The 56342-nt window shown below is 58.2% G+C and carries 52 protein-coding genes and 1 pseudogene (1 of these 53 running past the window's edge); 29 read left to right on the top strand and 24 right to left on the bottom strand.

What is annotated here, in order from left to right:
• The 13 genes and pseudogenes from typA to GKQ23_RS23295 all read left to right on the top strand — a co-directional run.
• Positions 1 to 1579 carry the 3' portion of a ribosome-dependent GTPase TypA gene (gene typA / locus GKQ23_RS23355; RefSeq protein WP_056233514.1) on the top strand. Its footprint begins 242 nt before the window's first position, so 1579 of the gene's 1821 nt are visible here — the last part of the coding sequence; its start codon lies beyond the left edge, outside the window; it ends in the stop codon at positions 1577 to 1579.
• Positions 1580 to 1692: 113 nt separating this feature from the next.
• A pseudogene (locus GKQ23_RS23350) lies at positions 1693 to 2949 on the top strand (IS3 family transposase).
• Between the two features lie 86 nt (positions 2950 to 3035).
• Positions 3036 to 3632: a glucose-1-phosphatase gene (yihX, locus tag GKQ23_RS23345; RefSeq protein ID WP_056233516.1), complete on the top strand. Its 597-nt coding sequence runs from the start codon at positions 3036 to 3038 to the stop codon at positions 3630 to 3632.
• Positions 3632 to 4507: a virulence factor BrkB family protein gene (locus tag GKQ23_RS23340; protein ID WP_101506471.1), complete on the top strand. Its 876-nt coding sequence runs from the start codon at positions 3632 to 3634 to the stop codon at positions 4505 to 4507. The genes yihX and GKQ23_RS23340 overlap by 1 nt, the downstream gene beginning before the upstream one ends.
• Complete coding sequence (dtd, locus tag GKQ23_RS23335; RefSeq protein ID WP_056233519.1) at positions 4504 to 4941, top strand: D-aminoacyl-tRNA deacylase; 438 nt, start codon at positions 4504 to 4506, stop codon at positions 4939 to 4941. The genes GKQ23_RS23340 and dtd overlap by 4 nt, the downstream gene beginning before the upstream one ends.
• A 59-nt stretch (positions 4942 to 5000) precedes the next feature.
• Positions 5001 to 5939 carry a fatty acid biosynthesis protein FabY gene (gene fabY, locus GKQ23_RS23330; RefSeq protein ID WP_056233521.1) on the top strand — a complete coding sequence of 313 codons (939 nt, stop codon included), beginning with the start codon at positions 5001 to 5003 and terminating at the stop codon, positions 5937 to 5939.
• 460 nt (positions 5940 to 6399) lie between these two features.
• Positions 6400 to 6954, top strand: a complete 555-nt coding sequence (locus GKQ23_RS23325) for a fimbrial protein (protein WP_212409541.1) — start codon at positions 6400 to 6402, stop codon at positions 6952 to 6954.
• 73 nt (positions 6955 to 7027) lie between these two features.
• Positions 7028 to 7579, top strand: coding sequence for a fimbrial protein (locus GKQ23_RS23320; protein ID WP_212409540.1), 552 nt, complete (start codon positions 7028 to 7030; stop codon positions 7577 to 7579).
• A 65-nt stretch (positions 7580 to 7644) separates the two neighbouring features.
• The gene (locus GKQ23_RS23315) at positions 7645 to 10122 is read left to right on the top strand and encodes a fimbria/pilus outer membrane usher protein (protein ID WP_212409539.1); all 2478 of its coding nucleotides are present in this window, start codon (positions 7645 to 7647) and stop codon (positions 10120 to 10122) included.
• Positions 10123 to 10160: 38 nt separating this feature from the next.
• Positions 10161 to 10910 (top strand): molecular chaperone, encoded by a 750-nt coding sequence (locus GKQ23_RS23310; RefSeq protein ID WP_212409538.1) that lies wholly within the window; start codon positions 10161 to 10163, stop codon positions 10908 to 10910.
• Between the two features lie 14 nt (positions 10911 to 10924).
• Positions 10925 to 11566, top strand: coding sequence for a fimbrial protein (locus GKQ23_RS23305; RefSeq protein WP_158239905.1), 642 nt, complete (start codon positions 10925 to 10927; stop codon positions 11564 to 11566).
• The gene (locus GKQ23_RS23300) at positions 11563 to 12636 is read left to right on the top strand and encodes a fimbrial protein (protein WP_212409537.1); all 1074 of its coding nucleotides are present in this window, start codon (positions 11563 to 11565) and stop codon (positions 12634 to 12636) included. Before GKQ23_RS23305 ends, GKQ23_RS23300 begins: the two co-directional genes overlap by 4 nt.
• An 8-nt stretch (positions 12637 to 12644) precedes the next feature.
• Entirely contained in the window at positions 12645 to 13193 is a 549-nt protein-coding gene (locus GKQ23_RS23295) for a fimbrial protein (protein ID WP_212409536.1), read from the top strand.
• Between the two features lie 57 nt (positions 13194 to 13250).
• Here GKQ23_RS23295 and GKQ23_RS23290 read toward each other — a convergent pair whose 3' ends face one another.
• The 7 genes from GKQ23_RS23290 to gmk all read right to left on the bottom strand — a co-directional run bounded on the left by GKQ23_RS23290 (position 13251) and on the right by gmk (position 22614).
• Complete coding sequence (locus GKQ23_RS23290; RefSeq protein WP_212409535.1) at positions 13251 to 14915, bottom strand: AsmA family protein; 1665 nt, start codon at positions 14913 to 14915, stop codon at positions 13251 to 13253.
• Between the two features lie 220 nt (positions 14916 to 15135).
• On the bottom strand, positions 15136 to 16524 hold the full coding sequence (locus GKQ23_RS23285; RefSeq protein ID WP_212409534.1) for an NCS2 family protein: 1389 nt from the start codon (positions 16522 to 16524) through the stop codon (positions 15136 to 15138).
• A gap of 112 nt (positions 16525 to 16636) precedes the next feature.
• Positions 16637 to 18718 (bottom strand): ATP-dependent DNA helicase RecG, encoded by a 2082-nt coding sequence (gene recG / locus GKQ23_RS23280; RefSeq protein ID WP_212409533.1) that lies wholly within the window; start codon positions 18716 to 18718, stop codon positions 16637 to 16639.
• On the bottom strand, positions 18718 to 19413 hold the full coding sequence (gene trmH / locus GKQ23_RS23275; protein WP_056233538.1) for a tRNA (guanosine(18)-2'-O)-methyltransferase TrmH: 696 nt from the start codon (positions 19411 to 19413) through the stop codon (positions 18718 to 18720). The genes recG and trmH overlap by 1 nt, the downstream gene beginning before the upstream one ends.
• A gap of 110 nt (positions 19414 to 19523) precedes the next feature.
• Positions 19524 to 21641 carry a bifunctional GTP diphosphokinase/guanosine-3',5'-bis pyrophosphate 3'-pyrophosphohydrolase gene (spoT, locus tag GKQ23_RS23270; RefSeq protein ID WP_056233540.1) on the bottom strand — a complete coding sequence of 706 codons (2118 nt, stop codon included), beginning with the start codon at positions 21639 to 21641 and terminating at the stop codon, positions 19524 to 19526.
• Positions 21642 to 21661: 20 nt separating this feature from the next.
• On the bottom strand, positions 21662 to 21937 hold the full coding sequence (gene rpoZ / locus GKQ23_RS23265; RefSeq protein WP_016191359.1) for a DNA-directed RNA polymerase subunit omega: 276 nt from the start codon (positions 21935 to 21937) through the stop codon (positions 21662 to 21664).
• A gap of 53 nt (positions 21938 to 21990) precedes the next feature.
• Positions 21991 to 22614 (bottom strand): guanylate kinase, encoded by a 624-nt coding sequence (gene gmk, locus GKQ23_RS23260; protein WP_056233543.1) that lies wholly within the window; start codon positions 22612 to 22614, stop codon positions 21991 to 21993.
• Positions 22615 to 22872: 258 nt separating this feature from the next.
• Between gmk and ligB the strand changes: the two genes are divergently transcribed.
• Complete coding sequence (ligB, locus tag GKQ23_RS23255; protein ID WP_249168454.1) at positions 22873 to 24699, top strand: NAD-dependent DNA ligase LigB; 1827 nt, start codon at positions 22873 to 22875, stop codon at positions 24697 to 24699.
• Between the two features lie 76 nt (positions 24700 to 24775).
• On the opposite strand, the gene GKQ23_RS23250 is transcribed toward ligB, so the two are convergent.
• On the bottom strand, positions 24776 to 25393 hold the full coding sequence (locus GKQ23_RS23250) for a trimeric intracellular cation channel family protein (protein ID WP_056233547.1): 618 nt from the start codon (positions 25391 to 25393) through the stop codon (positions 24776 to 24778).
• A gap of 610 nt (positions 25394 to 26003) precedes the next feature.
• Here GKQ23_RS23250 and GKQ23_RS23245 point away from each other — a divergent pair.
• The 4 genes from GKQ23_RS23245 (at position 26004) to GKQ23_RS23230 (ending at position 31528) form a co-directional block, all read left to right on the top strand.
• A complete protein-coding gene (locus GKQ23_RS23245) occupies positions 26004 to 26648 on the top strand; it encodes a response regulator transcription factor (RefSeq protein ID WP_056233549.1) in 645 nt (214 codons plus the stop codon).
• Between the two features lie 74 nt (positions 26649 to 26722).
• Positions 26723 to 28054, top strand: a complete 1332-nt coding sequence (locus tag GKQ23_RS23240; protein ID WP_056233551.1) for a TolC family outer membrane protein — start codon at positions 26723 to 26725, stop codon at positions 28052 to 28054.
• A gap of 5 nt (positions 28055 to 28059) precedes the next feature.
• Complete coding sequence (locus GKQ23_RS23235) at positions 28060 to 29319, top strand: HlyD family secretion protein (protein ID WP_056233552.1); 1260 nt, start codon at positions 28060 to 28062, stop codon at positions 29317 to 29319.
• Positions 29320 to 29365: 46 nt separating this feature from the next.
• Entirely contained in the window at positions 29366 to 31528 is a 2163-nt protein-coding gene (locus GKQ23_RS23230; RefSeq protein WP_212409532.1) for a peptidase domain-containing ABC transporter, read from the top strand.
• Positions 31529 to 31571: 43 nt separating this feature from the next.
• On the opposite strand, the gene GKQ23_RS23225 is transcribed toward GKQ23_RS23230, so the two are convergent.
• Positions 31572 to 31910 carry a zinc ribbon domain-containing protein YjdM gene (locus GKQ23_RS23225; protein WP_056233556.1) on the bottom strand — a complete coding sequence of 113 codons (339 nt, stop codon included), beginning with the start codon at positions 31908 to 31910 and terminating at the stop codon, positions 31572 to 31574.
• 126 nt (positions 31911 to 32036) lie between these two features.
• Entirely contained in the window at positions 32037 to 33185 is a 1149-nt protein-coding gene (locus GKQ23_RS23220) for an MFS transporter (RefSeq protein ID WP_212409531.1), read from the bottom strand.
• 105 nt (positions 33186 to 33290) lie between these two features.
• Here GKQ23_RS23220 and GKQ23_RS23215 point away from each other — a divergent pair, with 105 nt between their 5' ends.
• Positions 33291 to 34058, top strand: a complete 768-nt coding sequence (locus tag GKQ23_RS23215; RefSeq protein ID WP_212409530.1) for a helix-turn-helix domain-containing protein — start codon at positions 33291 to 33293, stop codon at positions 34056 to 34058.
• 255 nt (positions 34059 to 34313) lie between these two features.
• Here the strand turns inward: GKQ23_RS23215 and dinD are convergent, their stop codons facing one another.
• Both dinD and GKQ23_RS23205 read right to left on the bottom strand, forming a co-directional pair.
• Positions 34314 to 35138: a DNA damage-inducible protein D gene (dinD, locus tag GKQ23_RS23210; protein WP_212409529.1), complete on the bottom strand. Its 825-nt coding sequence runs from the start codon at positions 35136 to 35138 to the stop codon at positions 34314 to 34316.
• Between the two features lie 372 nt (positions 35139 to 35510).
• The gene (locus GKQ23_RS23205) at positions 35511 to 36374 is read right to left on the bottom strand and encodes a YicC/YloC family endoribonuclease (RefSeq protein ID WP_056233572.1); all 864 of its coding nucleotides are present in this window, start codon (positions 36372 to 36374) and stop codon (positions 35511 to 35513) included.
• Positions 36375 to 36561: 187 nt separating this feature from the next.
• Between GKQ23_RS23205 and GKQ23_RS23200 the strand changes: the two genes are divergently transcribed.
• Positions 36562 to 36984, top strand: a complete 423-nt coding sequence (locus tag GKQ23_RS23200) for a DUF3574 domain-containing protein (RefSeq protein ID WP_056233574.1) — start codon at positions 36562 to 36564, stop codon at positions 36982 to 36984.
• A gap of 74 nt (positions 36985 to 37058) precedes the next feature.
• On the opposite strand, the gene GKQ23_RS23195 is transcribed toward GKQ23_RS23200, so the two are convergent.
• Entirely contained in the window at positions 37059 to 38243 is a 1185-nt protein-coding gene (locus GKQ23_RS23195; protein ID WP_101506596.1) for a NupC/NupG family nucleoside CNT transporter, read from the bottom strand.
• A 232-nt stretch (positions 38244 to 38475) separates the two neighbouring features.
• Here GKQ23_RS23195 and rph point away from each other — a divergent pair, with 232 nt between their 5' ends.
• Both rph and pyrE read left to right on the top strand, forming a co-directional pair.
• The gene (gene rph / locus GKQ23_RS23190) at positions 38476 to 39192 is read left to right on the top strand and encodes a ribonuclease PH (RefSeq protein ID WP_056233579.1); all 717 of its coding nucleotides are present in this window, start codon (positions 38476 to 38478) and stop codon (positions 39190 to 39192) included.
• A gap of 58 nt (positions 39193 to 39250) precedes the next feature.
• On the top strand, positions 39251 to 39892 hold the full coding sequence (pyrE, locus tag GKQ23_RS23185) for an orotate phosphoribosyltransferase (RefSeq protein ID WP_056233743.1): 642 nt from the start codon (positions 39251 to 39253) through the stop codon (positions 39890 to 39892).
• Positions 39893 to 39925: 33 nt separating this feature from the next.
• Here the strand turns inward: pyrE and slmA are convergent, their stop codons facing one another.
• From slmA to coaBC, 3 genes are all read right to left on the bottom strand, one after another.
• Positions 39926 to 40522 (bottom strand): nucleoid occlusion factor SlmA, encoded by a 597-nt coding sequence (slmA, locus tag GKQ23_RS23180; protein ID WP_056233581.1) that lies wholly within the window; start codon positions 40520 to 40522, stop codon positions 39926 to 39928.
• A gap of 117 nt (positions 40523 to 40639) precedes the next feature.
• Positions 40640 to 41098, bottom strand: a complete 459-nt coding sequence (gene dut / locus GKQ23_RS23175) for a dUTP diphosphatase (RefSeq protein ID WP_056233583.1) — start codon at positions 41096 to 41098, stop codon at positions 40640 to 40642.
• Positions 41076 to 42290, bottom strand: a complete 1215-nt coding sequence (gene coaBC / locus GKQ23_RS23170) for a bifunctional phosphopantothenoylcysteine decarboxylase/phosphopantothenate--cysteine ligase CoaBC (protein ID WP_212409528.1) — start codon at positions 42288 to 42290, stop codon at positions 41076 to 41078. The genes dut and coaBC overlap by 23 nt, the downstream gene beginning before the upstream one ends.
• A 189-nt stretch (positions 42291 to 42479) precedes the next feature.
• Here coaBC and radC point away from each other — a divergent pair, with 189 nt between their 5' ends.
• From radC to mutM, 4 genes are all read left to right on the top strand, one after another.
• Positions 42480 to 43151, top strand: a complete 672-nt coding sequence (gene radC / locus GKQ23_RS23165) for a DNA repair protein RadC (protein WP_056233586.1) — start codon at positions 42480 to 42482, stop codon at positions 43149 to 43151.
• 287 nt (positions 43152 to 43438) lie between these two features.
• Positions 43439 to 43675 (top strand): 50S ribosomal protein L28, encoded by a 237-nt coding sequence (gene rpmB, locus GKQ23_RS23160; RefSeq protein WP_056233588.1) that lies wholly within the window; start codon positions 43439 to 43441, stop codon positions 43673 to 43675.
• A 16-nt stretch (positions 43676 to 43691) separates the two neighbouring features.
• On the top strand, positions 43692 to 43859 hold the full coding sequence (gene rpmG / locus GKQ23_RS23155) for a 50S ribosomal protein L33 (protein ID WP_001051798.1): 168 nt from the start codon (positions 43692 to 43694) through the stop codon (positions 43857 to 43859).
• A 102-nt stretch (positions 43860 to 43961) separates the two neighbouring features.
• Positions 43962 to 44771, top strand: coding sequence for a bifunctional DNA-formamidopyrimidine glycosylase/DNA-(apurinic or apyrimidinic site) lyase (gene mutM / locus GKQ23_RS23150; protein WP_212409527.1), 810 nt, complete (start codon positions 43962 to 43964; stop codon positions 44769 to 44771).
• 73 nt (positions 44772 to 44844) lie between these two features.
• Here the strand turns inward: mutM and coaD are convergent, their stop codons facing one another.
• The 3 genes from coaD to waaA are packed head-to-tail and all read right to left on the bottom strand — an operon-like array spanning position 44845 to position 47370.
• On the bottom strand, positions 44845 to 45321 hold the full coding sequence (coaD, locus tag GKQ23_RS23145; RefSeq protein ID WP_056233592.1) for a pantetheine-phosphate adenylyltransferase: 477 nt from the start codon (positions 45319 to 45321) through the stop codon (positions 44845 to 44847).
• A complete protein-coding gene (locus GKQ23_RS23140; RefSeq protein WP_212409526.1) occupies positions 45318 to 46094 on the bottom strand; it encodes a glycosyltransferase family 2 protein in 777 nt (258 codons plus the stop codon). Before GKQ23_RS23140 ends, coaD begins: the two co-directional genes overlap by 4 nt.
• Before the next feature lies 1 nt (position 46095).
• Positions 46096 to 47370, bottom strand: coding sequence for a lipid IV(A) 3-deoxy-D-manno-octulosonic acid transferase (gene waaA / locus GKQ23_RS23135; RefSeq protein WP_056233596.1), 1275 nt, complete (start codon positions 47368 to 47370; stop codon positions 46096 to 46098).
• A gap of 341 nt (positions 47371 to 47711) precedes the next feature.
• Here waaA and GKQ23_RS23130 point away from each other — a divergent pair, with 341 nt between their 5' ends.
• Entirely contained in the window at positions 47712 to 48788 is a 1077-nt protein-coding gene (locus tag GKQ23_RS23130; RefSeq protein ID WP_212409525.1) for a glycosyltransferase family 9 protein, read from the top strand.
• Here the strand turns inward: GKQ23_RS23130 and GKQ23_RS23125 are convergent.
• From GKQ23_RS23125 to rfaQ, 3 genes are read right to left on the bottom strand one after another with little or no spacing between them, the layout of a single operon-like run.
• Positions 48718 to 49815 (bottom strand): glycosyltransferase, encoded by a 1098-nt coding sequence (locus GKQ23_RS23125; protein ID WP_212409524.1) that lies wholly within the window; start codon positions 49813 to 49815, stop codon positions 48718 to 48720. The genes GKQ23_RS23130 and GKQ23_RS23125 overlap by 71 nt on opposite strands.
• Positions 49816 to 49818: 3 nt before the next feature.
• Entirely contained in the window at positions 49819 to 50946 is a 1128-nt protein-coding gene (locus GKQ23_RS23120) for a glycosyltransferase family 4 protein (protein ID WP_212409523.1), read from the bottom strand.
• Positions 50943 to 52016, bottom strand: coding sequence for a putative lipopolysaccharide heptosyltransferase III (gene rfaQ, locus GKQ23_RS23115; protein ID WP_212409522.1), 1074 nt, complete (start codon positions 52014 to 52016; stop codon positions 50943 to 50945). The genes GKQ23_RS23120 and rfaQ overlap by 4 nt, the downstream gene beginning before the upstream one ends.
• Before the next feature lie 160 nt (positions 52017 to 52176).
• Between rfaQ and GKQ23_RS23110 the strand changes: the two genes are divergently transcribed.
• On the top strand, positions 52177 to 53151 hold the full coding sequence (locus GKQ23_RS23110) for a polysaccharide deacetylase family protein (protein ID WP_212409521.1): 975 nt from the start codon (positions 52177 to 52179) through the stop codon (positions 53149 to 53151).
• Entirely contained in the window at positions 53138 to 54202 is a 1065-nt protein-coding gene (locus GKQ23_RS23105) for a glycosyltransferase family 9 protein (protein ID WP_212409520.1), read from the top strand. Before GKQ23_RS23110 ends, GKQ23_RS23105 begins: the two co-directional genes overlap by 14 nt.
• A gap of 2 nt (positions 54203 to 54204) precedes the next feature.
• On the opposite strand, the gene GKQ23_RS23100 is transcribed toward GKQ23_RS23105, so the two are convergent.
• Both GKQ23_RS23100 and GKQ23_RS23095 read right to left on the bottom strand, forming a co-directional pair.
• Positions 54205 to 55389, bottom strand: coding sequence for an O-antigen ligase (locus GKQ23_RS23100; RefSeq protein ID WP_056233606.1), 1185 nt, complete (start codon positions 55387 to 55389; stop codon positions 54205 to 54207).
• Positions 55379 to 56275 (bottom strand): sugar glycosyltransferase, encoded by an 897-nt coding sequence (locus tag GKQ23_RS23095; RefSeq protein WP_212409519.1) that lies wholly within the window; start codon positions 56273 to 56275, stop codon positions 55379 to 55381. Before GKQ23_RS23095 ends, GKQ23_RS23100 begins: the two co-directional genes overlap by 11 nt.
• Positions 56276 to 56342 lie beyond the last annotated feature (67 nt).

Genomic DNA, 56342 nt, shown 5'->3' with positions numbered 1-56342 from the left:
CGGCGGTGAGGTAGAGCGTGTGATGTCTATGGTCGACTCGGTGCTGCTGGTTGTGGATGCAATGGATGGCCCGATGCCGCAAACCCGCTTCGTGACCAAAAAAGCATTTGCTAATGGTCTGAAGCCGATCGTGGTAATTAACAAAGTTGACCGCCCTGGCGCGCGTCCTGACTGGGTTGTTGACCAGGTCTTCGACCTGTTCGTGAACCTGGACGCGACCGACGAACAGCTCGACTTCCCGATCATCTATGCTTCTGCCCTGAACGGCATCGCCGGCCTGGATCATGAAGATATGGCGGAAGACATGACTCCGCTGTACGAAGCGATCGTGAAACACGTTTCTCCACCACAGGTTGAGCTGGAAGCGCCGCTGCAGATGCAAATCTCCCAGCTGGACTACAACAACTACCTGGGCGTGATCGGTATCGGCCGTATCAAGCGCGGTAAAGTGAAGCCTAACCAGCAGATCACCGTGATCAACAGCGAAGGCAAAACCCGCAACGCGAAAGTCGGTAAAGTTCTGACCCATATGGGCCTGGAGCGTATCGAAGCGAGCGAAGCGGAAGCGGGCGACATCATCGCCATCACCGGTCTGGGTGAGCTGAACATCTCTGACACCATCTGCGACACGCAGAACGTGGAAGCGCTGCCGGCCCTGAGCGTTGATGAACCAACCGTAACCATGTTCTTCTGCGTTAACACCTCTCCGTTCTGTGGTAAAGAAGGTAAGTACGTGACTTCACGTCAGATCCTCGACCGTCTGAACAAAGAGCTGGTGCACAACGTGGCACTGCGTGTTGAAGAAACCCCGGATGCTGACGCCTTCCGCGTGTCAGGTCGTGGTGAACTTCACCTGTCAGTTCTGATCGAAAACATGCGTCGTGAAGGTTTCGAGCTGGCGGTATCCCGTCCGAAAGTTATCTTCCGTGAGCACGAAGGCCGCAAGCAGGAGCCGTTCGAAAACGTGACCCTCGACATCGAAGAACAGCATCAGGGTTCTGTGATGCAGGCGATGGGCGAGCGTAAAGGCGACATGAAAAACATGGATCCGGATGGCAAGGGCCGCGTACGTCTCGACTACGAAATCCCAAGCCGTGGCCTGATCGGCTTCCGTAACGAATTCATGACCATGACTTCCGGTACCGGCCTGCTGTACTCCACCTTCAGCCACTACGACGACGTGCGTCCGGGCGAAGTGGGCCAGCGCCAGAACGGCGTGCTGATCTCTAACGGCCAGGGTAAAGCGGTTGCGTTCGCCCTGTTCAGCCTGCAGGATCGCGGTAAGCTGTTCCTCGGCCACGGTGCGGAAGTGTATGAAGGCCAGATCATCGGTATTCACTCACGTTCTAACGACCTGACCGTGAACTGCCTGACCGGTAAGAAGCTGACCAACATGCGTGCGTCCGGTACTGACGAAGCCACCACCCTGGTTCCGCCACAGAAGATGACCCTCGAGCAGGCGCTTGAGTTCATCGATGATGACGAACTGGTAGAAGTGACCCCGGCTTCCGTACGTATCCGTAAACGTCACCTGACTGAAAACGACCGTAAACGCGCTGGCCGCGGCCCGAAAGAGTAAGTTCTTTCCCGGGTAACAACGTCGATAAGGCCGGATAATCTCCGGCCTTTTTTTTCGCCCTGACCCGTCCTGAATAGCGTTGACACGTTTCCGACTTAATTCCGGAGAACGTGATGAATACTGAGTTCAAACGCACCCAACGAGATTACACTCTGTCTTTTAAACTGGCCGTTGTTGAGCAGGTCGAGAAAGGCGAACTGACCTACAAACAAGCCCAGCAGCGCTATGGCATCCAGGGACGTTCAACCGTTCTGTCCTGGTTACGCAAACATGGACGCCTTAACTGGAGTCCAACTTTGCCCAATCTCTCAACCAGGAGTCTGCCTGTGAATCAGCCCCCGACCCCTCTCACACCACAACAAAGAATCAAGGAACTTGAAGAACAGCTTGAACTGGTCAGCCAGAAAGCTGAGTTTTTTGAAGCGGTTGTGAACGTTTTAAAAAATGATTACGGGGTAAGCATCGTAAAAAAGCGGCCCGGGAAGTCCTCGCGCAAACTCCGGCCAAAAAGCTGACGGTCAGCCGTGTCTGTCAGTTTTTTGGGCACAGCAGACAGTCCTGGTACCAGCAAAACAAACGGGATATCGCCCGCCGGAGGCAGTCGGCTGAGGTCATACGTTTCGTGGCGAAAGTCAGGCTACGCCAGCCGCGAATAGGCACACGGAAACTTCATTACCTGCTTCACAGCCAGGCACAGATAGCCCCGCCAGTGGGGCGTGACAGGCTGTTCACACTGCTGTCTGAACACCGAATGCTGGTTCCCTGCAAGCGTGCATACCACAAAACAACTAACAGCCATCATCGGTTCCGCAGGCATCCAAATCTGCTAAAAAAGGGTCCAGACCAGGTGATAATTAGCCGTCCTGAACAGGCCTGGGTTGCAGATATTACATATCTTCCAACCCGGGGTGACATGGTTTATCTGAGTCTGATAACCGACGCCTGCTCACGTAAAATCATGGGCTACCACGTCCATGAAAGCCTTAAAACTGAAGAGGTTATGGAGGCGCTTCGCTGTGCCTTACGACACCGGCGCGGTCAACTGAAACTGATACACCACTCAGACAGGGGGATCCAGTATTGCTCGGAAAAGTATCAGGCGATGCATCAAAAATATGGAATAACCTGTTCGATGACCGATGGTTACGACTGTTATCAGAATGCGCTGGCAGAAAGAGTCAACGGGATACTGAAAACGGAATTTCTCCTGCACCGTCCGGCCGATCTGCATGAGGCAAAAAAAATGGTGGCGGAGTCGGTAGCAATCTACAACGGGGAGCGTCCACATCTGGCGCTAAAATATAAAACGCCTGATGAGGTTCATCAGGCGTTGATCGCTGGCTGAAGGTGTCAACTTATACCAGGACTAGTCACCCCGCTTTTCCTGCGCCTCACCTGTTCAGCCTGCCATTTTCCCGCTAGAGTGAATAACTCACCGGAGCAAAAGGAGCCGACCATGCTGTATATCTTTGATTTAGGTAACGTCATTGTTGATATTGATTTCAACCGGGTGCTTGGGGTCTGGAGCGATCTCGGGCGGGTGCCGTTAGCCACGCTGCAAAGCCATTTTAAAATGGACGACAGCTTCCACCAGCATGAGCGCGGTGAGATTAGCGACGCGCTGTTCGCGGAAAAAATGTCTGAACAGCTGGATATCGCGCTGAGCTTTGAGCAGTTTGCGGCGGGCTGGCAGGCGGTATTTGTCGGCGTGCGTCCGGAAGTGATTGCCATCATGCATAAACTTCGCGAGCAGGGCGACCGGGTGGTGATCCTCTCCAATACCAACCGTCTGCACTACAGCTTCTGGCCATCGCAGTATCCGGAAGTGCTACAGGCCGCCGATAAAATCTATCAGTCGCAGGATATGGGTGTGCGTAAGCCGGAAGCGGCGATCTACCAGCGGCTGCTGAATGAAGAGGATGTCTCTGCGGAAGAGGCGATCTTCTTCGACGATAACCTCGAGAACGTTGAGGCCGCGCGCGCGCTGGGGATCCACAGCGTACACGTCACCGATAAGCACGTGGTGCCCACCTTTTTTGCCGATCGTAAATAATGACGGGCCGGGTTAACCACTATCGCCACCGCCTGCGCGCTTTCTGGTCGTGGATGAAGCTGCTGTGGCAGCGAATTGATGACGACGGCATGACCACGCTGGCGGGTAACCTCGCTTACGTGTCGCTGCTGTCGCTGGTGCCGCTGATTGCGGTGGTGTTTGCGCTGTTTGCGGCTTTTCCGATGTTCTCGGAGGTCAGCGTTCAGCTGAAGAGCTTTGTCTTCAATAACTTTGTGCCGGCCGCCGGCAACGTCATCCAGAGCTATCTGGAGCAGTTTGTCGCCAACGTTAATAAAATGACCGCGGTTGGCATTGGCGGCCTGATCGTCACCGCGCTGCTGCTGATGTACTCAATAGACTCGGCGCTGAATGCCATCTGGCGCAGCGCGCGCAAGCGGCCGCTGGTCTACTCGTTTGCCATTTACTGGATGATCCTGACGCTGGGGCCGCTGCTGGCCGGGGCCAGCCTGGCGATCAGCTCTTACGTGCTTTCATTACACTGGGCCACGGTCAGCGGCGTCAGCGGCGCGCTGGATATGCTGCTGCGGCTGTTCCCGCTGCTGCTCTCCTGCATGGCCTTCTGGCTGCTGTACAGCATTGTGCCTACCGCGCAGGTGGCGGGGCGCGATGCGCTGATCGGCGCGCTGGTGGCCGGAGCGCTGTTCGAACTCGGCAAAAAAGCCTTTGCGCTGTATGTTACGATGTTCCCGTCTTATCAGCTGATTTATGGCGTACTGGCGGTGATACCCATCCTTTTTCTATGGGTTTACTGGACCTGGTGTATTGTCTTACTGGGGGCTGAAATCACCGCCACCCTTGGCGACTACCGTCGCCTGAAACAAGAAGAACAAGAACGAGAAAACGAGGAAGTATGATTGCATTAATTCAGCGTGCGCTGTCCGCCAGCGTCGCCGTTGCCGGGGAGACCGTCGGGGAGATTGGCCCGGGGCTGTTGATTTTGCTTGGCGTGGAGAAAGGGGACACCCCCGCGCACGCCGAAAAGCTGGCCGGGAAGGTGCTGGGCTACCGCATCTTCGGCGATGACAATGACAGGATGAATCTCAACGTGCAGCAGGCCGGGGGCAGCCTGCTGGTGGTCTCCCAGTTTACCCTGGCGGCCGATACCAAAAAGGGTATGCGGCCGAGCTTCTCCGGCGGTGCCGCCCCGGACGAAGCCGACCGCCTCTATCAGTACTTTACCGCCTGCTGTCGTGAAAAAGGCATTGCCACTGAAACCGGGCGTTTTGCCGCCGATATGCAGGTCTCGCTGGTCAATGATGGCCCCGTGACCTTCTGGCTACAGGTTTGATGCCGCTGACGGAGCGGCCAGGGAACAGCCGGACAGACTCTGACAGAGAGAACCACTTTATGTATCACCTGCGCGTACCTGAAACAGCTGAAGAGTTAGACGCCTACTACCAGTTCCGCTGGGAGATGCTGCGCAAGCCGCTGCATCAGCCGATGGGCTCCGAGCGCGATGCCTGGGATGCGCTGGCGCACCACCAGATGGTGGTGGATGAACAGGGTAATATCGTCGCCACCGGGCGGCTTTATATCAACGCCGATAACGAAGCGGCGATCCGCTTTATGGCCGTGCACCCTTCCGTGCAGGGCAAAGGGCTGGGTACGCTGGTGGCGATGACGCTGGAGTCGGTGGCGCGCCAGGAGGGGGTGAAGCGGGTGGTGTGCAGCGCCCGTGAAGACGCTGTCGACTTCTTTGCCAAGCTCGGCTACCTCAACGAAGGGGAGATCACCGCCCCGCAAACCACGCCGGTTCGCCACTTCCTGATGATCAAACCGGTGGTGACGCTGGACGATATCCTGCACCGCGCCGACTGGTGCGGGCAGCTGCAGCAGGCCTGGTACGAACATATCCCGCTCAGTGAAAAGATGGGCGTGCGTATTCAGCAGTACACCGGGCAGAAATTTATTACTACCATGCCGGAAACCGGCAACCAGAACCTGCACCACACGCTGTTTGCCGGCAGCCTGTTCTCACTGGCCACTCTGACCGGCTGGGGGCTGATCTGGCTGCTGCTGCGCGAACGCCACCTCGGCGGCACCATCATCCTCGCCGATGCCCATATTCGCTACAGTAAACCGGTCACCGGCAAGCCGATGGCCAGCGCCGACCTCGGCTCGCTGAGCGGCGATCTCGACCGCCTGGCGCGCGGGCGTAAGGCGCGGGTACAGTTGCAGGTGGAGCTGTTTGGCAATGATGAGGTGGGTGCGGTGTTTGAGGGCACCTTTATCGTCCTGCCTGCCGATCCAGACGGTCCGCTGGAGGAAGGGGGCTCGGTCGGGTAACCCGGATACCCACCGCGCTGCTGTTATTAACCGCCCCACTAAGGGCGGTTTGACGCTTTGCCAGCAGATTATACTAATCTGCTCTCCATCGTAATATTTGGTTAAATTACGATTGCATTAAAATTGGTAATGGTGACTTTTTTTTATGTTATCTAATGTTGTTGTTATTGATTAAAAAAAGCCCAGGTCATAACTTTTATTAATTAAGTGATTATGTAACGCTATTTTTTGATGCATGGGTTTTCTTATGGTATTTTTGTTTTTTTGTGCTGTTTTTCTATCAGGATTTATTTTATCAAATTCCTCTATTTTTAATTTTCGTGAATCATAATGTCGCATTTTTACTTCTCTTGAATAATAATTTTCATATTTCTCATTGGATGATATTTTGTTATTCGCATCGCGAGAGCGATAGCATATTCCATTTTACTTAATTAATTAGATTTCAAGGATGTTAAATATGAGACTGAACAAGTTATTGCAGGCAGTGGGATTAGTGACGCTAGCGACCTTCACTGGCTATGTGTTGGCTGCGGGCTATGAAGGTACACCGACGCAGGGGCAAATTCTGCTTACCGGAGAGCTGGTGAACTCAGCCTGCGGCCTGGCGCCGAACTCCAGCCCGGTGCAGGTCGAATTTGGCCAGATCACCACCGCATCACTGAAGGACCATAAGCGTGCCGGCAATGTGCGGAAGGATATCGAACTGCAGGGCTGCGATACGACAGTGGCGAAAACCGCCACTGTGACCTACACGCCGAACACCGTCGATCCGGCCAACGACAAACTGGCAGCCTTCACTTCCGGCACCGCCAGCGGTGCCGGCGTGGGTCTGAAGGATAACGGCAACCAGGATGTAGTCTGGGGCACGGCCTCAGCCAAGGTCAGCCTGGTGAACGGTGTGACAAAAATCCCGTTTGTCGCCTTTATTCAGGCGGACTCTGCGAGCGCCAGCAGCGTTGTGGTGCCGGGTGCCTTCCAGTCGGCTATCAACTTCCAGATTGACTATCAGTAATGCAGGCGGCCTGGCAGCGCAGGGCCGTAGTCAGGATTGTGCTGCCAAATGGGCAATCTGAGTCGGAGGGAAGATGATCCTAAGCAAAGGGATTTGCGTGCTGCTGCTGTTAGCCCTGTCCGGGCAGGCTGCAGCAGCAGCGGGTGATATAGCCAGTACGCCGGGTGAAATGCGCATCAGCGGAGAAATTATCGAAGCCCCATGCCGCATTGACTACCCGGATCGCGATCAGTGGCTGGACTTTGGCCCGTTAACGGTCAGGGAGATCCTGCAGCAGTCGGACAGTAACCTGCAGTACGTGTTTCACGTCAGGCTGGTGGGCTGCACGCTGCTCAGCCGTTTGACCTCGGGTCTGAACTGGCATCGCGCCCGGGTAACTTTTCTTAGTGATACACCTGGCAGCAGCGATCGACTGGTCAGCGTGGTGGGCGAAGCAAAAGGTTTTGCCATACGTCTGAGCGCAATTAACGATGAGCCGATTATATTTGGCCAGCCCACGAACGGGATTGAATTAGTTGACGGCAATAATGTGCTGAATTTTAAAGCCAGCATAGTACCACTGAGAAAGAATATTACTGCTGGCAGTTTTTATGCCAGCGTACATTTTTTCATGGATTACTTGTGACTACTCAACCGGCGGCGAAGCCATAAACGTTTCGGGGTGGCAAGGATGCGTTGCAGATGAAGTGCATGACGAGAAAAAACATCGGGTTGCTGTTGTTTGAACTGTTACTGCTGCTGGCCAGTGCGGATACGTCAGGTGCCGCCAATGACCCGGTGGAATTCAGTACCGACGCACTGGATGCGGGCGATCGTAAAAATGTCGATCTCAGCCGCTTTGCTGAAAATAATTTCGTCGCACCCGCGACCTACCTGCTCGATCTGAAAATCAACGGCAACTTTTTTAAGCGGCAGAAGATTACCTATATCGTTTCGCCGGATAACGTGAAACAGAGCCTGGCATGCCTGCCGGTTGACGTTGTTCAGGCGCTGGCCCTGAAAGAGGAGGCGCTGAACCACGTGCGCAGAATCAGTGACAGCTGTTATGACATCCGATCAATCCCCAGTGCCTCCCTGAACAATCAGCAGGGCAGCCTGGATATCTCTATTCCACAGGCGTGGATGAAGTACAGCGATCCGGATTGGGTACCACCTGAGCGCTGGGACAGAGGGATCCCCGGGCTGTTGCTTGACTACAGTGTCAGCGGGCAGACCACCCGCCAGATCAAGGGCGGTGGTGGTTCAAGTACCGATTTTTCCGCCTATGGCCAGGCCGGGATCAACCTCGGTGGCTGGCGGTTACGTGCTCAGTATCAGGGCGACTACTCGGCCCGTGACCACCGGCACCGTTTTGACTGGAACCAGATCTATGCTTACCTGCCGCTGCCGCTGCAGGCGGCGAAACTGACGCTGGGCGAAATCTACTCCAACTCGCAGGTGTTCGACACGGTGCGCTTTACCGGTATCAATCTTGCCAGCGACGAGCGCATGCTGCCGCCGAACCTGCAGGGCTATGCGCCGGAGGTACATGGTATCGCTAAAAGTAACGCCAAAGTGACCGTCAGCCAGAGTGGGCGCACCATCTATGAAACCACCGTACCTGCCGGGCCGTTTAACATTCAGGATCTGAGCAACGCAGTGCGCGGCAAGCTTGACGTGCGCGTTGAGGAGCAGGATGGCAGCGTCAGTACATTTGAGGTCAATACCGCCTCTATCCCTTATCTGACCCGACCCGGCTACATTCGCTACAACACCTCTGTCGGTGCGCCTTCACAGTACAGCCATAAAATTCAGGGGCCCGCCTTTTACACCGGTGACTTCTCATGGGGCCTGAGCAACGCGTGGTCGATATACGGCGGGGCGATCCTGTCCGGCAAAAGTTATAACGCCTGGAACCTCGGTGCCGGGCGCGATCTGAATGTCTTTGGCGCGCTGTCGGCGGACGTCACCCAGTCGCTGAGCCAGCTGCCGCATGAAAGCATGCAGCAGGGGATGTCGTTTAAGCTCAGTTACGCCAAGACCTTTGACGAATATAACAGCAGCATTACTTTTGCTGGTTATCGCTTCTCGCAGAAAAAATTTCGCACCCAGGCGCAATACCTCGATGAGCGCTATAGCGATAACCGTTACCCTGGCCACGAAAAAGAGATGTACACCATCACCGGTAATAAAACCTTTTGGGTGGATAACCCGGACTGGCGCACTACGCTGTTCCTCACCTATTCCCACCAGAACTACTGGAATCGCAGCAGTCAGGACCGCTACGGCCTGTCGGTCAGCCGCGCGTTTCGTATTGCCGGCGTGAAGAACATCAGCGCTAACCTGTCGCTGTTCCGTTCGCTCTATCAGGGGTTGCGCGACGACAGCCTGTCACTTTCTGTCTCGATACCGATTGGTGACAGCCGCTGGTCAGGCTATGACCTGCAAGTGCACGGCAAAAAAAGCACCCAGATGGCTTCATACAGCGATAACCGGGACATCAACAACAACTGGCGCCTGCGTGCCGGCGCAGACCAGGATGGCAAGGTGGCGCTTGATGGCTTCTACGAACACCGCGCCGAGGTGGCTGATATTAATGCCAACCTCAACTACCAGCAGGACCGCTATCTTTCGCTGGGCGGTACGGCGACCGGCGGCATCACCGCTACCCGCTACGGTGTGGCGCTTAACAGCAGCAGCGGTACCCAGGACACGGCACGGGTGATGGTCGATACCGGCGGCGTGGCGGGTGTACCCCTTAACGATAAACAGGCAGTCACCAACCGCTGGGGCCTCGGCGTGGTATCTGATGTGGTCAGCTACAGCAGCTTTGATACCCGCATTGACGTCGACGCGTTGAAGCAGGACGTTGACGCCAGCCATGCTATCGCCACCAGTACGCTGACCGAAGGCGCGATCGGCTACCAGAAATTCTCCGTTACCCAGGGCGAGAAAATGATGGCACAGCTGCGTCTGCAGAGTGGCAGCGCCCCGCCGTTCGGTGCCGACGTGCTCAACGGCGATGGCGTTAACGTGGCGATGGTGATGGATGACGGCCTGGCGTGGCTGGTGGGCATCAAGCCCGGAGAGCAGCTGGACGTGCAGTGGGACGGTAAAACTCACTGTGCGCTGACGGTGCCGAAGATGATTCCGCACGGCCAGGCGCAACTACTGTTGCCGTGTCAGTAAGAGGGAAAGCAATGAACTTGGTTAACAGGAACCTGAATATGAATATATGGAGAGTCAGCAGCAGGCTGCTGGCGTTAACACTGGTCGTCAGCGGCGGCATCGGAGCGGCGCAGGCCGGTATTTCACTGGACCGCACGCGGATGATTATCACCGGCAGCAGTGAGTCGGCCAGCGCCAATCTGAGTAATACCAGCCCGGACGTGCCGTTCCTTGCCCAGGCCTGGGTAGAAGATGCCAGCGGTAAACATATCACCTCACCGTTGCTGGTGCTGCCCGCGCTACAGCGCATTAACGGCGGCCAGAAAGGGGTGATCCGCGTGACCAAAACCGCCGGCATCAATGCGCTGCCGCAGGATCGTGAAACGCTGTTCTACCTTAACGTGCGTGAGATCCCGCCGAAGCCGAAAAAGGCCAACGTGCTGCAGCTCTCCATGCAGTCGCGCATCAAGCTGTTCTATCGTCCGACGGCGGCGATCCCGGCCAGCCGTGACGCGGTGTGGCAGGATCAGGTCAGTTTTCACAAGCAGGGTAAAACCTTCGTCGCTACTAACCCAACCCCCTACTTTATCACCATCATTGGCCTGAGCCGTAAGGCGGTGGAGAAGGGCGGTGAACCGATCACCACTTTTCCCGGGGTGATGATTGCGCCGAAATCGACGCTCGATATCCCGGTAACCGACAGCAGCGTGAGCGACTTTATGGTGATGTACGTCAATGACTACGGCGGCCACCCGGAAATTCATTACCGCTGCAACGGCGCGCAATGTAGCGCGGTCAGGCCCGGATGAGCGGAGGGCAAGCGATGGATAAGATTAACCCCAGGCCACCACGCCTGCGCTGGCTGCTGCTGAGTCTGGCGATACTGCTGGCCGACCGGCCAGCCGCTGCCGCGCTGAAGGATACACGCAGCGATCTGCACAACGTTGATGGGCAGTACGGTACGGTGCACTTTCGCGGTGACGTGCTGGTCTCGCCGTGCATTCTGGCCAGCCAGTCGCAGGAGCAGCTGGTGGAGATGAAAACGGCTACCGCACGCGAGTTTCATCATGCCGGTGACCGTTCGCGAAAAGTAACCTTTGTGCTGAAATTACAGGACTGTCTGGCGGGTGCCCGCCAGGTACACGAGGATTTTCCCGGGCATACTATCGGCCGCGATGCACATCTGCTCAGCAGTTCAGAGCGGGTGGTCTCCCTGTTCTTTAGCGGCGAGCCTGACGGCGCTAACCACGATCTGCTACAGCTGGAAGGTAACGTACATGGCCTGGGACTGCGGCTGTTCGACGCGCGAGGTGAGCCGCTGTCGCTTAACCAGGCGCAGACGCCCTATCTGCTGTCGCCGGGTAATCACAGCCTGACGTTGATGGCCGCTTTAGAGGCGACTGATAGCTGGGTCAGCGGTGGCAGCTATCTCGGAACACTGCATATACGAGTGGAGTATTTATGAACCCAATGACTGCGTGCTGTAAAAAATGTTTAACGGTTCGGGGGGCATTAGCGTTTGCAGCCATGCTGACAGGACACTCTGCCCTGGCATATGAACAGGGCGAAGTGACGCCGCAGGTACCGCATAATTATGATGTCAGTTTGACGACGCTGGATATAAAAAATAATGTGGCCGGCGCTGTCATTATGCCCCCCCCCTGGAATAACAGCGGTGCTGTCTATACAGGGTACATTCACTGCCCGGATGGAAGGATTAAGGAGAAACCACGATATTATACTGCTACCACTGGTATGACACCCTCAGCAATAAATCCGGGTTATTTTCGCCTGAATGACTATTTTGATGTAAAAATTCAGGTGTTTATTGTCAATGGTCCTACCCCTGGCTATGACGTACCCTTTTACGACGTTTCAAATCAGGATAAAAAAAGTTGTCGTAAAAATCCTACGACTGATACTCGCATTGAGTCAGGATCGAAGGGGCAGGTTACGTTCAAAATCACCAAACCCGTCATTAATGGCGTCTCACTTAACAGCTATGAACTGGTTAAGCTATATGGCCGACAAGAGCTAACACCGGTATTACTCAATACGCCACTGACGACCGTTACCCTTAAATCAGCGATCATTACCGTACCGGATAAATGCGTAGTTAACGCCGGTAATGCGATTGTGGTCAATTTTGGCGACATTCCCGGCAACAGTAGTCAGCTCAACGGTAACAATTTTAAGAAAGATGTTCCCATTAAAATAGCCTGCAAGGGAGGGAGCTTCGATATGAGTAAGCTGAATATCAAATTAGGCGTACAGCCCTCAGGATCCGGCCTGGCCAGCTTCAGCCCGGACTATCTCGGTACCACCGGTAGCACCGACCGTAAAAACCTGGGCATTGTGCTGAAAGATAAAGCAGACAACTCGCCGGTCATTCCGGGAAAATTTTATAATCTGAAAACCTTCAACAACAACAGTGGTTCGTGGAATTTGACGGCGGCACCGATAGCCAAACCCGGCAGTGAAATACCTGAGGGTGAATTCGATGCCAGTGGCAGCATCATTGCTGAGTTTCAGTAGGAGAGGCAATGAAGATTTTCTCAGTAGTATGCTGCGTCTGGGCGCTGTTACTCACTTTAGCTGTGCGGGCTGACGAAGCGATTCTGATTGGTGGTGAAATTCGCTTCCACGGCCGTGTAGTGGCGCTGCCGTGCAGCATCGCCCCGGGTGATGAGACGCTGCAGGTGGATTTTAAACAACTCTCCACTGAGGATCTCTACCTGAACAAGCAGACCCGTCCGGTAGGGTTTACCCTGCATCTGATCAACTGCAGCACTACGGTGTATAAAACCGTTACGGTGACCTTTTCCGGCGAACGCAGCCAGGCACTGCCCGAATCTCTGCGGGTGCACAGCAATGCTTCAGGCGGCACCGCCGGGATCGCCATCGATCTGCGTCAGGATAACGGTAATCCCCTGACGCTGGACCAGCCCACCCCAGCCACGGACCTGACCCGTGGCAGCATGCAGTTAGGCTTTCAGGCGCTGGTACGCGGCGAACCGGACGCGCTGCAGCAGCATAACCTGCAGCTCGGCCCGTTTACCTCGACGGCCAGCTATACCCTGAACTATCAGTAACGTCGACGTGCGCAGAGCGGCAGGTGCCAATGCTCTTTGGTGTGCGCTGCCAGCGACTTACTGCAGCTGGCCGTTAACCAGTTTCTGCTTCTGCGCACCGCCGTTCAGCTCCAGCGTAGCATTCACCGTCGGCTTCAGCGGCTTGTCCGCCTGCAAATTACCGGAAAGACTAAGCTTCAGGTTGCTGCCGGCCGGCAGAGATTGCCCCGGCCAGCCCCAGTTCGCCAGCACCGCCGCATTCACCTGGCGACCGGTTAGCGACAGCGAAAGAGCCCGCTGCGGAGCCTGGCTGACGTTGGCCACTCCCTCCAGCATGCCGCTGCCGCTAAAAGCGCTCAGTTCGGTAACGTTAATGCTGTTGCCGTCGGCGTTCAGCGCCAGCGACGGGTGACGCAGGTCAACACGGTTAAAGGTGGACTCGGCGGCGTTGGCGCTCAGGCTACCGGACCAGATACCCCAGCGGTGGTTTTGCGCCAGTAGCAGGTTGCTGCCGCTGGCGTCCAGCGCCGTCATCTGGAACGGGAAGTCCGGGTTAATATCGATAATCAGGTTCCGGTTGGCGGTGAAGCGGCTAACCTGCACGCTGTCGAGCCAGCCCGGCAGCGTTTGCAACCAGCGCTCACGCCAGTTGGCCGGCAGCGTATATTCCAGCCCGGCGACCACCAGTTCATCCAGCGTCAGCTTTTTATCACGGCGGCTCCAGCTGCCGCCGGTGCGGATCATGCCGTTGACCCAGCGCGAGCTGAACTGGGTCAGCGCCACGCCCGCCGGTGAGAATTCCAGGCTGGCAATCGGATCGTTGAGCTGCAGGCTGCCGTTAACAAAGCTGCTGGCGTTGAGCGCCAGCGTGCCGTTATCGCTCTGCCAGTCGCCGTGGCTGAAGGTAATATTTTTCAGCAGCAGATCCAGGTCGGTTACCGCCCAGTCCAGCCCCTCCAGCCGGGCATCGGTGACGTCCACCCGGTTAAAACTGATATCCGGCAGACTGAGCAGCGGCTGCAGGAAGTCGGCCAGCGTTTTATCGCTCTGCAGGCGGATACTGTTCAGCCGCAGGCTCTGAACCTGCCAGCCACCGCTGGCGTCGCGGCGTGCATTAGCGGTAATCGAACCCAGCGCCACGTCCGCGCCCACGTTGCTGAACAGCCACTCGCGCCCTTTGATGCTGCCTTCCAGCAGCGCGTTGCTGGCGGTCAGGTCGCCCAGCGCCAGCGACCCGGCGCTCAGCTGAAAGCGCGCCTGTTGGCCGAGCAGGGCCCCTTTTTCCGGCAGCCACGGCGTGACGCCGCCGTCAACTTTCTGCCCCTGCACCGTCAAGTCGCCCGCGCTGCCGTTGACCGTCATCCGGCTCAGCAGCAGGCGGTCAGCCTGCAGGCGCCCCGGCATCGCGTTATCGGTCAGGTTAAGCGTACCTTCGTTGAGACGAATTGAGGCGAAGTGCTGCGGATTAGTCAGTTGCGCCAGGCGTAAACCGAGGTCCACCCGCCGCGAGGTCAGCAGCGGCGGCTGCCCTGGTGCCGTCAGCGTCACGTCGTCCAGCCGCAGCAGTCCGGGGGCCGAGAAGTTATGCTCAATCTTGCCGATGCTCAGCTGATACTGCGCGTCACTCAGCTGGCGGCTTGCCCACGCTGCGCCCCAGCGGGTCTGCAACAGCACGTAGCAGGCCACCAGCGCCAGCAGCAGGATCAGCAACAGCGTAAGCAAAATTTTGCCGGGATACTTCATCGCAACCACCCTATCGATTTCCGCTAATGGCTTGTTATGCCTGATTTAACGGCGTATCTCAACCGGGAAGCCCTGACAAGGCTGAAATTTGTGCAGAAAGCGGTAAGGAGAAGGTCAGGGATGAGGCAGAAGGTAGAAGGTGAGGGAAACAAGGAGGTAAGGGTGACCATCATCAGAACAGATTGCCGGGCAGATTGCTCCGCCCGGCAGCGCCCGGCGCTTACTTCTCCTGCGGGAACAGCAGGTTCAGCACAATGGCGGTAATACCGCCGGCGGCAATGCCGGAGGAGAGCAGCATCTTCAGCCACTCCGGTGCAAACTGCAGGATCAACGGCTGCTGGGAGACGCCCAGCCCCACCGCCAGCGACAGCGCGATAATCATAATCGCCCGGCGGTTCAGCGGCTCGCGGGAGACGATGCGCACGCCGGAGGCGGCGATGGTGCCGAACATCACCAGCGTGGCACCGCCGAGCACCGGCTCAGGAATGTGCTGCACGAAGCCGCTGACCGCCGGGAACAGGCCGAGCACGATCAGCATCAGCGCCACAAAGAAGCCGACATAGCGGCTGGCGACGCCGGTCAGCTGGATCACGCCGTTGTTCTGGCCGAAGCAGGAGTTCGGGAAGGTGTTGAACAGCGCCGAGACGCAGGAGTTGAGGCCGTTGGCCAGTACACCCCCCTTCAGGCGTTTCATGTACAACGGGCCGCTGACCGGCTGCTCGGAGACGTCAGAGGTGGCGGTGATATCGCCGATGGTCTCCAGCGAGGTGATCATAAACACCAGCATCAGCGGGATCAGCAGGCTCCAGTCGATGCCCAGGCCGTAATAGAACGGCGTCGGGATGGTGATAAGCGCCTCACTGGCCGGTGCGGAGGTTGCCGGCAGCATGCCCATCGCCCACGCAAGCAGATAGCCCACCGCCATGGCAATCACCAGCGAAGCCACCCGCAGGTAGGGGTTACGCTGGCGGTTAAGCAGAATAATCACCAGCAGTACCGCGCCGGCCAGCAGCAGGTTTTTCGGCGCGCCGAAGGTATGATCGTTGAGCGCCGCAAAGCCGCCGCCGATCGAGGTCAGGCCCACCTGAATTAGCGACAGGCCGATAATCATCACCACGATGCCGGAGACCAGCGGAGTGATCACCCGGCGCGCCAGGTGCAGCACGCGCGACAGCGCCATCTCGGTGCAGGAGGCCAGCATAAGCGTGCCAAACAGCGCCGCCATCATCGTCGGCACGTCGGCACCGCCGTTCTTCAGCGCCAGCCCACCCATAATCAGCGGTGAGACAAAGTTAAAGCTGGTGCCCTGAATCGACAGCAGCCCGGAACCGATCGGACCCCAGGTTTTTATCTGCAGGATCGACGCCACGCCGGAGGCAAACAGCGACATGCTGATAATGTGCTGGGTATCCTGCGCCGGCAGGCCCAGCGCCTGGCAGATCAGCAGGGCCGGGGTGATTACCGCCACAAACATCGCCAGCAGGTGCTGGCAGGCGGCAAACAGCGTTTGCGGCAGCGGCGGGCGGTCTTCCAGGCGGTAGATCAGCTCACTGTGGCTGGCCGGAACCGGGGTACGATCGGCAGCGTCAACGGAGGTTTCAACGGACATTTGGGGCTTCCAGCGGCAATAAAGGTGGCGATTTTAAACCGAATGGTGTGAAAAGCAATCGTTTGCCAAACTTTCATTTATCCTGGCCGGCCGGACTTCGCCAGCGTAGCCGTCAGGCGTTAGTATAGCGTTCGGTTTCCGGCAGCCAGCGCTCAATCAGCGCCTGAGCCTGCTGCGGATAGTGCTGATGGATATGCCGCGCCACGCGCTGCACTTCGGGGATCATCGCCTGGTCGCGCAGCAGGTCGGCCACCTTAAATTCGGCGTTGCCGGTCTGGCGGGTGCCGAGCAGCTCACCGGGGCCGCGGATCTCCAGGTCACACTGGGCAATAACAAAGCCGTCGTTGCTGTCACGCAGCACCTGCAAACGCTTCTGGGCGGTTTTGCTCAGCGGTGCCTTATACAGCAGCACGCAGTGCGAGGCTACCGCGCCGCGGCCGACGCGGCCGCGCAGCTGGTGCAGCTGCGCCAGCCCCAGCCGCTCAGGGTTTTCAATAATCATCAGGCTGGCGTTCGGCACGTCGACCCCGACCTCAATCACCGTGGTAGCGATCAGCAGATGCAGTTCGCCCTGCTTAAACGCCTGCATCACCGCCTGCTTTTCGGACGGCTTCATCCGGCCGTGCACCAGGCCGACGTTCAGCTCCGGCAACGCCACTTTCAGCTCTTCCCAGGTGGCTTCCGCCGCCTGGGCTTCCAGCAGCTCGGACTCTTCGATCAGCGTACAGACCCAGTAGGCCTGGCGACCTTCGCTGCCGCAGGCGCTTTTCACCCGGGCGATAATGTCGGCCCGGCGGGTATCGGGGATCGCCACGGTGGTCACCGGGGTGCGCCCCGGCGGCAGCTCGTCGATGGTGGAAGTATCGAGGTCGGCATAGGCGGTCATCGCCAGCGTGCGCGGGATCGGGGTGGCGGTCATAATCAGCTGGTGCGGGTGGAAGCCCTGCTCCACGCCTTTTTCCCACAGTGCCAGCCGCTGGTGAACGCCAAAGCGGTGCTGTTCATCGATGATCACCAGCGCCAGGCCGTTAAACTGCACCTGCTCCTGGAAGATGGCGTGGGTGCCGACCACCATCGACACCTGGCCGCTGGCAATCGCCTCCTGCTGGGCGAGCCGCGCTTTACCCTTCTGCTTACCGGCCAGCCAGCCGACTTCAATCCCCAGCGGCGCAAACCACTGGCGGAAATTACTGGCGTGCTGCTCGGCCAGCAGCTCGGTGGGGGCCATCAGCGCCACCTGCTTGCCGTGCGCGATAACGTTAAGCGCCGCCAGGGCGGCAACCAGCGTTTTACCGGAGCCGACGTCGCCCTGCACCAGCCGCATCATCGGATAGTCTTTGGCCAGATCTGCTTCAATCTCTTTGACCACCCGCTGCTGTGCGCCCGTCGGCTTAAACGGCAGCGCCGCCAGCAGTGGGTTGCTTAGCCGGTGGCTGGCGGCCATCGGCAGCGCGTGATGGCGCTGGGCGCCGGCGCGGACCGCCAGCATGCTCAGATTATGCGCCAGCAGCTCTTCCATAATCAGCCGCCGCTGGGCCGGATGGGTGCCGCTGGCAAGGTCCGCCAGCGCCATATCCGGCGGCGGGCGGTGCAGCGTGCGCAGCGCCTGCGGCAGGCCGATCAGCCCCTGGCTCAGTTCCGGCGGCAGCAGCTCGGCGATCGCGCAGGTCTCCAGCAGGGTCAGCGCCTGATCGGTCAGGTTACGCAGCGTCGCCTGACGGATGCCTTCGGTGGTGGAGTAAACCGGGGTCAGCGTCTCCTGCAGTTCGGTAACGCCGTGATCGCCCTGCACGCGGTACTCCGGGTGGACGATCTCGGCACCGCGCTGGCCGCGTTTGATCTCACCGTAGGCGGTGACGCGACGGCCGGGCGCGAGACTGTTTTTCATGCCGGCATTAAAGTTAAAGAAGCGCAGGGTGATCACGCCGCTGCCGTCGCTCACCTGACAGGTGAGCATACGACGGCGGCCAAAGCTGATGTCGCTGTGCAGCACTTCGCCCTCAATGGTGGCGTAAATCCCCGGCAGCAGGTCATTAATGGCGTACAGCTGAGTGCGGTCTTCGTAGCGCAGCGGCAGGTGCAGCAGCAGATCCTGAAGGGTGACCAGACCGATTCTGGCCAGCTTTGCCGCCTGGCTGGCACCGACGCCGGTCAGGGTAGTGAGCGGAACCGCATCCAGCAGGCGGCCCTGCATTATTTCACCGCTCGCGACTGCATGGTGGCCCACCAGTCCGCATCGGCGACCACCTGGCCCTGGTCATCAATCACCGGGTAGGGCAGCCCTTTGTGTTTCGCCACGCGCGCCAGCACCGGGTAGCCGCCTTCAAACAGCAGGCGCTGCTGCTCGGCGTAGTCCAGCGTGCTCTCCGTGCGCTGGTACATACCCGCGTTCTGCCGCTGACGCTGTGCTTCGTAGAGGATCAGCGCGGAGGCGACGGAGACGTTCAGCGACTGCACCATACCGATCATCGGAATAATGATGTCCTGGTCGGCCAGGTCGAGCGCTTCCTGGGTGATGCCGGTTTTCTCCTGCCCCATCAGAATACAGGTCGGGCGGGTGTAGTCGATTTCACGAAAATCCACCGCCTTGGCGGAGAGATGGGTGGCGAGGATCTGCATCTTCTGCCCTTTCAGGTGGCTGACCGCTTCGGCAATGGTGCGGTGGGTCTTCACCTGCACCCAGCTGTTGCTGCCCGCAGCCGAGGAGACCATGGTGCGCATCCGGCTGCCCGGCCATACGGCGTGGACTTCATGCACGCCAACGGCGTCCGCCGTACGGATCACCGCCGAGACGTTATGCGGCTTGTGGACCTGCTCCATGCACACCGTCAGATCGTGCTGGCGTGCGGCGAGCATTTCTCGAATGCGGGCGTAGCGTTGAGCGTTCATGCGCAGGAAAACTCCCTTAAAAATGGTGGTATGCCGCCGGATGCGAAAGCACGGCGGGTGCGGACCGCGCGGCGTGAGAGCGCCGGCGGCCGCAGCCTGGAGGGGCAACCTTAGTTGCGGTTACGGTGCACCTTGATGACATCCGGCATTACGCGAATTTTACGCATAATATTGGCCAGATGGACGCGGTCGCGTGCGGTCAGACGGATAAAGGCGCTGTAAACGCGTCCGTCTTTCTCTTCGGTGTTCAGGCTCTGAATATTGGAACCTGCCGTATTAATCGCCGCGGTCAGGTTAGCCAGTGCGCCTTGGTGATTGAACATATCCACCTTAATCTCGGCGACGAACTCCTGTTCGGTGACTTTGTCCCACTCCACCGCCATAAACTTCTCCGGCTCTTTCTGGTAGCCGCGGATGTTACGACAGGACTCATGGTGCACCACCAGCCCTTTACCCGGGCTGACGTGGGCGACAATCGGGTCACCGGGGATCGGGCGGCAGCATTTGGCAAAGGTGATCAGCACGCCGTCCGCACCCTTGATCGGCAGCTTACTGCGTGAAGGCGTGGACTGGCTGGCGCCTGACGGCGCAGCATCGCTCTGCTGCAGATTCTTCGCCACCACCACGCTCATCGCGTTGCCCAAGCCGATTTCGGCCAGCAGATCGTCCAGCGTCGCCAGCTTCATGCGTTCGAGCTCATGCTGAAGATTGGCCGGCGGGATTTCAGCCAGTTTACGGCTGCCTCCCAGCGCATGGTTCAGCAGGCGGCGGCCGAGGCTCACCGAGTCGTCACGCTTGAGGTTTTTCAGCAGCTGGCGGATCTTGGCGCGTGCTTTCGAGCTGACCACGAAGTTCAGCCAGGCGGCGTTCGGCCGCGCGCCCGGTGCGGTGATAATTTCGACGGTCTGGCCGCTGGTCAGCGACTGCGACAGCGGATAAGGCTGACGATCGACACGGGCACCGACGCAGGCGTGGCCGATATCGGTATGTACCGCATAGGCGAAGTCGACCGGCGTGGCGCCGGCAGGCAGTTCGACGATGCGCCCTTCCGGGGTAAACACGTAAATCTCATCCGGGAACAGATCGGATTTCACGCTCTCGATAAATTCAAACGAGCTACCGGCGCTCTGCTGCAGCTCCAGCAGACTTTGCAGCCAGCGCTGGGCGCGGATCTGTGCGGTGGTGCTGCTTTCGCCCTGCTCTTTATATGCCCAGTGGGCTGCCACCCCCATCTCTGCCATCTGATCCATGTCTTCGGTACGGATCTGCACCTCAACCGGCACGCCGTGCGGCCCGATCATCGAGGTGTGCAGCGACTGATAGCCGTTGGCCTTGGGGATAGCGATATAGTCTTTCATCCGGCCGGGGCGTGGCTTATAGAGGCTGTGCATCTGCCCCAGCACCCGGTAACAGGTATCCAGATCTTTGACGATCACCCGAAACGCATAGATATCCATAATCGAATGGAAGCGCTGCTCTTTCAGGTGCATCTTGCAGTAAATTGAATAGAGGTGCTTTTCGCGACCGCTGACCCGGCAGGGGATCCCCGCTTCCTGCAGGCGACCGTCAATTTCAGAGAGGATTTTTTGGATCATCTCTTTACGGTTGCCGCGGGCGGACTTCACCACTTCTTTAATCACGCGGTAACGGTTGGGGTAGAGCGCCTCAAAGCCCAGCTCTTCCAGCTCGGTCTTCAGGTGATGAATACCCAGACGGTGCGCCAGCGGACTGTAGATTTCGAGGGTTTCCTGCGCGATACGGCGTTTTTTATCCGGGCGCAGCGCGCCGAGCGTACGCATGTTGTGCGTGCGGTCGGCCAGCTTGATCAGAATGACGCGGATATCCTGCACCATCGCCATGATCATTTTGCGGAAGTTTTCGGCCTGTGCCTCTTTCTTATCGCGGAATTTCAGCTTATCGAGCTTGGAGACGCCCTCAACCAGTTCAGCCACGGTCTTGCCAAACAGCTGTTCCATGTCCTGATAAGTGGCGGGGGTGTCTTCGATCACGTCATGGAGTAGCGCGGCCATCAGCGTTTCATGGTCGAGCTTCATTTCCGCCAGGATACAGGCAACGGCAACCGGATGGGTGATATAGGGCTCACCGCTGGAGCGTGTCTGTCCCTCGTGGGCATCACGTGCGACAAGGTAGGCTTGCTTGAGGCGCTTAATCTGCTCCTCAGGCAAGTATTTTTCAATCAGCTGATTGAGACTTTCGAACAGATACAAGGCGAGCCTTTAAATGCGAATTAACGACGGCCTTCGGCGATAGCGGTAACCGCCTGCAGTTCGGCGGCTTCCTGCTCCTGCTGCTCCTGACGATCGCGCACGTCGAGGATCTGATTGGTAATCAGGCCTTCTTCGATTTCGCGCAGGGCGATCACCGTGGATTTATCGTTTTCTTCCGGAACCAGTGGATCTTTACCACCCACCTGCATCTGACGTGCGCGACGTGCGGCGACCAGAACCAGGTCAAAACGGTTACCAATTTTCTCTACTGCGTCCTGTACGGTTACGCGTGCCATTTGTGTGATACTCCACGGGTGAAGAAAAGACTCGGCATCATACTGAGTTGTCCTCAGTCTGCCAATAGTTTGCTGATTAAAGCATCATGACGGGCCTTCTGGCGGCCCATACGCAGACGCTCGGCGCGAATGATGGTTTTCAGATCGGACAGCGCCAGGTCGAAATCATCATTCACGATCAGATAATCGTACTCCGCATAATGGCTCATCTCGGCCACGGCTTGCGCCATGCGCTTGCTAATCACCTCTTCGCTGTCCTGGCCGCGGCCACGCAGGCGACGGTCCAGCTCTTCGGTCGAAGGCGGCAGCACAAAAATGCTGCGGGCAGCGGGCATTCTCTCGCGGATCTGTTTCGCACCCTGCCAGTCGATATCCAGGAATACGTCAACGCCGGTGGCCAGTACCTGCTCAATCGCTTTACGCGACGTGCCGTAATAGTTGCCAAAGACTTCAGCATGTTCGAGAAACGCGTCTTCGCTAATCATCGAACGAAACTCGTCGTGATTAACAAAGAAATAGTGCTCGCCGTGATTCTCACCCGGCCGTATGCCACGGGTCGTATGCGAAATTGACACCTGGGTGTCATATAACGGCTGCGTTTTTAACAGTGCCTGAATCAGGCTGGATTTACCCGCGCCACTGGGGGCGGAAACAATATAAAGCGTGCCTTGAGCCATGATTATTCTTGATAAGCCAAAAAAGCGGAGTCTACTTCCTGCACAGTATACACAGGTGCAGCGCGTCATGCAGCGTTTCGGGTGATTCACCGCGTAATTTCTCTGAAACCTGACAGTAATACGCATTTTTTTAACGCTTTTGCTGCGTTGCATAAAAATTTCCTGTGACAGCTTCAGGATACGGTATTCGCCGCTCGCCAGACCTGATGCCCTGCGCTTTACTGCCGCCTGTTCCTGACCCTTGAGAGGAGGTGTGCAATGCGATATCTGATGGTGATGGTCTGGCTGGCCTGCGGCTGGGTTCAGGCGCAGTGCCCGCAATGGAGCCCGTACCGGGCAGAGCAGGAGATCGCGGCGCTGACCGCCCGGCTTAGCGTCTGGGATCGCGCCTACTATCAGCAGGGTCAGGCGCTGGTCAGCGATGGGCGTTACGACCAGCTGCAACAGCAGCTGCAGCACTGGCTCAGCTGCTTTAAACCTGGGCTCACCCACCAGCCTGCGCTGGCCAGCGGCGGCAGGATTCTGCACCCCGTCGCTCATGTCGGGGTAAAGAAGCTGAGTAACGGCCAGCAGGTGGCGCGCTGGATGGAGGGCCGGGAACAGATGTGGGTGCAGCCGAAGGTGGATGGCGTGGCGGTAACGCTGGTCTACCGCGACGGGCGGCTGGACAAAATGATCAGCCGCGGCGACGGCCTGCACGGCGAGGACTGGACGGCAAAAGCCCGGCTGATCCCGGCGATACCGGCCACGCTGGCGACCGGCGCGGTGCTTCCGGCGTCGGGTATCTCGGGCACATCAGGAAAATCAGGCTTATCGGGCACATCAGGGATATCAGCTACATCAGCCGCATCAGGCACATCGGGCACATCGGGCACATCGGGCACCATACCAGCCATATCATCTGCATCAGGGCGGCCCGCACCTTTTTCCGGCGTCACGGTATTTCAGGGCGAACTCTATCTGATGATGAACGGTCATCGCCAGGCGCTGCAGGGTGGGATGAATGCCCGTTCGCAGCTGGCCGGCGCGTTAATGGCGGTAAAACCATCACCGCTGTTGGCCCGCACCGGGCTGTTTATCTGGGCGTGGCCAGACGGGCCGGAGTCGCTGGCCGGGCAACTGGCCGGGTTGCGCAGCGCGGGCTTGCCTGACGTCAGTGAATGGAGCCGTCGGGTGACCGAAGTCAGCGAGGTTGCTGCCTGGCGCGATCGCTGGTTTCAGCAGGCCCTGCCGTTCACCAGCGATGGGGTGGTGGTGCACAGCCTGCCCACCCCGCGTGGCAGCCACTGGATGCCCAACGATGGTAACTGGGCGGTGGCGTGGAAATACCCGCCGCCGGAGCGCAGCAGCGAAGTGCAGGCGGTACGCTTCAACACCGGGCGCACCGGGCAGATTAGCGTGGTACTGGATCTGCAGCCGGTGCAGCTGGATGACAAACGCGTCAGCCGGGTCAGCCTCGGGTCGGTGGCACGCTGGCGGCAGCGGGATGTGCTGCCGGGCGATCGGGTCAGCCTCAGCCTGGCCGGGCAGGGGATCCCCCGTCTGAACGAGGTGATATGGCGGGTTAGCCAGCGTGACTATCCGCAGCCACCCCCTGCTTCCAGTAATCTGCGTTGTTTTCACGACGACAGCGGCTGCCGTCAGCAGCTGCTGGCGCGGCTGGAGTGGCTGAGCGGTAGCGCAGCGTTACATATGGCCGGCATCGGGCGTGCCAGCTGGCAGCAGTTGATTGAAGCCGGTGGAGTAAGCGATCTGTTCTCGTGGTTGACCCTGTCAGCCGGGCAGCTGCGGGCGATGCCGGGGATCGGGCCGCAGCGCGGTGAGCTGTTCTGGCAGCAGTTCCGTCTCAGCCAGCAGCGCCCGTTTAAACGCTGGGTGAGGGCGCTGGGCGTACCGATTCCCGAAGCTGCGCTGCGTACCTTAACCGACAATGGCTGGCAGCAGCTGTTGGCGCGCAGCGAACAGGAGTGGCAGCAGTTACCGGGCACCGGGGCGGTAAGCGCCCGGCGCATCAGGCAGTTTTTACAGCATCAAACCGTACAGCAACTGATCGGCAGGCTGCAACAGCTCAACGTATGGCCCTGATGGTTGTAAGGGGCCGCTGCTTTAAACGATGACGGAGTATTCCGGCCAGCCGCATCGTATTAGCGGGGCGTAGCGTCTAGTGATCGCCGTGCTCGTAGTTGAACACCGGAAGACCCAGCCGAAAACGCAGCGCCAGCAGGCGGGCGATAAAGGCAAACAGCAGGGTAATAACGATCACCGTTTCCATATTCAGCTCCGTTTTCTGCAGCAGGATGTACAGCCAGCCGGAGGCAAACGCGATACCGGCATACAGCTCTTTTTGAAACACCAGCGGAATGCGGTTGCAAAACATATCACGCAACACGCCGCCGAATACTCCGGTCACCACTGCACTGATCGCAGCGATAATTCCCGCATGACCCATATCCAGCGCGACCTGCGCCCCCAGAATGGAAAACACCGCCAGCCCCAACGCATCCAGCACCAGAAAGACCTTGCGCAGATGGGGCATCAGCGGTGCCACGAAGGTGGTGATTACCGCCGCCGCCGCCACAATCAGGATGTACTCCGGGTGTTTGACCCAGCCAAGTGGATAATGTCCGAGTAGCATATCGCGAACCGAGCCGCCGCCAATCGCGGTCACCGATGCAATGATAATCACGCCAAACAGATCCATCTTACGGCGGCCAGCGGCCAGCGCCCCGGTCATCGCTTCAGCGGTGATGCCGATGATGTAGAGTACGGTGAGTAACATAATCAACTCCAGATTTAGAGGCCGCAAGACTACGGTGTAATGGCACGGGCAGCGACTGAAATTTTCTCAGTATAGCCTCTTGGGATTAGTTTTTTTGATGGTTTGTTTGTTTATTTTTACGGCTATATTAATCGTAATACATTGATTTTTAGTGTTATGAAGATATTGACCCGATCGATTCTTCTTGAGTTAGTTAGCGGATAAAGTTATTAAAAAAAGGATGGTTGACTGGCCCGGTACTGGCCACAATCTGCGAAAGCAGGCGTACTGAATATGAGACTGTTATCACTTTATTCCGTTGGCATACGGTAAAAATGAGCAGAGAGCAGAAATCAGGCCAGAAAATAGAATGACACCTTTGAATATTAATTTATTTTAAAATTTTGAGACTGATGTTTTGATTATTTGTGCGTAGCAGGGGGTTTGTTTTGTTACTAATGGTGCTGGTGTGGGGTATATTTCATTTGCTTTTTAAACAGCATCTCTAAAACTAAGTTAATTCTTAAATGGCAGGGAAGGAACTTTCGCGATCGGGAAGGCAGGGTCATACAACCTCTTTTCCAGTCACCAATGTGAACGGCCTAAAAGATATTCTCAGGCAGGAGGCGTTATGTACAGCAGATACACGGTAACCGTTTCTGACGATCATCCACATATCATGCATTCCTTAAAAATGCTTTTTTCAACCAGTGACCGTTTTCTTATTACCAATGAAGCTGCATGTGGTAAGGACTTGCTGTCCGTTCTGGCGGTGAAAACCACCGATATTGTTATTACCGATTTTTCGTTGGGTTCAGATCGTTCCACCATCGATGGCTTCACCAAACTGCGCGCGCTGGCGGCCCGCTATCCGGATACGCACATCGTCCTGCTGACGTCACAAAAGAATGTGGCAATTTTAAGAAAGGCCTGCGACTACGGTATCAGGGCGATTGTCAGTAAATCAGATGCGGTGGAGGAAACGGTGCTGGCCTGCCATCATGTGGTCAGTCAGCAGGACTGTTACTTTTCCTCATCGCTGAGCCATCTTAAAGCTCCGCTGGCAAAAGGTAACGAACGGGGTAACACCCTGACGCCGAAAGAACTGGAAGTGGTACGCTTATTCTCATCCGGGTATTCGCTGGCAGAAATTGCCCATCGGCAGAACAGAACCATCAGCACCATCTCGACACAGAAGTATAACGCAATGCGCCGCTTAGGCGTTTCCACCAATATAGAGTTGATTCGGTACGCCTATGCGCAGGGATTAATTTGACACCAAAGCTCCTCATTTTTTGGAAAACAGAATTCCATTAAATAAACAAGGATTGACTGGATTTAAGGGATTAAATGAAAAGAGTATTAGTACTTGTGTTTTTTTTCCCCTCGTTGTTGCAGGCAACCACGCTTTTAGAAGCGGTAAATGCTGCACGCCGCTACGATGCCGGATTTAGCGCAGCATTAGAGGAAAAAAAAGCGGGCAATGAAGCCTTTGACCAGGGGATTGCTGGTCTGTTGCCATCGATTAATCTGGAAGGAGGTTATGCCAAACAGGACCAGCCTCATGTGAAATATGCAGCGGCCGTTAAACGGCATAACTACAGTGTTAATCTCAACCAGCCGCTGTTTGACCTGGCAAAATTTGCCGCATTTCAGCGTGGCAGCGCCATGTCCGATCTGGCCGATGCAGAATTTATCGTTGCGCAGCAGACGTTAATTCGCGACGTGTCAGACGCTTTCTTCAGGGTGGTGTACCAGCGGGAGGTGCTTGAGGTAGCGGTTTCTGCCATCCGCGTATATGGCCAGCAGCGTGAGCAGGCGCGGGCCGCACTTCGACTGGGTGAGGGAACGCGCACGGAAGTCGATGAAGCCCAGGCGAACTATGATGACGCGCAGGCGAAGGAGATTGCCGCGCGTAACGATCTGGAGATTGCCGGTACCGCATACACCCGGCTGACCGGTTTAATCGCTGATGGCATTGAGCCGGTATCCAGCCAGTGTTATCGCCTCACGCAGCAGGAGAACATGCAACAAGCGCTGCTGCTGGCACAGCGCAATAACGCTGAAATCAGAAAAGCCAGCACCCAGGTCGCTCAGGCGCGCAGTAACGTGGTCAGCGCTACTGCCGCCCACCTGCCGGTGGTTAACCTGCAGGCCAGCTATGGCGGCAACTGGAGCCGTGGTGAGGATGAAAACGTGCTGGATAATATTTTTGGTACCACCTCAAAAACTAAAAATACGCTGGTCGGCGTCAACGTCTCGCTGCCGCTGTTTGCCGGCGGCGGGCAACTTTCTGCGTCCCGCGAAACGTTGAATCGCCTCAATCAGGCAAAGTATGCACTGGAAAATACCCGGCGGCAGGTTAATCAACAGACGCGCACCGCCTGGCTGAACATCACTAACGGCCGCGCGCTGCTGAAAGCGCGCCAGAAAGCGGCGCTCTCCGCCAACAGCAAGGTGAAGTCCACCCGGTATGGTCGTGAACTCGGTCTGCGTACCACCATTGATGAACTTAACGCCGAGCAGAAATATTACGACGCCATGCAGAACGAGGCGGAATCCCGCTATAAGTACCTCAGCGCCGGTATTCAGCTGCTGGCTCTGCAGGGCACACTTGACGACCCCATGCTGCAGCAGTTCAGCTGCCACCCCACTCAGATTTCGTCCTCTGACAGGAAGTAACCCTCATGGAAGAGCCGCTATTCAGACCGGAAGCGACCGGCAATAACGCTTCGAAAACCATTGGAACCGTTGCGGTGTACTCACCGCCGTGGCGCTGGCTGGTGGTCAGCGTCATTGCCTTTATCACCCTTACCATCACCCTGTTCTTTATCTTCGGTAGCTATACCAAACGAGAAAATGCCAGCGGCGAGCTGCTGCCGGTGAAAGGGGTGACCACCCTGGTGCCACAGAGCGCCGGAACCGTCACCCGCATTGCGGTTAAGGAGGGCGACCGCATCCGTCGTGGCCAGCCGCTGATCGAGATCGCCTCCGAACTGGCGACTTCACAGGGCGCGACCTGGGACACGGTGATTACCCAGCTGCAGCTGCAGAGCGCCAGGCTTGAGAATGAGCAGCGCGAAACCGCCGCGCTGAGCGCCGAAACGCTGAGGGGGCTGCTGGCACGCCAGACCATTTTACAGGCGCAGATCGCGCAGATGTCGCAGCTGATTGCCAAACGGCTGGAGCAGGTCAGGCTGGCACAGCGCCAGCTGGATAAACTGCGCCGCATGAACCGCGAGGGCTATGCCTCCGGTACGCAGGTGGATCAGCAGGAAACCACGCTGCTGGATGCCGGCAGCGCCGTACAGGAGCTGCAGCGTCAGAGGCTGGAGCAGCAGCAGCAACTGGCACAGCTGGCACAGCAGATTGGTGAACAGCCGATGACCGCCGCTAACCAGCAGCATGAACTGGAGGTGCGTCTGGCTGGCGTCAGGCAGTCGCTGGCGGAAAATGAGTCGCGTCGTTCGGTGGTGCTACGGGCACCCCAGGATGGCACGGTCGGGACGGTGTTAAGCCACGTTGGCCAGGTGGTGACTGCCGGGCAGTCGCTGATCTCGCTGCTGCCGGAAAACAGCCCGCTGGAAGCACGTATGCTGGTCAGCAGCCGCGCTATCGGCTTTATCCGCCCAGGCCAGACGGTAGTGCTGCGTTATCAGGCATTCCCCTATCAAAAATTTGGCCAACAGTATGGTCGCGTTCTGGAAGTCTCGCGTACTGCGCTAACGCCGCAGGAAATCGCCGGCATTACCGGCAATAACAAGGTCAACGAACAGCAGTACCGGGTGCGGGTGGCACTGAATCATCAGCAGATCATCGCCTACGGTAAAAGCGAACCTCTGCGTTCGGGCATGGCGGTCGAAGCCGATTTCCTGATCGAGCACCGTCGCCTGATTGAGTGGGTGCTGGAGCCGCTGTTTGCGCAGGCCCGCCGTACCGTTGACTGACGGAACCCTGGTGCGCCTCACGGACGATAACGTTTAAGGATAAAACATGCGTTTTACTGATTCACTGGTGTTTGGCTGGCGACGCCGGCTGCCCATGCTACAGCAAACCCAGGCCGCAGAGTGCGGGCTGGCCTGCGTGGGGATGATTGCCGGCTATTACGGCCATCACTTTGACCTCGTCACCCTGCGGCACCGTTTTTCCACCTCGCTGAAGGGGGCCACGCTGGCGGATATCATGCAGATCGCCCACCGGCTGGGGATGGCGAGCCGTGCGCTGCGCCTGGAGCTGGACGAGCTGGACCAGCTCAGCACGCCGTGCATCCTGCACTGGGAGATGAACCACTTTGTGGTGTTAAAGAAGGTGACCCGCAACAAAGTTATCCTGCACGATCCGGCGCGGGGCCTGCGTGAAGTTAGCATGGAGGAGGTCTCTAAATCCTTTACCGGCGTGGCGCTGGAACTGCTGCCGTCGGCCAGTTTCCAGCGGCTGGAAGAGAAGCAGAGCGTGTCAATGCGCCGGCTGGTCGGCGGCATTATCGGGCTGAAGAGCGTGTTTGCGCAGATCCTGATTATGTCACTGGCGCTGGAGCTGTTCGGCATCCTGACGCCGTTCTTTATGCAGTGGGTGATGGATATGGTGCTGGTCTCCGCCGACCGCTCGTTGCTGACGCTGCTGGGCAGCGGGTTTATCATCATTCTGCTGCTGCAAAACGTGGTCAGCGCGCTGCGATCCTGGGTAATGGCGTGGTTCTCCAGCATGCTCAGCGTGCAGTGGTCGGCCAACGTCTTTTCCTGGCTGCTGGGCCTGCCGATGGCGTTTTTTGAAGCCCGTCACGTGGGCGACATCGTTTCACGCTTTGGCTCGATCGGAACCATTCAGAATACCCTGACCACCCGTTTTATCAGTACGGTGCTGGATGGGGTGATGGCCTTTGTCACCCTCGGGCTGATTTTTGCCTACAACGCGAAGCTGACGGTACTGGTTATCGGGCTGTTTGTTACCTATATGCTGATTCGCTTTGTCTCCTGGCGGCCGTTCCGCCGGGCCAATGAAGAGCAGATTATCGCCGCGGCCCGCACGCAAACCCAGCTGCTGGAGACGATCCGCGGCGCGCAGGCGGTCAAGCTGAACAATAAAGAGGAGGTGCGGCTGGCGGCATATGCCAATGCGCTGGTGGAGTCGACCAATAAGGGCATCGCCATTCAGCGGCTGAGCATCAGCTTTACCACGCTGCAGGGCACCATCGCCGGCGTCGGGCGCATCGTGCTGATCTGGCTGGCCGCATTGCAGGTGCTGGAAGGGAACTTCTCGGCGGGGATGCTGGTGGCGTTTATCAGCTTCTCCGATCAGTTTATCGCGCGGGCCTCCGGGTTAATCGATGCGCTGCTTGAGTTCCGCATGCTGCGCCTGCACGGCGAGCGTATTGCCGATATCGTGCTAACCGAGAAAGAGGAGGATCGTCCGGCCGGCGCGATCGAACGGCCGTCCGGGCCGCGGTGTAGCGGCCCCGGGTTAACCGTCCGCGACCTCAGTTTCCGCTATGCGGAAAACGAACCCTGGATCCTGCACCAGTGTGATTTCTCCATCGCACCCGGTGAAAACGTGGCGATTGTCGGACGTTCGGGGCAGGGTAAAACCACGCTGGCCAAGCTGCTGCTGGGCCTGCTGAAACCGCAGCAGGGGGAGATTACGGTCGCCGGCGTGGATATTCGCCGTACCGGCATGCAGGCTCACCGCGCCCGCATCGGCTGCGTGATGCAGGACGATATCCTGTTTGCCGGATCGATTGCGGAGAACATCAGCTTCTTTGATGCCGAACCCAGCCCGCAGCAGGTTGAGGTGGCCGCGCAGCAGGCGCAGATCCATGACGATATCGTGGCGATGCCGATGGGCTATCAGACGCTGGTCGGGGATATGGGGTCGTCGCTTTCCGGTGGGCAGATCCAGCGCGTGCTGCTGGCGCGGGCGCTTTACCGCCAGCCGGAGATCCTGCTGCTGGATGAGGCCTCCAGCCACCTGGACATCGAGCGTGAGCGGCTGATTAATGCCGCCATCCGCCAGATGCCGGTAACGCGCATTATCATCGCGCACCGGCCGGAGACCATTCGCAGCGCCGACCGGGTGATCGTCATCGACCAGGGCCGTGCGCACAGCCTGGACGCCGACAGTTTTATCGCGCTGCAGTCGCCGCCGCAGTTGCCGGGCTAGCGCCGCCGGCGCGTCACAAAAGTATCGGGCTGAAAGAGGGCGCTCAGCCCTTCTTCACAAACTCTGACTTCAGCTTCATCGGGCCAAAGCCGTCGATTTTGCAGTCGATATTGTGGTCACCCTCGACCAGCCGGATGCTTTTGACCCGGGTGCCGATCTTCAGCGGCGTTGAGCTGCCCTTCACCTTCAGGTCTTTAATCACCGTCACGCTGTCGCCATCGGCCAGCAGGTTGCCGTTGGCGTCCTTAACGATCAGCGCGTCTTCCGTCGCGCCCTCGGCACCCGGTTGCCAGACGTGGCCGCACTCAGGGCAGTTCAGCTGTTCGCCATCCTGCCAGCTGTATTCAGAGTGACATTTCGGGCAGGGAGGTAAAGTTTGCATAATAGGGTCTCAGTCAAATCCATAATAAAAGAAGGGGCATAGTTTACTCCCTGCCAGTGATTCTGCCTAGCGGTGGGAAGGGCTGCTGTCCGAGGCGTGGCGGGCCGTCACCGGCCCGGCGGCGGTTTACTCAGTGGCGGCCTGACGCGGCTTACCCTTCAGCGTCCAGGTAAGCAGGAGGATCGGCAGGCTGCACAGGATCAGCACGGCGCCGAGGTTCTGCGCCAGTCCGGCCAGAGACAGCCCCGTACCGAGCAGCAGGTAGTAGAGCAGCCCGAGCAGCGCCCCCGCCGTGCCGGCACAGTCCTTATAGCTGCGCAGAGCATAAGCGAGGACATTGGGTATCGCGATACCGTACGCCATTACCACCGGCACCATCGCCAGCACAAAGCCGACGCTGTTTTCCAGCGCCAGCACCCCCGCGCCCCCGGCCAGCGCCAGCCCACCGGCCAGCGTCAGCAGCCGGCGTAATCCCCAGCCGACGGCGACCAGCCGCCGGTTGATACCGGCACCGGCGGCCACGCCCGCCGCCAGCACCAGCCCGGTATAACCGAACCAGTGCTGCGGCACGCCCAGCGTCGCAAAGCGGAAGGGGGCCAGCTGGTAATAGCTGAACATACAGATATTGAACAGCGCCACCCACAGCGCGCTGCGCCAGATGTCCCAATCCCGCAGCATGCGCCGCAGCGTGGCGAAAAAGGGCGTGGTGGTCCACTGCGCCGGACGGGTTTCCGGCAGTTGCCAGGCGGTGTATGCCAGCAGCACCGCAGCCAGCACGGCCAGGCCGGTGAATACTCCCTGATAGCCGCCGTAGCGGGTCAGCAGGGTGCCGCTCAGTACGCCGATCGCCGGGCTGACGGCCATGGCGATCCCCATCAGGGAGAACACCCGCGCCAGCTGGTGACCGTCAAAACGATCGCGGATCGCCGTCTGCGTCGCTACCGACCCCACCGCAGCGCCAAAGGCCGCCAGCATCCGCGCCAGCAGCAGCAGCGTGAAGCTGCCGCTGAAGACGGCCGTCAGCGAGGCGACCAGATACAGCACCAGGCCTGCTAACATCGTCGGGCGTCGGCCGATCAGGTCACACATGCGGCCCCACACCACCACGCCGAAGGCAAACGCGAAGAAGTAAAGCGACAGGGTCTGCGCCGCCGCCTCTGCGCTGACCTGAAAACCCTGCGCGATAGCGGTCAGCGCCGGGCTGTAAAGGGTCTCCACCACCTGTGGGAACATCATCAGGCAGGTCGCCAGGGGGAGCGTCAGTTTAGGTTGCATAGTCTTCCTGCGAGAGTGAGGGGTAAATGAGCGAATAAAATAGCACCGGCCGTCACTCTCCCTTTACAATATAAAAGACAAAAAATTGTTGAAATCGGACATGTTATGCCACGGATAGATGCAGACGCACCCTTTGATCCCGACGATTACCGCAACGATGTGCTGGGCATCGCCTCCGGGCTGGCGCAGCACGACTCGGGCATGCACCAGCATGATAAAGGGCAGCTGTTGTTCAGCCAGCAGGGCTGTATGCGCATCACGCTGAACCAGAGTTTTTCACTGTTGCCGCCGGGGCGGGTGGCGTGGATCCCGGGGGGCGTGCCGCACCGCGTGCAGATCCAGGGCGTGGCCGGCTACCGCTCGGTGTGGCTGGTGCAGGCGCGGTTTGCCTCCCTCGCCGGTCACGTTGAGATCGTCAGCGCCAGCCCGCTGCTGCGCGAGGTACTGGAACGTATCGCCTTCGCTGAATTTAACACCGACTGGCGGCAGGGGGCGGCGGCAAACCTGCTGGCGGTGTGCCTGGACGAGCTGCAGGCCGCACCGCGCGAGCTGACCACGCTACGGCTGCCCGTCGACCGCCGCCTGCGGGCGCTGAACGCGATGACCCTGCCGCCGCCGCTGCATAGCCTGGCGCGCAGCAGCGGGGCCAGCGAAAAAACCATCAGCCGAATTCTGCTGCGCGAAACCGGGCTGAGCTATCAGCAGTGGCGACAGCAGTGGCGGCTGATAAAAGCGCTGGAGATGCTGGTGGCGGGGCAACCGCAGGCTGAGATCGCCGCCGCGCTGGAGTTTGCCAGCGACAGCGCCTTCTCGGCCTTTTTCAGCAAGATGACCGGCCGTTCACCGCGGGCGTATCTGGCGCAGCGGCCCTGAAAAGGTATCGCGAGAATGTCGGGCGGGAGATATTTAAATGACCACAACCGTACAATGATATCGCCAGTTTTTGCCACCCGGCAGGCGGGTTTCTGAATGCGTTACTCTTTGAGTATTCTTCCGGAACCTTTACTCAGTTGAATCTGTTTGTTGAGTAGGCGGGCTTAAACCTTGTCTGGTAGGGTTTCATGTTTGCCAGTTTTTCATTGGGTACACCCTTGGGTACACCGTAAAACCGGGTGCTGCTGTTTAGGGTTATTTTTTGTTCAGTTTTTTTGCGGCTGATTCAATCTGCCTGATGCTCTTATCCGGGGAAGGTAGATCTTCAGGCATCGTTCCACCCAACTCTTCAATCGTCTGTCTTACTTTCCTGCCAACATCAAAGTGAGTCTGGTTTGCCTGCTGCTTTGACTTGACCTCATCCCGGCGAAGTTTCTCTTCTGCCTGCGTTGCGCGGAACAGGTTGGCCGCCAGTTCCGTTGACCCCATATGGTCGAGGATTTTTTGACTCTTCTTAAGCCCCTTGTGCTGGTGGATCGCTTTCTGATCCAGACCACCATATAAGCCCTGGTAACCATGATTTTGAAAAATGGCAAAATCTAAGGTGGTTTCAACCCCTGCCTGCTGCGCGACCTCCACCAGCTGTTTGTTGTGCTCTTTTAACTCATTGCGTAGAAACAGCCGTTTTTCATCTTCACGCAGCCGTTTGAATGTTTCATCGTCTGCCAGTTCCTGCCGTCTGGTCTGAATAGCAAAGTAAGTTTGCCCGGCAGCGATAACGGGTTTAGCGGGATCGCCATTCTGCACCACGAGATAGCAGGCGTACCTGGACAAGTGAACATCCTCCAGCTCTCGTTGAGCACCCGAACCCAGCACAACCATTTTGGTGGTCTCAACGAAATGGTCTGAAACCTGCTGATGACTGGTTTCACAAGCCTGGGCTGCCCGCGAAAGAACATTTTGGAAATTTCGCCAGTCACGATAATCAAGCAGCGGTGCTAAATCTCTTGCTGACCAATACTCTTGCCCTTCGTTTCCATGTTGCCGTAAGTCTTCAAACGGTTGGTGATGTTCGTTCATCGAGTACTCCACTCAGTCTCAGGGGTGATAATTATTGCTGCTTTTTCTGTTGCCGATTGATCTTACCCACGTAATGTGGACACTCCACTTTTGTCTGCTGCTCTGAATCGCAGATACAGGCCACCGCCATCTGCGCGGCCCTCGAAGCGTTCTCCGGCCTTAATTCATGCGCTGATCGGCATGTCAGAAAGTTTTGGCATTGCGTCTTCCTGAGTGTTGAACAGGAGGTGTACCAAACTAATATGAAAGAAACCTGTTGGATACACCTCAATCATGCGCTTTCATGCTTTCTTGTGATGTTTCGTGATAACAAAAAGCCCGCCTGGTGGCGAGCTTTGGTTTTTTCAATCTTTAGTGATTCGTCCTGAATATTTACTCAATATTCTGAATCTGCTCGCGCATCTGCTCGATCAGCACCTTCAGCTCAATGGCTGAGGTGGTGATCTCGGCGTTGATCGACTTGGAGCCCAGGGTGTTCGACTCGCGGTTGAACTCCTGCATCATAAAGTCGAGGCGGCGGCCGACGGCCTCCTTCTTCTTCAGAATGTTGTAGGTCTCTTTCACGTGGGCTTCCAGGCGGTCCAGCTCTTCCGCCACGTCCACGCGCTGCGCCAGCATCACCAGCTCCTGCTCCAGCCGGTTATTCTCCAGCTGCACCTGCGCCTCTTCCAGACGGCTGACCAGCCGCTCACGCTGCCACTTCAGCACGTCCGGCATATGGGCGCGAACTTTAGTGACTTCGGCGCTGACGCCCTGCAGACGCTGTTCGATCAGCTGCTTCAGCGCCGCGCCTTCGGTTTCCCGTGCGGTGATAAAGTCGTCGATGGCTACGTCCAGCGTGCTCAGCAGCTCTGCGGAGATAGCATCCAGATCCTGTTCGGCGGCGGACATCACGCCCGGCCAGCGCAGAATATCCAGCGGGTTGATCTCACCCTCATCGCTCTGCAGCTTGACCCAGTTAGCGGCCTCAACCAGCTGAACGGCCAGTTTCTCATTCAGCACCAGCGCGCTCTGGGCGCGCGGGTCGGCGTCAAAGCGCAGGCTGACTTCAATTTTACCGCGGGTCAGGCGGTTGCGAATACGCTCGCGGACCACCGGCTCCAGGCCGCGGAACTGTTCCGGCAGGCGCAGATAGGTCTCCAGATAGCGTTGGTTGACGGAACGGAGCTCCCAGGCGGCGCTGCCCCATTCGCCTTTGGTTTCTCGCCGTGCGTAGGCGGTCATGCTGCGGATCATTGTGCGTACCCGTTGGTATCAAGGAATCAGGCAGCGAGTATAACGGCGCAGGCGGTGGCTTAACAGGCATTCAGTGAAATGCCGCCGTAAACGCCGCTGTTTTAGCGACAGAATTTTAGATGCTTCCCGGCGGGCGGCCTGCTAGTGTGGCGATCGCCGCTATTTAACCGATTAATCAGGAGCCCCGATGTTGATACGTAGCGTTATTTCCGGCGTGCTGCTGCTGGCGCTGGCCGGCTGCAGCGCACCCGCCCGCCAGGCGCCCCCCGCCGCGGCCTGCGTCCGCGGTGATGCGATGGTGCAGACCACGCTCTACTTCGGCCTGAACCGCCCGCAGGGTGCGGCGATTACCCCGGCAGAGTGGCAGAAATTTGTCGATGATGACGTCACGCCGCGTTTCAAGGCGGGGCTGACGGTGTTTGCCGCGCAGGGGCAGTGGCTGGGCGATGACGGCAGGCTGGCGCGGGAAGAGAGCCGGGCGCTGATGCTGATCCACCCGCTGGACCAGGGCAGCGAGCAGGGGATAGAGGCGCTGCGCGCGGTCTATAAGCAGCGCTTTGCGCAGGACTCGGTGATGCGGGTGGATGCGCCGGTCTGCGTGGCCTTCTGACGCTTAGCCGGCCACGGCTGCTGACGGGCTACCCGGCGTAAACCGCCGGGCTCACCCATGCCACCGATTGACGTTTACAGCACCAGCCCGGCAAACGCCGCCGACAGCAGGCTGACCAGCGTCGAGCCGTAAATCAGCTTCAGACCATAGCGCGACACCACGTTGCCCTGCTGCTCGTTCAGTCCCTTAATGGCTCCCGCCACGATGCCGATCGAAGCAAAGTTGGCGAAGGAGACGAGGAACACCGACAGAATACCCAGCCCGCGTGGTGACAGTCCGGCGGCGACCTTCTTCAGCTCAATCATCGCCACAAACTCGTTGGTCACCAGCTTGGTGGCCATAATGCTGGCCGCCGGCAGCGCGTCAGCGGTCGGAATGCCGATCAGCCAGGCGAAAGGCCAGAACACGTAGCCGAGGATCTGCTGGAAGCTGATGCCAAACAGGCTGGCAAACACCGCGTTAACCATGGCGATCAGCGCGATGAAACCAATCAGCATCGCAAGGATGATCATCGCCACCTTAAAGCCCGCAAGAATGTACTCACCCAGCATCTCGAAGAAACTCTGGTCTTCGTGCAGCTTCTCAAGACGGATTTCCGGCTCATCCCCTGCCGGCGTCGGGTTGATGATCGACAGAACGATAAAGGTGCTGAACATGTTGAGCACCAGCGCCGCCACCACGTAGCGCGGCTCAATCATCGACATATAGGCACCGACGATCGACAGTGACACGGTGGACATCGCTGCCGCCGCCATCGAATAGAGGCGGCGCGGGGAGATGTCTGCCAGGATACCTTTATAGGCGATAAAGTTCTCCGACTGGCCGAGGATCAGCGTGCTGACGGCGTTAAACGACTCCAGCTTGCCCATGCCGTTGATTTTCGACAGTACGGTGCCGAAGAAGCGGATCAGCCACGGCAGGATTTTCAGGTGCTGCAGAATGCCGATCAGCGCGGAGATAAACACGATCGGGCACAGTACGCCAAGGAAGATAAACGCCAGACCCTGCGAACTCATGCCGCCAAACACAAAGTCGGTCCCCTGGGCCGCGTATTTCAGCAGCACTTCAAAGAAGCCGGAGACGGCCGAGACCACGCTCAGGCCGCCGGACGCGTGCAGGAAGAACCAGGCCAGCGCCGCTTCAATCACCACCAGCTGCAGCAGGATGCGCGGGCGGATTTTTTTACGGTCGTTACTGAACAGCAGCGCCAGGCCGAAGATAATGGCCAGGGCGAGCAGAAAATGGAAAACAGAAGTCATTCGCGGGTTCCAGCGAGTCAGTCAGAGAAGAGGGGCATTTAGCCACATTTCACCGCACTTTACATCCGCTGGCCACGGCAGTTGCAGAAAAAGTGATTAGCATTCCGTCACCTGCATAACCGGATGCGGCAGATGTCGCCACATCCGCGATGGCGTGCGCCAGCGTGATAGGCAAGCCGTAGTGAAATCCGTATAATGCGCAGCCATTAAACCAGCCAGCCGGAGATACATCATGCGTCCATCAGGCCGTAGCGCACAACAGGTTCGCCCCGTCACCCTGACCCGTCATTATACCAAACATGCAGAAGGCTCTGTGCTGGTTGAATTCGGTGATACCAAAGTTCTCTGCACCGCTACCATCGAAGAGGGCGTACCGCGCTTTCTGAAAGGCCAGGGCCAGGGCTGGGTCACCGCAGAATACGGCATGCTGCCGCGCGCGACCCACAGCCGTAACGCCCGCGAAGCCGCCAAAGGCAAGCAGGGCGGCCGCACGCTGGAGATCCAGCGCCTGATCGCCCGCTCGCTGCGCGCCGCTATCGATCTGAAAGCGCTGGGCGAGTTCACCATCACGCTGGACTGCGACGTGCTGCAGGCGGACGGCGGCACCCGTACCGCGTCGATCACCGGCGCCTGCGTGGCGCTGGCCGACGCGCTGAATCATCTGGTCAGCATCGGTAAGCTGAAGGCTAACCCGATGAAAGGCATGGTGGCGGCGATCTCTGTCGGCATCGTCAACGGCGAAGCGCTGTGCGATCTGGAGTATATCGAAGACTCCAACGCCGAAACCGATATGAACGTGGTGATGATGGAAGATGGCCGTATGATTGAGGTACAGGGCACCGCAGAAGGTGAACCCTTCACCCACGACGAGCTGCTGGCGCTGCTGGCGCTGGCGCGCGGCGGCATCGACACCCTGGTGCAGGCGCAGAAAGCAGCGCTGACCGACTGATTATTGCAGGCGACCTGAGGGTCGCCTTTTTTTTGCCTGAATTTTGAGGAAGCCCATGATGAAAGCCTGGCAGCGTCAGTTTATTGAATTCGCCATCAACAAGCAGGTTCTGAAGTTCGGAGAATTTACCCTGAAATCAGGGCGTAAGAGCCCCTATTTCTTCAACGCCGGCCTGTTTAACACCGGGCGTGACCTCGCGCTGCTCGGACGTTTTTACGCCCAGGCGCTGGTTGACTCCGGGATTGATTTCGACCTGCTGTTTGGTCCGGCCTATAAAGGCATTCCGATTGCCACCACCACCGCCGTGGCGCTGGCGGATCACCACGACCGCGACGTGCCGTACTGCTTTAACCGCAAAGAGGCGAAAACCCACGGCGAGGGCGGCAGCCTGGTCGGCAGCCCGCTGCAGGGCAAAGTGATGCTGGTGGATGACGTGATTACCGCCGGTACCGCGATACGCGAGTCGATGGATATTATCTCTGCCGAAAAGGCGACGCTGGCCGGGGTGCTGATCTCGCTGGACCGCCAGGAGCGCGGGCGCGGCGAACTGTCCGCCATTCAGGAAGTGCAGCGCGATTACGGCTGCAGGGTGATTTCGATTATTACGCTGAACGAGCTGATCGGCTATCTGGAAGAGAAGCCGGAACTGACCGATCACCTGATTGCCGTGCGTGCCTACCGCAGCGAGTACGGGATCTGATCGACGGTGGGCCAGTAATACTGGCCCACCGCGTTACACCAGCTGGGCGGCGAACAGCGGCCAGCGCACCTCAAATTCCGCGGTGGGGCGATAGCGAAACTCGGAACGTACAAAGCGCGACAGCAGCCCTTCGCAGAAGGCGAGGATCTGGCTGGCCAGCAGCGTTTCATCGGTGCTGAAGCCTTCCCCCTCGCGCATTTTTTTCTCCCGCATTACCTGACGCAGCTGGGCTTCGATACGTTCGAACAGCTGGTTGATGCGCCCCTGCAGCCTGTCCTGTTCGAACATCAGCGCGTGTCCGGTCAGAATGCGGGTTAAACCCGGATTACGCTCACCAAACCCCAGAATGAGCTGAGTGATCAGACGCAGGCGCGGCAACGTCTCCTTCTCATCTTTCAGGATCAGGTTGATGCGCGTAATCAGGCTGTCTTCAATAAATTCGATCAGGCTGTCAAACATCCGGGTTTTGCTGGGAAAATGCCGGTACAGCGCCGCTTCCGAGACGCCCACGCTGGCTGCCAGCTTGGCGGTGGTGATCCGCTGGCTGCCGTCGCTGGATTCCAGCATCTGCGCCAGCGCCTGCAGGATCTCCTCGCGACGATTCCTTTTCGCACTCTTTTTTTCTGTCATGCCTTAAAAGACCCCTGAAAACATCACCATAAACGGGCAGAGCCCACGCAATATCCGTGAGCGGGGGCTCACGGTGACAAATGATTAGGCTATCGTCGTGACGGAAACGGGAAAAGGTTACTGGCGGCCTGAATGACCGAAGCCGCCTTCACCGCGCACGCTGGCATCAAAGTCGTTCACCAGGTTAAATTCAGCCTGCACCACGGGGACAAACACCATCTGCGCGATGCGCTCGCCCGGCTCGATGATAAAGGTCTGCTGGCCACGGTTCCAGACGGAGACCATCAGCTGCCCCTGGTAATCGGAGTCGATCAGCCCGACCAGATTACCCAGCACCACGCCGTGCTTATGGCCCAGGCCGGAACGCGGCAGGATCACCGCCGCCAGCTGTGGGTCGGCGATGTGGATGGCCAGACCGGTCGGCACCAGCGTGGTCACGCCAGGCTGCAGTTCAACCGGCTGGTCGAGGCAGGCGCGCAGATCCAGGCCCGCAGAACCTGATGTGGCGTAGGTCGGCAGCGGGAAGTCGTTGCCCACGCGCGGGTCGAGGATCTTAACGTCGATTTTTTTCATCATAAAGGCCGATAATCTCATTCAGTAACTGTTGGCCCAGCAGGGGCTTGGCGGTGAGCGGTAAGGCTTTGTCGCCATCCTGCCAGTAAAGGTGTAACGCATTGGCATCACTGTTAAAACCCTGGCCGGCCTGCGCCACATCGTTGGCGCAGATCAGGTCCAGGTTCTTTCGCAGGCGTTTTTGCTGCGCGTATTCTTCCACATTCCGGGTTTCAGCGGCAAATCCGACCACGTAAGGGCGGGCTTCGGTTAGCGCCGCCACGCCGGCGACGATATCCGGATTCTTCACCATCTGCAGGGTGATCTCATCCCCCTGTTTTTTAATCTTATCCCCGGCAATGGCCGCCGCGCGGTAGTCGGCTACCGCCGCACAGCCGATAAATATCTGCTGCTGCGCGGCGGCATCCATCACCGCCTGCTGCATCTCCAGCGCGGTGGTGACGTCAACGCGCGTCACCCCCGCCGGTGTGGGCAGCGTGACCGGGCCGGCGACCAGCGTCACCTGCGCTCCGCGTGCGGCGGCGGCGGCGGCAATCGCAAAGCCCATCTTGCCGGAGCTGTGGTTCGAGATAAAACGCACCGGGTCCAGCGCTTCCCGCGTCGGGCCGGCGGTAATCATAATGCGCAGATGTTGCAGGTCGTTGACCGGCGTGGTCAGTTCTGCGGCCAGCGCGACGATCGCCAGCGGGTCGAGCATCCGGCCGGGGCCGATATCGCCACAGGCCTGGCTGCCGCTGTCCGGCCCCCAGACGGCGATCCCGCGCTCGGCCAGCACCGTAAGGTTGTGCTGGGTGGCCGCCGCGCGGTACATCTGCTGGTTCATCGCCGGGGCAATGGCGATCGGCGCCGCCGTCGCCAGGCACAGGGTGGTGACCAGGTCATTGGCCATGCCGGCCGCCACGCGCGCGATCAGGTCGGCGGTGGCCGGCGCGAGGATCACCAGTTCGGCCCATTTCCCCAGCTCAATATGGCCCATAGCGGCCTCGGCTGCCGGGTCGAGCAGATCGTCGGAGACCGGGAAACCGGAGACCGCCTGCAGGCTGAGCGGCGTAATAAAGGCTTTGGCTGCGTCGGTCATCACCACCCGCACCTCGGCACCGCGATCGCGCAGGCGACGCACCAGCTCAGGGGTTTTATAGGCGGCGATACCGCCGCTGACGCCCAGCACAATCCGCTTTCCCGATAATCCCGTCATTTGCCGTTCACCTTTATCAATGGTTGCCGTGCCGTCAGCACCGTAATCTGGCTATTTTACCACACTCCGCCAGCGTGGCTATTTTGCACCAACGTTCTGACGACCGCCGCGTAAAACTCGGCAAAGTGCGATTTGAAACTACTGTATATAATGCCATGATAATGACCACTGAGGAAGCAGAGGTGGCGAATGGATAACAACTGGAATGGTATGGCACCGCGCGAAAAACTGATCGCGCACGGCGTGGAAACGCTCAGCGACTGTGAGCTGTTGGCGATTTTTTTACGTACCGGGATCCGCGGTCGGCACGTGATGAAGCTGGCCCAGCAACTGATGGCCGAGTTCGGCTCACTCTATCAACTGATGAACGCCTCGCGGGCCGAGTTCCGCGAGGGCAGCGGCGTGGGGGCCGCCAAGTTTGCCCAGCTTAATGCGGTGGCCGAGCTGGCGCGGCGCTGTTTCAGCTGCCGCGACGCCATCGCGAAGCGTTCGGTGACCAGCACCCGACAACTGCTCGACTTTCTGCAGGGCTCGCTGGCGCAGCAGGAGCGGGAAATCTTCCAGGTGGTGTTTTTCGATAACCAGCACCGGGTGATCCACGTTAGTGAGATGTTCAGCGGCACCATCAACAGCGTGGAGGTCCACCCGCGGGAAATCGTGCGTGAAGCGCTGAAACGCAATGCGGCGGCGATTATTCTGGCGCATAATCACCCGTCCGGCGTGGCTGAACCCAGCCAGGCCGACCGTGATATCACCGCGCAGATTGTTCGCGCCTGCTCCCTGATGGATATCCGCGTGCTGGACCATATGGTGATCGGTCACGGTCAGTATGTCTCCTTTGCCGAACGTGGCTGGCTGTAGTTCCCCTCTGCCTGGCGGGGGGTTACCGCCGAAAAACGGGGGCTGACCGGCCATTTCGCATGCAAACAGGATATTTTCCCGCGATCCTGAGGGATCTTTATCTGTTCGGGACTTGAGCACTCGCGCTACAGGGCGTATACTATGCCACCTTTGAGAATCTCGGGTTTGGCGTTTGGGCCTGCTCAGCGGGTTCACATAGAACTCGCCTGGATGGGCTTTTAAGTCTGACGAGGCGGCCAAAACCTTATTTTTAAAGCTCGAGCTGATTTGATTTTTGGAGAATAGACATGTCACGAGTCTGCCAAGTAACTGGCAAGCGTCCGGTGACCGGTAACAACCGTTCCCACGCAATGAACGCGACGAAACGCCGTTTCCTGCCGAACCTGCACTCTCACCGTTTCTGGATCGAGAGCGAGAAGCGCTTCGTTACACTGCGTGTATCTGCCAATGGCATGCGCGTAATTGATAAGAAGGGTATTGAGACGGTCCTGGCCGATCTGCGTGCCCGCGGTGAGAAGTACTAAGTTAAGGAATTGAAACATGGCTAAAGGTATTCGTGAGAAGATCAAGCTGGTTTCTTCTGCTGGTACAGGTCACTTCTATACCACCACGAAGAACAAACGTACTAAGCCGGAAAAACTGGAACTGAAGAAATTCGATCCAGTTGTCCGCCAGCACGTGATCTACAAAGAAGCTAAGATTAAGTAATTACTCTTAGTTGATGAAAAAACCCGGCTTCGGCCGGGTTTTTTTGTTTTCAGATTCCATACAGCAGCGGGCTGCCTGACGGGCTTCGCCGCGGAGGTGACAATGCCAGAATTACCTGAGGTTGAAACCAGCCGGCGCGGGATTGAGCCGCACCTTGTGGGTGCCACGATCCTGCACGCCGTGGTCCGTAACGGCCGCCTGCGCTGGCCGGTCTCGAATGAAATTCATGCGCTCAGCGACCAGCCGGTGCTCAGCGTGCAGCGTCGGGCGAAGTACCTGCTGCTGGAGCTGCCCGCGGGCTGGATTATCATTCATCTGGGGATGTCCGGCAGCCTGCGCGTGCTGGCGGAGGAGCAGCCGCCGGCGAAGCATGACCATGTCGACCTGGTGATGAGCAACGGCAAGGTGCTGCGTTACACCGATCCCCGCCGCTTCGGCGCCTGGCTGTGGTGCAGCGATCTGGCCGTCAGCCCGGTGCTGTCGCACCTCGGCCCCGAGCCGCTCAGCGACGCCTTTACCGCCTCTTACCTGTTTGAGAAGTCTCGCGGCAAGCGTACGCCGGTGAAACCCTGGCTGATGGATAACCGGCTGGTGGTGGGGGTGGGGAATATTTACGCCAGCGAATCGCTGTTTGTTGCCGGGATCCTGCCCGATCGTCAGGCGGGTTCGCTGGATGAAGCCGAGTGCGGGCTGCTGGTCAGCACCATTAAAGCGGTGCTGCTGCGCTCCATCGAGCAGGGCGGCACCACGCTGCGCGACTTCCTGCAGAGCGACGGTAAGCCGGGCTACTTTGCCCAGGAGTTGCAGGTGTATGGCCGGGCGGGGGAGCCGTGCCGCGCGTGCGGCAGCCTGATAGTCAGTGCGAAGCATGCACAGCGCAGCACCTTCTGGTGCCCGCAGTGCCAGCGCTAGCGCGCCACGCGCGGTAAACCGCGAGGCCTGAGCCGGTCAGCGTTTCGCCGGCCGAGCCTGATACATGCGTCAGTCAGAGCTTCGCCATCAGCGCCTGCCAGACCGGTGCGGGCAGAAACGCCTGCACCTCGCCGCCGTGGCGGGCCACCTCTTTCATCAGCGTTGATGAAACAAAAGAGTACTGTCCGGAGGGCATCAGGAATACGCTTTCCAGCGTCGGCAGCAGGTGACGGTTCATCTGCGCCAGCTGCATCTCATACTCAAAGTCAGACACCGCCCGCAGCCCGCGCACCAGCACGTTGGCCTGCTGTTCGCGGGCGAAGTTGGCCATCAGGTCGCTAAAACCAATCACTTCCACGTTGTCCAGATGGGCGGTGACCTCCGTGGCCAGCGCCACGCGCTCGTCCAGCGAAAACAGCGGCTTCTTGCTCGGGCTGGCGGCGACCGCCAGCACGATATGGTCGAACATCAGGGCAGCGCGGGTGACGATATCCAGGTGGCCGTTAGTCAGCGGATCGAAGGTACCGGGGTAGATGGCTTTGGTGCTCATAGTCTGCCGTTCCTGGATGCATGATTGAGTGCCCAGAGGGCGGTGTATTTATTAAAGGTGTACTGGGCGTTGACTACCGCCAGCAGCCAGCCCTGCTTACCGTCAAGAAAACCGGCGCGCAGCACCAGCGTTTTCAGAAATGCACCGGCTGTATGGCCGAAAATTGACGCGATGCCACAGCGCCTGCCCTGCTGGTGGCGCTGCTTTGCCCAGGCCTCGGCGTAGGCGAACTGCTTCCACTGAAAGGCGGAGAAATCACGACAGGTGAGGTGCAGCAGATCGCCCTTAAGTGCCACCACCCGTGCGCCTGCCGTCGCCAGCGACTCATGCACCTGGTGGTCATTGTACTGGTAGCGGCGCGGATAGAGACGCGTAACGCGATCCGGATACCAGCCGCTGTGGCGCATAAAGCGGCCGAGGAACAGGTTGCGGCGCGGCAGGCTGTAGACGGTCTCTGCCGCCGGCAGCATCAGCGCCTGTTCAATCTCCTCGCGCAGCGCGGGCGTCACCCGTTCGTCGCAGTCGAGCATCAGGATCCACGGATGGCTGGCGTAGCTCTGTGCCAGCTGGCGCTGTTTGCCGTAACCGTGCCACTCGCTGGCGTGATACACCGCGGCGCCGTGGCGGGCGGCGATCTCCGGCGTGCCGTCGTGGCTGCCGGAGTCCAGCAGCACGATCTCATCGGCCCAGCTGACCGACTCCAGGCACTCGGGGAGCAGGTCAGCCGCATCTTTGGCAATCAGCACCACCGACAGTTTCTGACGTTGGCTCATGTTAGTGGTTCCGCTGTGGCAGATGAGGTTCCAGCAGGTGCAGCAGCCGCTGCAGCGCGCCCTGGTTCTGATGCAGCACGTCCACCGCGTGGCGGCCGTGATACAGGCGGTAATCTTCATCGGTCAGCAGGGTGCCGATCTCTTTATCCAGCGAGTCGGCATCCGTGACGGTGATCAGGCCATCCGCCTGCTGCAGGCGGGCGCAGATGTCTTTGAAGTTGAAGGTGTGCGGCCCCATCAGCACCGGAATGGCGTGGGCGGCGGGCTCCAGCGGATTGTGGCCGCCGCGCTCGACCAGGCTGCCGCCGACAAACGCCAGATCGGCAATGCCGTACAGCAGCATCAGCTCGCCCATGGTATCGCCAATCACCACCTGGGTGGTGGCAGACGGGATCTCCCCGCTGCTGCGCAGCGTATAGGTGAAGCCGCCTTTCTGCGCCAGGCTGCTGGCGGTAGCAAAACGTTCCGGGTGGCGCGGCACCAGGATCAGCAGCAGGGTCGGGAAGCGTGCCAGCAGTTTACGGTGCGCGTCCAGAATAATGCTCTCTTCCCCTTCATGGGTGCTGGTGGCAATCCACACCTGACGGTGCGGCGCCCACTGGCGGCGCAGGGTGACCGCGCGGGCGGCCAGTTCCGGGGTGACGGAGATATCAAACTTCAGGCTGCCGGTCACCGCCAGCTGGGAACGTTTCAGGCCCAGGCCGATAAAGCGCTCACCGTCTTCCTGATTCTGCGCCGCGATCAGGGTAATGCGCTGCAGCAGGCGCTTCATAAATTTGCCAATCTTCTGATAGCCCTTCGCCGAGCGTTCAGACAGGCGTGCGTTGGCAATCACCAGCGGTATTTTACGCGCGTGCAGCAGGGTGATCATATTCGGCCACAGCTCGGTTTCCATAATGATCACCAGCCGCGGGTTGACGGTATCAAGGAAGCGGTTCATCGCGCCCGGCAGGTCATAGGGCAGGTAAACGTGATGCACGTCTTTACCAAACGCCGAGCTGGCCCGCTCCGATCCGGTGGGGGTCATGGTGGTGACCACGATCGGCAGATGAGGGTAGCGGTGGCGCAGCGCGCGCACCAGCGGAATAGCCGCCAGCGTTTCACCCACGGAAACCGAGTGCAGCAGGATCCCATCCGGTTTGACCTTACCGGTGCAGAAGCCGTAACGCTCCGCCCAGCGCTTACGATAAGCCGGTGCTTTCCGGCCGCGTAACCAGAGACGAAGCCAGATCAGGGGCTGGATGAGATACAGCAAAACGGTATAAAGGGTCGTCATCACATTGTTTTTTCAGGTGAGCAGAGACTTGCGTCCGAAGAATGCCGAAAAAGAGAAATAATACGGCATGTTAGCAGATAAGTAACTTGTACTGCACCACTTCCCGGTTGCATGGCGGTAGCTGCGGCGGTGAGGGGCCTGGCCTGCAGAGGAAAGGTACCATGACATATCAAGACGTTAGGGTTAAGTTTTTTGTCTGGTGAGAAATTTCTTATCTTTAATGTGCAATTAGTGCGAATTGGCTGTCATAGTGTCAGCAGCATCGTTCATCGCCACGCCCCGTCGGGGCACGCTGGCGATGCTGTCACCACCCCGACATATGCCCAGTTAGCAGGCCAGTGATGAAAAATATTTTGATTATTCGCCGTGACAATATCGGTGATTTAGTTTGTACCACACCGCTGATCGAAGGCATTAAGACGACATTTCCCGATGCGCACATCTGCCTGTTAATTAACACCGTGAGTCAGGATGTCGTCCTCCACAATCCGCATATCAATCAGACCTTTGTCTACCGTAAGGCGAAGCACCGCAGCCGGGGTGAAAGCAAGCTGAGCGTCTATCTGGCACGCATGAAAATTTTGCTGCAGCTGCGCCGCATCCCGTTTGATGTCGCCATCCTCGCTAACCCGACCCCCTGTAAGTACAGCCTGCGGCTGGCGAAGCTGGTCGGTGTGAAAAAAATTATCGGCGCGGATACCGGCGACCGGGGGATCCACGTGCCGTTTCGCGCTGAGAATTTCAACGGCCTCCATCAGGTAGAGCGCACCTTTAGCTACCTCTCTGCGCTGACCACAATGCCGCCCGCTATCCCGCCGGTGCGCATCTGGCTGACCGCGCAGGAGCGTCAGCAGGCACAGGCCAACCTGGCTACCCGCCTTCCTGCTGACGGCCCGCTGCTCGGCGTGCATATCAGCAGCCGCAGCGAAAAACGCCGCTGGCCGCTGGAGCGCTACGTGGCGATTATTCAGCGGCACCTGGCGGTGAACCAGGGCCGGGTGCTGATCTTCTGGTCGCCACAGGGCACGCTGGCACCGGATGACGTCGGTGACCAGCACCGGGCGGAGCAGGTGCTGGCCGCCTGCAACAGCACGCGGGTCGCGCTGTGCCCGACCGCGTCGGTACGTGAGCTGGTGGCGGCGTTTGAACACTGCGATACGCTGCTGTGCAGCGACGGCGGGCAGATGCATCTGGCCGCCGCGGTGAATCGTCGTCAGGTGGTGCTGTTTGGCGATACTGACCCGAAGGCATGGCATCCGTGGTCAGGTGAGTACCGCATAATGCAGACCGCCTCGGGCGAGTGTGCCGACGTCAGCGTCGAGCAGGTCTGGACGCAGCTGCAGTCCTTCAGCGCCCCAGCGCCAGATACTGCTGACAGATGGGCTGAATATCGTACGCCATTAGCGGCTGGCTATTGATGACCGGTGGCGACGCGTAGATCGCCGCCATCGTCTCCGCCAGCGACGCCACGTTCAGTTCGGCCAGCGCCTGGCTCAGCCCCGCCTGCTGCAGGATCTCCGCCGGCCCACCCGGACAACGGGTGCTGACCACCGGCGTGCCGCACAGCAGCGCCTCCACCAGCACGTTACCGAAGCCTTCGCTGTCCGAGCTGAGGATCAGCAGGCGGGCATGTTTGATGATTGGGTAAGGGTTAGCCTGAAAACCGGCGAAAATCACCCGGTCATCAATACCCAGCGCTTTCGCCTGCGCTTTCACCCCGGCGATACGCTGCTCGTCCCCGGTACCGACCAGCACCAGGCTGGCCTGAATGCCGGACGCCGCGTAGGCCGCCAGCAGCCGGTCATGGCGTTTGTGCGGATGAAAGCGGCCGACGTGAACCAGATACGCTTCCCCGGCCACCGCCAGCGGCTCGGCCGCCTGCTGCAGGATTGCGGCAATATCAAACGGGTTGTTAATCACCGCCAGCCGGGCAGGGGTGATGCCGAGCTGTGCGGGCAGATCGTCCGCCGCCGCGGTGGAGACGGCAACGATATTTTTCCCCTGATAAATACGCGCGATCTTCTGCCGTTTGAACCAGCGGTTCAGCCCCCGGCGGTGGCCAAGGTAGGAGGTCGACAGGATGCCGTGAATGCAGAACCACAGTTTTTGCGGTGCAATGGTGCGGCAACGCGCGACGATGCGGTCGGTTTTATGCAGGTGTGAGAAGATCAGATCGAAGGCGCCCGCCTGGCTTTCAGCGGCGGCGATGGCGGTGTCGAGCGCGGCAGCGCGGCGGGAAAGCTCGGTCAGCTTGCGCCACGGCGCACTGCTGTGCGCCTCTACCACCTGATAGTCAATGCCCGGTGGCAGGCTGTAGTTGCAGACGTCACGCAGCGAGAACAGGCTCACCTGATGGCCGAGCTTCTGCATGCCTTCACACAGCGTCAGCACCACTTTCTCCGCGCCGCCGCCGGGCAGGCCGTCAATAATCATTAGAACGCGCATCGGTTATCTCAGAATATGTTGATAGAGCGCAACCAGCTGTGCAGAGAGCCGCTGCGGGGTGGATGCCAGCACGCGCTCGCGGGCGGCCAGCGCCATTGCGCTGTCGGTGGCCTGCTGCGGTAGCGCCATCACCGCCTCGCGCAGCGCGGCCACGTCGTGTGCGCCACAGACGTAGCCGTTGACGCCGGGCTGAATAAATTCGGCTCCGCCGCAGGTGGTCGAGGTGATCACCGGCAGGCCGCAGGCCATCGCTTCAAGGATCACGTTAGGGAACGGGTCGTACAGCGTCGGCAGCAGCAGGCCGTCGGCCGCCTGATACCAGGGCAGCGTGTCGGCCTGCATGCCGACAAAACGGATGCGGTCGGCGCAGCCCAGCTGGCTGGCCAGCGCCCGATACTGTTTTTCGGCCTTATCTTTACCGACCACCAGCAGATAACGATCGGTGCCGGCCACGGCGCGTATCGCCGCGGCAAGCCCCTTGCGCTCGAAGCCGGAGCCGACGTAAATCAGCACGCTGGCCGTCAGCGGTAGCGACATCCTCTGGCGCAGCGCGGCGCGGGTGGCGGCGTCGGCCGGGGTAAACTGTGCGGTGTTGATGGCGTTGTAGATCACGTGAATACGTTCGCTGGCGACGCCAAAGCGCTCGATAATCTCCTGTTTGACCATCTCTGCGTTGCAGATCACCGCTTTCAGCTCGGGGGCCTGATACATCTCGCGCTCGGCCGCCATCACGTAGCGATGATAGCGATCGTTCAGCAGCAACGCCCGCCGCCACGCGGGAAGCAGCTGGGAGCGCAGCTCCAGCCAGCGCTGATGCACGCCGTCACCGGCGCGGTAGATGTCGCAGCCGGCGATGCGTTCATGGCTCTGCACGATATCAAACTGCTCGCGCTGCCACAGCTCCCGCGCCGCGCGGGCAAAGCCGCGTTCGCGGCTGATGCGCCCCCATTTGGCCGGGTTACAGATATGCAGATGCCAGTCCGGCTGGCGCCCCCCCTGCCACTCGCGGGTGATGACGTTGAGATCGAGCGCGTGCTGGTCCAGCGCCTGCAGCGCGCGGGAGATAAAACGTTCGGCACCGCCGTCCGGGCGGTATTTCTGGCGGACAATTGCCAGCCTGATCGGCTTCATACCAGCGCCCTCCGTGCCGCAGCCACCACCACATCCACCGGAATGGCGTCCAGATAGCGTTCACCGGTGCCGGTATTGACCGCATCCGGATCCGGCAGCGCGGCATAATCTCCGGCCCAGATCACCTCGCCGTTAACCTGCCACGGCCGCCAGAATACCAGCTTAGAGGGGCCAAACAGCGCCACGCACGGCGTCTGCAGCGCGGCGGCCATATGCATCGGCACCGAGTCGACGCCGATAAACAGCCGGGCATCATCGATCGCTGCCGCCAGCTGCGGCAGCGTCAGCTGGCCGGCCAGCGAGGTCACGCCGTCGCGGCTGCGCAGGCGGCCAATAATCGAGGCGACCATCTCCTGCTCGCGCGCATCGGGCCCCGAGGTCAGCACCAGGTGGTGACCGTCGTCCTGCAGCGCCTGCAGGGCGGCGGCGAACTTGTCGTCGCTCCAGCATTTGAAGAACCAGCGTGAGGTCGGCTGCACCACAATATAGTCCCGTACGTCGCCCAGCAGCTGGCGCACCGCCTGGCGATCGGCAGGGGCGTAATGCATCGCCACGTGCGCCTGAACGGCGGGCAGGGCCAGCGGGGCCAGCAGGGCGAGATTCTGTTCGACGGTGTGTAACTGGCCGTGACCCTCGGTGGGCACCAGCCGGGTATGGCAGCGGGACCAGAGCGCGCCACGACGCTTGGGAAAATCAAAGCCCAGCCGCACGGCCGCGCCGGTAAAGCGGGTAATCACGGCGCTGCGCCACTGATCGGCGAGGTTGACCACCAGGTCATACCGCTGGTTACGCAGCGTTTTCATCAGCCGCCACTCCTGGCCGATCTGATAGCGCACGCCCTGCTTTTTCCAGCGGCGGTCGATGGCATAAATGTGGCGGATGTCCGGGTGGCTGGCGAGCATCGGCCGCGTCTCTTCATACAGCAGCACGTCGATGTGTGCCGCCGGCCAGGCCGCCTTCAGCGAGTGGATGACCGGCGTGGTCAGCAGCATATCGCCATGATGGCGGAATTTAATCACCAGGATGCGCGGGGCCTGGGGCAGTGAAATCGGCAGATCCAGAGGTTTCATGCGTTATCGCTAATAGACAAACCAGCTGATGATTCTAAAGCAGTCACCGGGGCGTGACCAGCCTCGCGACCCGCTGCCGGCCCGGAGTACAATTACCTTTGCGCTTTCACTGCCCGCTACGTAACATAGCGTACTGATTATCCGGCAGACAGGAATGGAAATGGCAAAGCCCGCGTTTATCATCACAATCGATACCGAAGGCGATAATCTTTGGCAAAATCACGATCGGATTGCCACGGAAAACACCCGTTTTCTGCCGCGCTTTCAGCAGCTGTGTGAGCGATTTGCCTTCAAGCCTGTCTGGCTGACCAACTACGAGATGGCGATCGACCCGGCCTACGTTGAGTTTGCCCGTGACGTGATCGCCCGCGACAGCGGCGAAATCGGCATGCACCTGCACGCGTGGAACAGCCCGCCGCAGCATGACCTGACCGGCGATGACTGGCGGCACAAACCCTACCTGATTGAGTACCCGGAAGCGGTCATTAAAGAGAAGGTCAGCTTTATGACCGACCTGCTGGAGCAGACGCTACAGGTGAAAATGCGCAGCCACCGCGCCGGCCGCTGGGCGTTTAACGCCTATTATGCCCGCCTGCTGATCGAACAGGGGTATCAGGTGGACTGCTCGGTGACGCCGCGCGTCAACTGGCAGTTCTCGCCGGGGGCACCGCAGGGGGCGGGAGGCACCAACTATCAGCACTTCCCCGATCGCCCGTGGTTTATCGACCCGCAGGATATCTCCCGTGCGGGTAACTCGCCGCTGCTGGAGGTGCCGATGAGCATCCAGTATAAGCATTCATCGCTGATGAACGGCGTAAAGCAGGGCTGGGATCGCCTGCGCGGCAAGCGCCGCAGCCCGTCGGTGCACTGGCTGCGCCCGTCGCGTGGCAATCTGCAGCAGATGCTGGGCGTGGTGGATAAAACCCTGGCGGGCGGCAGCGACTACGTGGAATTTATGCTGCACTCCTCTGAATTTATGCCCGGCGGCAGCCCGACCTTTAAAACCGCAGCGGACATTGACGCCCTTTATGACAACCTTGAGCAATTGTTCAGTTATCTGCAGGAACGCTGCGTGGGAATGACGTTAACGGACTATTACCAACAAAAATCACGTGAAAGCCATGAAAAAAAGTAAGGTAAAATGGATCGGTTATCTGTTAACGATCTATCATTTTTTTGCACGTAAATTAGAAAAGCACAAGGCTCTCGATCCTTCGCTGGAGTTTGAACGCATCGTCATTTATTCGACCACCGCGTTGGGCGATCTGATGTTTAATACCCCTGCCATCCAGGCGCTGAAGCTGCGTTATCCCGGCGCATCATTTGCGCTGGTTTCCAGTGAAAAAAACCGGCCTCTTGTTGAGGGAAGTGAGTGGTTTAATCGGGTGTTCTACTGGGATAATAAGGTCAGAAATTGCCATACATTGATCCGTTCTCTGAGACGTTTCAGGCCCCAGCTGACGGTGATCCTCCACTCGTACATGCCCTATGATATTTTATGTGCCGTGTTGTCGGGCAGTCGCTATATTATTCGCGATAACTATCTGGTCGACAGCTCAGAGTTAAATAGCTGGATAAATGCATATTCAGCACCTTTTGACGGGCATCTGATCCAGCGAAAGCTGAACCTTCTGAGCATCCTGGGTTGCGAAACAAAGGATCCGTCAATGCGCATTCCTGTTCATTTTAACCGGGCTCCGCAGGGCCTATCAAAACGTATTGGTTTCCAGATGGGGGCATCAGAATCCATGCGCTGCTGGCCTGTAGCACGCTTTGTTGAACTGGCTAACCGGCTGACGGCATCAGGCTACAGGATAGTGCTGATCGGCGGTGCGAAAGATATGCCGCTTGCCGGGCAATTTATGGAGCTTGCCAGTGAAAGTGTGGCTGCGCAGACTGACATCCTTATCGGTAAAACTTCGCTGACTGAACTGTTGACGGTCATTGACGGGCTGGACGTCCTGGTAACAGGAGATACCGGGCCATTACACCTCGCCGTGGCGTTAAAAACGTCGACGGTTAGTCTGTATGCCAGCGCAGAACCCGAACATACGGGGCCTTATCAGGATCGCGAGCGCCACATAACGCTCAGGGTTGATGATATCCCGGGGGAGATCCGTCAGCCTCTGCAACTCATTGAGGCTGACGATGTCTGCATTCATGTAACAACACTGGCGAAGAAATGATATCAGGGGCGGTCAGGCGCGGGCTGCCCTTTAACAGGCAGGCTGAGTACCACTGCAATCGGGAACCAGAACAGAAACCATGACTCGCCAGGATTACCCAGAATAAACATTCCCTGGCTGGTGTAAAATATTAGCGAGAACACAATCATTGAAGCCTCCAGCGCCTGGTTTATCTTGATATGTTGCCATCCCATATACAGCGAGTAACCCACTACGGAAAGCATCAACGCCATGCCAAGGCTCCCACCTTTCAGTAACGTTCCAAAGTAGATACTGTGGGTGGTATGAACGCGCTCACCAATCTGATTTACAAAGTCGAGTTCCTTATCAAACCCCCATCCCATCCACGGCTTTTGTAAAAACAAGTCCCAGGCATCCCGCCAGATACCTATGCGAATGAAACTTTGTTGATATGTGGAGGCAAGACGCGCGGTTAGCGTATTATCATAGTTGCTGAGAAAAAGGATGAGAGCCAGTACTCCGATAGTCAAGGCACCCATTAACAGGTAACTAAGATGCGTACGGCGGAGCAACGTTAATAACGGTGCGCAGGCCAGCAGCAGGGAGAATAAAGGTCCACGGCTTTGGGTAAATAACAGGCCTAAAAAAAGCAGTGCGATTGGTAAAAAAATCCATTTTTTTCCCGTATCACGAATAAGAATAAAGCCACAGATTATGCTAAGGCTAAAGTACCCCCCCAGATCAATCACATTTGATGGCTGATTAATTAATACCCTATCCAGCCTGCCGGAGATGATGTTGGCTTTATCAACATAGATAAATATCAGCACACAGAGGATGACAGTGGCTAAAAAAAACAGTGACAAAACAATGTTCTTGTGACCATGCAAACATGATAGTCGAAAGAGCAGAACGAAACCTAAAAGATAGAGGCTGTGCTTTAACGTTGATAAAATATTGGAGGGATCGGATCCCCACAGGTTACTCAATGAAAACCAGACAAGAAAGGACGCTAACAGAATGATGCCAGTATTAAATTCTCGTTGGCTGAATATTCTTTCCCGGAGTATTTTATGGGAGAGAAGTGTAACCAGAAGAAGAGTGAATGAAAGATAGAATAAAACAGACGATCGAAATTCTCCACTCAACAGCGGAAGGGAAAAAACAAATGCCATATAAGTCAGTATGGTGGTTTTGACTAAGTATTTGTTGTTTTCAAATGTCATGACTTGTGACCTTTTTAAAAATTTCATCACTCAGGGCGCTGTTTTGCGAAAGGTTTAAAACCTGAATTTTATCTTCTTTAAAGATTGAACTGGCGAGGGAGAACGCTGGCTCAATCAGAACGGAAAATTGACTTTCAAGAAAGCTTGGGGAGCGGTCTTTATCATTTTCATAAAATCTGGGACGATGGAAATTGTTCATATCCAGTCCTGCGATGATCACCCGAGAGAACCCCATGAATTTCACGATTTGCAAAGACCAGTAAACAACAGTGGCGGCATCAAATATACCTTCTCTGATATCATTGCTGAAGGCAATGTTATTGTTTTTCGGACTAAAGCTAATGTGGCTTTTATCATGACAGGTCTGATATATTTCACTGCTTTGAATTTTAGGTTGATATACCCTGAAGCAGGCATCTTCTACCACCGCCAGACGACAGCGTAGGGCATCAATCCCAAAATGATGTACTATTTTCATAATACCGTTGATAGTAGTAAATAACAGCACCTCGGGACGACTGACGATTTCTTTTACCAAAGACAGTCTCTGATCGATGAACGTCATATCGACTATGACATACAGGCTGAAATCCAGCACCTTGTGTAAAAACCAGGCACCATTTACGCCCATCGCTGGCATAGTGACCAGTGGCGAGAAGTCGGTATCGTTAACGGAAGGACCAGAAGCGACTAACAGCAGGTCGCCACTGAATTTTCCCTTGAGCTCTGAGAGATCGACCAGGGGAATATTGTGACCGCGCAGTTTGAAAGACTGGATATGACCTTCCGCCGCGCGGGTAATTTTGACATAAGGCCACAAATTTTCATTATGTCGATAGCTGCGTGGGCGGGTATATCGATAAATTTGTTTAAAAAAAGTTCCCATAACCGATCTCAGTTCCTTACTGGTTCAGGTGCAAACACAATCTGACTACAGAAATTTATCTGCTTAT

Source organism: Erwinia sp. E602, assembly GCF_018141005.1.
Classification (GTDB): Bacteria; Pseudomonadota; Gammaproteobacteria; order Enterobacterales; family Enterobacteriaceae; genus Erwinia.
This window is presented reverse-complemented; position numbering and strand designations above follow the sequence as displayed.

Excerpts from the sequence above, each read along its gene's own strand:
- GKQ23_RS23235 (WP_056233552.1), top strand. The coding sequence starts at position 28,060 with ATGGAAGAGCCGCTATTCAGACCGGAAGCGACCGGCAATAACGCTTCG.
- GKQ23_RS23320 (WP_212409540.1), top strand. The coding sequence starts at position 7,028 with ATGATCCTAAGCAAAGGGATTTGCGTGCTGCTGCTGTTAGCCCTGTCC.
- gmk (WP_056233543.1), bottom strand. The coding sequence starts at position 22,614 with ATGGCTCAAGGCACGCTTTATATTGTTTCCGCCCCCAGTGGCGCGGGT.
- rfaQ (WP_212409522.1), bottom strand. The coding sequence starts at position 52,016 with ATGAAACCTCTGGATCTGCCGATTTCACTGCCCCAGGCCCCGCGCATC.
- GKQ23_RS23125 (WP_212409524.1), bottom strand. The coding sequence starts at position 49,815 with ATGCGCGTTCTAATGATTATTGACGGCCTGCCCGGCGGCGGCGCGGAG.
- GKQ23_RS23230 (WP_212409532.1), top strand. The coding sequence starts at position 29,366 with ATGCGTTTTACTGATTCACTGGTGTTTGGCTGGCGACGCCGGCTGCCC.
- GKQ23_RS23195 (WP_101506596.1), bottom strand. The coding sequence starts at position 38,243 with ATGACTTCTGTTTTCCATTTTCTGCTCGCCCTGGCCATTATCTTCGGC.
- fabY (WP_056233521.1), top strand. The coding sequence starts at position 5,001 with ATGTATCACCTGCGCGTACCTGAAACAGCTGAAGAGTTAGACGCCTAC.
- GKQ23_RS23100 (WP_056233606.1), bottom strand. The coding sequence starts at position 55,389 with ATGACATTTGAAAACAACAAATACTTAGTCAAAACCACCATACTGACT.
- rph (WP_056233579.1), top strand. The coding sequence starts at position 38,476 with ATGCGTCCATCAGGCCGTAGCGCACAACAGGTTCGCCCCGTCACCCTG.
- GKQ23_RS23245 (WP_056233549.1), top strand. The coding sequence starts at position 26,004 with ATGTACAGCAGATACACGGTAACCGTTTCTGACGATCATCCACATATC.
- GKQ23_RS23300 (WP_212409537.1), top strand. The coding sequence starts at position 11,563 with ATGAACCCAATGACTGCGTGCTGTAAAAAATGTTTAACGGTTCGGGGG.
- waaA (WP_056233596.1), bottom strand. The coding sequence starts at position 47,370 with ATGACGACCCTTTATACCGTTTTGCTGTATCTCATCCAGCCCCTGATC.
- trmH (WP_056233538.1), bottom strand. The coding sequence starts at position 19,413 with ATGAACGCTCAACGCTACGCCCGCATTCGAGAAATGCTCGCCGCACGC.
- GKQ23_RS23240 (WP_056233551.1), top strand. The coding sequence starts at position 26,723 with ATGAAAAGAGTATTAGTACTTGTGTTTTTTTTCCCCTCGTTGTTGCAG.
- GKQ23_RS23325 (WP_212409541.1), top strand. The coding sequence starts at position 6,400 with ATGAGACTGAACAAGTTATTGCAGGCAGTGGGATTAGTGACGCTAGCG.
- GKQ23_RS23290 (WP_212409535.1), bottom strand. The coding sequence starts at position 14,915 with ATGAAGTATCCCGGCAAAATTTTGCTTACGCTGTTGCTGATCCTGCTG.
- GKQ23_RS23200 (WP_056233574.1), top strand. The coding sequence starts at position 36,562 with ATGTTGATACGTAGCGTTATTTCCGGCGTGCTGCTGCTGGCGCTGGCC.
- ligB (WP_249168454.1), top strand. The coding sequence starts at position 22,873 with ATGCGATATCTGATGGTGATGGTCTGGCTGGCCTGCGGCTGGGTTCAG.
- pyrE (WP_056233743.1), top strand. The coding sequence starts at position 39,251 with ATGAAAGCCTGGCAGCGTCAGTTTATTGAATTCGCCATCAACAAGCAG.
- GKQ23_RS23285 (WP_212409534.1), bottom strand. The coding sequence starts at position 16,524 with ATGTCCGTTGAAACCTCCGTTGACGCTGCCGATCGTACCCCGGTTCCG.
- GKQ23_RS23095 (WP_212409519.1), bottom strand. The coding sequence starts at position 56,275 with ATGGGAACTTTTTTTAAACAAATTTATCGATATACCCGCCCACGCAGC.
- GKQ23_RS23140 (WP_212409526.1), bottom strand. The coding sequence starts at position 46,094 with ATGAGCCAACGTCAGAAACTGTCGGTGGTGCTGATTGCCAAAGATGCG.
- GKQ23_RS23340 (WP_101506471.1), top strand. The coding sequence starts at position 3,632 with ATGACGGGCCGGGTTAACCACTATCGCCACCGCCTGCGCGCTTTCTGG.
- coaD (WP_056233592.1), bottom strand. The coding sequence starts at position 45,321 with ATGAGCACCAAAGCCATCTACCCCGGTACCTTCGATCCGCTGACTAAC.
- radC (WP_056233586.1), top strand. The coding sequence starts at position 42,480 with ATGGATAACAACTGGAATGGTATGGCACCGCGCGAAAAACTGATCGCG.
- GKQ23_RS23250 (WP_056233547.1), bottom strand. The coding sequence starts at position 25,393 with ATGTTACTCACCGTACTCTACATCATCGGCATCACCGCTGAAGCGATG.
- yihX (WP_056233516.1), top strand. The coding sequence starts at position 3,036 with ATGCTGTATATCTTTGATTTAGGTAACGTCATTGTTGATATTGATTTC.
- dinD (WP_212409529.1), bottom strand. The coding sequence starts at position 35,138 with ATGAACGAACATCACCAACCGTTTGAAGACTTACGGCAACATGGAAAC.
- GKQ23_RS23315 (WP_212409539.1), top strand. The coding sequence starts at position 7,645 with ATGACGAGAAAAAACATCGGGTTGCTGTTGTTTGAACTGTTACTGCTG.
- slmA (WP_056233581.1), bottom strand. The coding sequence starts at position 40,522 with ATGACAGAAAAAAAGAGTGCGAAAAGGAATCGTCGCGAGGAGATCCTG.
- GKQ23_RS23110 (WP_212409521.1), top strand. The coding sequence starts at position 52,177 with ATGGCAAAGCCCGCGTTTATCATCACAATCGATACCGAAGGCGATAAT.
- rpoZ (WP_016191359.1), bottom strand. The coding sequence starts at position 21,937 with ATGGCACGCGTAACCGTACAGGACGCAGTAGAGAAAATTGGTAACCGT.
- rpmG (WP_001051798.1), top strand. The coding sequence starts at position 43,692 with ATGGCTAAAGGTATTCGTGAGAAGATCAAGCTGGTTTCTTCTGCTGGT.
- dut (WP_056233583.1), bottom strand. The coding sequence starts at position 41,098 with ATGATGAAAAAAATCGACGTTAAGATCCTCGACCCGCGCGTGGGCAAC.
- rpmB (WP_056233588.1), top strand. The coding sequence starts at position 43,439 with ATGTCACGAGTCTGCCAAGTAACTGGCAAGCGTCCGGTGACCGGTAAC.
- GKQ23_RS23120 (WP_212409523.1), bottom strand. The coding sequence starts at position 50,946 with ATGAAGCCGATCAGGCTGGCAATTGTCCGCCAGAAATACCGCCCGGAC.
- dtd (WP_056233519.1), top strand. The coding sequence starts at position 4,504 with ATGATTGCATTAATTCAGCGTGCGCTGTCCGCCAGCGTCGCCGTTGCC.
- mutM (WP_212409527.1), top strand. The coding sequence starts at position 43,962 with ATGCCAGAATTACCTGAGGTTGAAACCAGCCGGCGCGGGATTGAGCCG.
- GKQ23_RS23130 (WP_212409525.1), top strand. The coding sequence starts at position 47,712 with ATGAAAAATATTTTGATTATTCGCCGTGACAATATCGGTGATTTAGTT.
- GKQ23_RS23295 (WP_212409536.1), top strand. The coding sequence starts at position 12,645 with ATGAAGATTTTCTCAGTAGTATGCTGCGTCTGGGCGCTGTTACTCACT.
- GKQ23_RS23215 (WP_212409530.1), top strand. The coding sequence starts at position 33,291 with ATGCCACGGATAGATGCAGACGCACCCTTTGATCCCGACGATTACCGC.
- GKQ23_RS23205 (WP_056233572.1), bottom strand. The coding sequence starts at position 36,374 with ATGATCCGCAGCATGACCGCCTACGCACGGCGAGAAACCAAAGGCGAA.
- GKQ23_RS23220 (WP_212409531.1), bottom strand. The coding sequence starts at position 33,185 with ATGCAACCTAAACTGACGCTCCCCCTGGCGACCTGCCTGATGATGTTC.
- recG (WP_212409533.1), bottom strand. The coding sequence starts at position 18,718 with ATGCAGGGCCGCCTGCTGGATGCGGTTCCGCTCACTACCCTGACCGGC.
- GKQ23_RS23305 (WP_158239905.1), top strand. The coding sequence starts at position 10,925 with ATGGATAAGATTAACCCCAGGCCACCACGCCTGCGCTGGCTGCTGCTG.
- GKQ23_RS23105 (WP_212409520.1), top strand. The coding sequence starts at position 53,138 with ATGAAAAAAAGTAAGGTAAAATGGATCGGTTATCTGTTAACGATCTAT.
- GKQ23_RS23310 (WP_212409538.1), top strand. The coding sequence starts at position 10,161 with ATGAATATATGGAGAGTCAGCAGCAGGCTGCTGGCGTTAACACTGGTC.
- coaBC (WP_212409528.1), bottom strand. The coding sequence starts at position 42,290 with ATGACGGGATTATCGGGAAAGCGGATTGTGCTGGGCGTCAGCGGCGGT.
- GKQ23_RS23225 (WP_056233556.1), bottom strand. The coding sequence starts at position 31,910 with ATGCAAACTTTACCTCCCTGCCCGAAATGTCACTCTGAATACAGCTGG.